The following is a 42,063-nucleotide window of genomic DNA, read 5'->3' as shown; positions in this document are numbered from 1 at the left end:
CTTCCTTATTGATTTCTTCACTCGCGCTTTTAACGCCGTTATTAAGCTCTTCAATGATTTTAAGCGTGTTGTTGCTAAATTTAGCGTTTTGTGCGCTTAATTCTAAATTCTTGCTAAAATCGCTTATTGTGTGGCTTCTCTCTAACGCTCTTTTAATGTGATACTTTAAGGCTGCGCCTGCGGTGGCTTCGTTTAAAGCTTTAGGTAATTTCACTCCTAAAATGCGATCCGGTGCGTTTCTGTAAAGCGTTCCTAAAGTGAATTTAGTCCATTGGTATTTTAACGCTCCGCTTAGAGTGGTCGCTAACCCTTGGCTCAAGTTTTTCGTAATAGCGGGCTTTAGGCTTTCTGCGATCTTAGCATCGTTTTTAAAAAGCTTATGAAAACCGCTCGCTATGTCTATGTATTCTTTAGCTTTGGGCGTGGCAAAAACATCATCTTTAAACTCGTTCAATTTGTTTAAAAACTGCGCGGGGTGTGGTGTTTTGTTCTAGTGTATTAAATATTGAATAATAAAATTAAATAAGGCTTTTTGAGTATTGATATTTGATTGGAGCAGAGCCTTTCAATATTTTAAAAAGGCTAATCAAAAATATCCATTAAGAATAAATACTAGTAAATCCTAAAACCATAAGTGATGTTAAACATGATATGGCTTCGGTCAGAATACACATTGTGTGTTAAAGGTTGGGTGCCAGGCCCATTAGGATCGACTGGAACATACATGCCACAATACCCAATACAATAGCCTTTTTTGGTGATATTGCCATAATATTCTAGTTTTAAATCCATTCTAATATTATACTTATTAGAAAAATAACTCAAAAAGAGCGCGAGACTCCTTTCATCAGCCCTTGGGCTATCCGTCCAACGGCCTAAAATTTTCCAACTAAACCCTCTATATTGTGAACCTACATACAAAAACCCGTTAATCACATCAGCACCAACAATATTGTTAATTTCTGCGTCATAAATACTATTCGTCCAAATGTTATACCCTAGAGGGTCGCCATAAATACCTATATCGCCATTAGCGTTGCCGATATTTTTATAGACACTGCCCCCAAATTGCCACTTGTTATAGTAAAAACGGGTGCGGAAGAAATAAGTTTGCCCGCTCTTTCCTAACGGCACTTGTTGGAATAGGATAATATCGTTTTGATTAGCCGGAGTGGCAAAAATGGGGAAAAACCCCACGAAAGTGCCTACAAAACGAAAGCCCTTATTATTAAAATTAGGGTTGGTGTCGTAAGTGATATTAATGCCTGGCGCATACATTCTTTGAAAGATCGCATAAAAATAAGGGTTGATTTTTAGGTTGTCTTTTTCGTATTTCAAATCCGCTACCATTAGAGCCTTACCGCTTGTATAGTAACGCCCAAAATACCAAAACCAGTCGCTTGACGCTGAAGCCCTAGCGTCTGAATACATCACCCTTAACCTGGTGTCTTTGTATTTGACAAAGCCTTCAACCCCTTGAGTGTAAGAAGTGAACCAATCATACTCTTCAGCATCATAGCGCCCCCCTTTCACGCCAAAACTGAATTTGTCTTTTTTGTAGTTGTAGCTCAAAAAAGCGTTATGCACCATAGCCAAACGAGGTTTTTGCACGTTTAAACCGCTATGCCCTGCATACCAGCCAATGTATTGCCAAAAGATACCCGCCCCAAAAGGATCGGTCCTAGAGCCAGGCTGGCCATTAGGGATATTATTGCCTTGATAGGCGGTAGAGTCATAGGGGAGTGCTGCCATCATCGCCCCCACTTCTGCCCTCAAGCCCTTGTATAAACCCATGCTCAAATTCAATTCACCGAGTAAAGAAGTGTAACTACCCGTAGGGTAAATGTCTTTGGAGGGCTGGTATCTTTGATTGTTAAAACCATATTTGGTATAGCTGCTCACCTTTCCAACAATACTCATGTTGAATTTATAAGCTTGAAGTTTGGATAAAAAAAGACCAGAAAAAAGCAAAAAAAATAGAGAGTAAAAAAAATATTCCTTAATTCCCAAAACCCTAACTCCCAAAGATACTGAATTAAAAATACAAGAAAGGCATATCTAAGAGATAGGGAAACTCTCTTAGAAACTATAACTAATGTGTGTCATCAAATGGCTTCTGTCTTGGGTAATACTCTTTTTAATGCCACCCATGTCTTGAGGACCTTGTGCGAATGCAGAAGATTCAAACAAACCATTATTCAAGTTAAGCGGCTGACCGTTTGGCCCAAGGAAACCGGTTCCAGGGTTGTAACCCGCACGAATTTGGAACTCTAACCACACGAGTTTGAGACCCGCTTTAACATGTTTGCTGAACTGATAGTCTAGATACATACCAATACCATATTCCAATGCCCTTGGAGCGGTAGTGAAGCGTTGATAGAGACTCCAACTAAACTTACCATGCTTACCTCCACCTTTAACATATTCAGTGAACGCATCAGCATCGGTAATGTTGTCAATCCCTGCAAACCCTAAGCTGTAGATACTGCCAACCCATTGTTCGATACCATCCACAGCGATGATGTTACCCCAAGTACCTAAGTTCATGTTAGGGTTACCGATGTTGAGATAAGCACCACCAACCACAAAGTAGTTGTTAATGTCTATATGGTGGCGTAAAAAGAGTGTCGCACCACCAGGACCTTGCAAGCCACGCCACTTACCATTATCCAAGAACGGATCCCAAGTGTTATAACGAGCGGGTGCGTAACGGCCGTATTCAGCGTTATTCCAACGATAGTCATACAACACATAAAAAGTCGTTCTGTTCCTCATGCCCATACCGTTAAACTCAGGATTGGTATCGTATTCTATTTTAGCACCGGGCAATGTACCTACCATTGGGATAAGATACACATAAGGGTGGATCATTAAATTCTTTGTAGGGCGATAAATAATACCCGCCTTATGAATACCCCAAGGCTTTTCACGATAGATAGGGAACAACCATTGACCATCAGCGATACCACGACCCCAAGAGCTAAAGAGCAAGAATTTCATGTTCTTAGTAAGCTTGAAAGTCCCATAAAAACCTTGGAACAATTGGTAAATCCAATCCATTTGCTCCTGCTCGGTAACATCAAAGCGCCCCATGACCATATGGACTCTGTCGCTATCATAAGTGAGATTCGCTTTATAAACTTCATAGCGTCTTGAATGCCCGGGCAAGTAGGCGTTAGCCGGATAGTAATTAGGGAACAAGCCGTTCCACTCACCCATATACATATAGCCAATACCTCTAGGGTCAATAATACCACCTGGCCCTTGCTGTTGCCACATTTTAGTCGCATTCATACAAAGGCTCAAAGAATCCGTGCCACAAGAAGTTTTATCCCAATAGCTTGGGGGGGTAAAATCCTTTGCCCACCTATCATACCTAGTGCTATCATAAACTTGTCCGCCCAAAACACCGCCTAAATTCACGGTCCATCCCCTACCTAAATGCACAGACCCCTCTAGCTTACCCGTAAGGTTAACAAAAGTCTCTGTAGGATAGATACCTTTAACAGGGTTAATAGGCGAGTGGTTAAAACCCACCTTGGAGAAGTTAATAAAGTCCCCATGCACTTCATAAGTAACCGCCCCTAATGACCCCGTAGTGAACAATAGTGGCAAGGTAAAACGCTTTAGCAATGTAGCCGCAACTTTTCGTTTCTTTAATTTCATTCCTCTTCCTTACTTTACCTGAGAATAGATAAATTACTCTGTAGAAGTAATTATAGCATAAAAGAATATAGATTTAGTTTAAAATCAAGCTAATTTTTCTTAAAAATCACAAAATTTAAAACACAAGTTTATCCTTAAAAGCTTGCTCATGAGCATTTAAATGGATAGGATAATTTTTTAAGACCTAATAATATATTGAAAAAAAGGCTTTTTTAAGGCTCAACAGGGAATTTACTGATACAATTAAAGGCATTGTTTTATATAAAAAATAATAATAAGGAAAAAAATGAAAAAAACTGGTTTGAGCTTGTGTTTGGTTTTGAGTTTGGGTTTTTTAAAAGCCCATGAAGTGAGCGCTGAAGAGATTGCGGATATTTTCTACAAGCTCAACGCCAAAGAGCCTAAAATGAAAATCAACCACGCTAAGGGGTTTTGCGCTAAAGGCGTGTTCCTCCCTAACTTGCAAGCGAGAGAGGATTTAGATGTGCCATTACTCAATGAAAAAGAAATCCCTGCGTCTGTAAGGTATTCTTTAGGAGGCGCGATGATGGATGATAAAAGCAAAGTTAGGGGAATGGCGTTAAAATTGGAAAATCAAAACGCTAGTTGGACAATGGTGATGCTCAATACAGAAATCAATTTTGCCAAAAACCCTAAAGAATTCGCTCAATTTTTTGAGATGAGGATTCCTAAAAATGGCAAGGTAGATGAAGCAAGAATCAAAAAGCTTTACGAAGAAGTCCCCTCTTATAGGAATTTTGCCGCCTATATGAAAACGATAGGGATTAGCTCAAGCGTGGCTAACACGCCTTATTACAGCGTGCATGCGTTCAGGTTTAAAGATAAGAAAGAGGAATTATTGCCTGCGAGATGGAAATTTGTGCCTAAAGAGGGCGTTAAGTATCTTAACCCCCAAGAATTAAAGCAAAAAGATTCAAATTATCTGCTTTCTTCATTCCAACAACACCTTAAAACTAAACCCATAGAATACCAAATGTATCTGGTATTTGCGAATCAAAATGATGCCACCAACGACACGACCGCGCTTTGGAAAGGCAAACACAAGGAATTATTGGTTGGGACCTTGAAAGTTGAAAAATACGAAGGAATGGGTTGCAATAAAGATGTGTATTTGCCTGCCGATCTCCCTAAAGGCGTAGAAGCCCCTACTGATCCCTTGTTTCAAATCAGGAATGAAGTTTATGGGATCACTTTTGGCAGAAGGCAATAAAAAGGCTAAGGCGAATCAAAATATAAGTTGATAAATATAAGTTGGTTGAAAAAATATGTTTTTATGGGTTTAGGGAAGTGGAATTTTTGTTTAAAACTTTTAAGCACACCCACCCAAAATCACTCGCTCTCTTATTTGAGGCACACACACTCACGCTGGATGTTGGGCAAAAAATAACTAACATTCAATCCACCTACCACCTTTTTAATGCTATTATCCTAATATTTTATTCCGTATTATGCTATTGGTTTTTATGTAGGAATTTTATCCGTTATCAAACGCCTTTTAGCCTCTAAAACTTTATGTTCTTTAATATCATTAATCCCTTGAAACCCGCTTTGAACTTCTAGCAATAAATGATTGTCTAATAAAAAATCGGCTTTAGGACTTCTTTTAAAGCTTTCTATGTTCTCAAAATTATCACCACCAAAAAATTTGATGGTTTCTTTTTGCGTATTAAAAAGACAAGCGATAAAATCCTTAAAAAACTCCGCTACTAAAAACCCACGCATCCAAGAAAAACAAACTTCTTCAGGTCTTCTGCCTTGATTATTTAGCTTATAAATAATATGAGTGTCCACTATCTTTGAAAACACTCGCTCTATGGAATTTTTAAAAAAGCATTCCAGTTCATACTCATTATATTTAAAACAATAAATACTATTGATAGCGCTAAAAATTTCAATCAGTCTTTTTTTGAGCGCGTTTAAATAATTGAAATCAACGCAAGGTTGTATGTCTTTAGCGCCTAAAAATTCCTTAAACGCATTTTGAGAATTAAAACCCAATAAATTTCTATAACCTTTAAAATCGTTATTATCAAACATTGTTACCCCTTAAAAAATCAAAAATAGCATGAGCGAGTGCTACACTCAATAAAGGCGGCACGGCATTGCCAATTTGTAATCTTTTAGCGCTAGTGCTCCCATAAAATTTATAATTATCAGGAAAGCTTTGTAATCTTGCCCCCTCTCTAATGCTTAACGCTCTAGAGTCTCTTGGATGGATACACCTGGAACTGCTTGGGGTAGAAAAATTTCTCGTAATGGTGGGGGCTGGTTTTTCCCACCACATTTTGGCATAGGTATTAATATAACCGCTTTTGGGGCGTAAACTTTCTAGCAAATCATCTTTATTCTGCCCGTCTTTTAGCGTTTGCATGATCTTTATCAGTTTTTCATTGTTTTTAGGGCTGCTATGCTCGCTTAATTCTTTAGAATTCCGCACAAATTCCAAAAAAACATTATCTGCATTTTTAAGATAACCTAAAGCATCACCATTTTCACCGCTTTGAATGGGCGGTAAATCCCCTAAAGCGTCTTTTAGAGAAAAATGCGTTTTTATGGGTTTAGGGAAATGAAATTTTTGTTTAAAACTTTTAAGCGTGCCCACTAAAATCACTCGCTCTCTTACTTGAGGCACACCATAATCTAGGGCGTTTAAAATGGCATGCTCTAAAATATAACCTCTCTCTTTAAAAGCGTTACAAATTTGTTGGAACAATTGCCCTTTTTGCATAGACATTAAACCCACCACATTTTCAAAAACAAATATTTTTGGTTTCACTAAGTCTAAGAGCCGCAAATATTCTTTAAACAGATTCGCTTTTTCATCCATTTTTCTTTTGCCAAGCGTAGAATAGCTCTGGCATGGTGGTCCGCCTAGCAGAATGTCAATTGGAACGCATGGCAAGTTGTGGCAATGAAGTTGCATAATATCGCATAAAATGGTTTGTGCCTCTTTATGATTGGCTTGATAGCTTAAAATGGCATCTTTGTCTATATCGTTAGCCCATATCAATTCAAAATAAGGGTGCACAGAAAAGCCATAGCTCAACCCTCCAGCACCACAAAAAATATCTGCTACTTTATACAAGTTTTATTTTTTCCTTCATCTAAGCCCACATAAACCCACACTTTTTAAATGGAGCAAAAACTTAAAGCCCTTTTTTTGAGATTGGGTTAAGACTATTTCTTCAATCTTTTAAAGTTCCGCTAGGTTTGTCAATCGCCTTTCTATGAATGGCCTTTTCTCTGTTTTGAGCTTTTTGAGTGGTATTGGCATGCTCATCTTTAATATCGTTTGGCCAATCTTTGCCTTGCTCTTGCACATTCCATTCGGGTAATGCGTCATTGTTATTGTTTCTATAATCCGTCAGGCAAGCTTGCTCTAAAAGTTTATAGCTTATGCTTGCGTCTTTGATTGCACAAAAACCAAACAAGCCTTTCACTTGAGTTTCAAAATTAGGCTGATAAATCATGTAAAATTCTATTTTAGCCCCTGTGAGTATTGTGTGATAAAGAAAATACCACACACCAAAACTTCTAATACTAGGCCTCCCTTTGACCCCCCATCTTTATAAATATTGAGCGTGCTTTTAATCCCACCATCTGCTTGAGAACCACCGATTTTTTTAATCTCACCATCCACTACAATTAAATACACTCTAGCCACATTTTGAGTTAAAATATTTTGAGATAAAGATTGATTGTTTTCATCTTTTAAATCCTTAAGATAGTTGAAATTTAACTTTGTGCTGTCTTTCACGTATTCTACATCAGCGATTTTAAAGGCAGTTTTAACTCCGCTAATATGCATTTTACTCCTTGATAATCAATAACTCATGAGATTGTTTGACATGGTTATTATCGCCTCTTTCTAAGCGATTTTTACCCATTCTGATTTCGCCTTGTCCCATAGTGTATTGCCAAGATGGTTCTAAAATTTTAAAATCCTTATAAGCATTCCTTACAAATTCGCAGTCATTATAGCTTAAAATAAATGGCCCTTTATGCCTTTTTAGCATGCGAGCCAATACTTCATGTTTAAAACCATTGTGGCGGATAGGGAAATTACGCATAGGATAAATCCCCTTAAACATTTTAGAATTTTCTAACACATAAAGGGGGGCAAGATAGAAAAAATCATTAGGATAAGCGAGCAACACTTCTTCAAAACTAGAGCATTCCACCTTTAAACTGGGGGCGTTAAAATCTTTAATTTTTAAAAAAGTGTTTAGATAGTGTTGTTTGTCAGTGTAAATTTTACTCATCCACCCTAAAAATCCCGGCCCATAGCTTAAATTAAAGTTAAAGTAATAATCTCTAGCCAAAATTAAAGGGTCTAAAACGCATTCTTTAGAGAATGTAATTTTTTTCTAATCTCTAAGAAATCAATACCTAGGGATTATGACTATGCGAGAAAGAGTTTTTAAAAGAAAAGTTTTAGATGCGAATATCTTAAAAGAAATGCATGCGAACAATGTCTGTTATTCCAAGCATTCAAAAGATAGGTTTATTCCTTTCAGATTTGACAAATTTGGTTATGTTGAATGTAAACTCTTTAAAAAGATATTGAACTTTCCTAGCAATACAACTTTCTTTGGTGGCACAGGCTGTAAGAAACTCATGGAACTTTTAAGTGAAATCGTTATAGATTCTAGAAGTTCCAAAATCGCATTAAACCGCCATTATGCTTTAACTCGCTTGCAATGGTGCGATAGAACCTTAAGGCATAATCTCCAAATTTTAGAGAAAATAGGGTTTCTAACTGCTTTTAAGAACAAAAAGGGTTATGTTTTCTTATCTATGCATGATTTCACTAAAATAGAAAACTACGAACATTTAGGTTTGAATGGGGAGAGCAATTTACCTAATAGCTTCTTTTTAGGAATTTGTGGGTATTTGAAAAAAAACTTCAAGAAATTAAAAGATAGAGCATTCAAGCTCAAAAACAAGCACGGTGTATTCTTTTTGAATATCCCTAAGCATTTTCAAATGCAAAACTTTAACAATATTTTTTTGGAGTTTGTGTCGGTTAATAATCCTTGTCTTTCTTATAGATTGACTTATGATCAACTTGTTGGCAAAAAAATTCCGAACATCAAGTGCTCTTACCAACAAGCAATTGTAAAAAAGAATATCTATATAGAGCATTAGAAGAACTATCTATAGATAAGGAAATTTTAGCATCATAAAGAAAACAAAGGACAAAAAATGCAATTCCCACTCAAAAAAGATTTAAAAATTTCACAAAAATATGTGATCCCTAAAGGGTTTGATCCTACAAACAAAGAATACAAAAATCTTTTGGTGAAAGATCTACCTAAATCAGTGCATAGGGAAGTTGAAATCGCTATGAAATTATTATTTGAAATCAACGAAGTAGAGACCGCGATTGAAGTCATGAAATTTCTCACTCAAGCAATGGATCGTGTTTTGTATGATGCGAGAGCCAAACATTATGAAATGAGATTAGCCAAAGAGATTAAGAAAAGTAGATTTGGGTGAAAGACTATGGCTTATATCACTAATTTACAATTCTTACCATTAGATGAGATTTTGCTCTCTAATGGTTATAAACACAAAGTAGAGAAATCAAGCAAAAATAACCCGGCTCTTTACAATGAGCATGATACCATTAAAGGCACACTTATTGTTTCAAGAAAGCCTGATGGGAGTTATCATTATTTCAACACTCATAATGATGAAGATAAAGGCACGATTATCGCCTTTTGTAAAAATCGTGGGCTAGATTTTAATGATTTAATCAAAAACAGAGATGATTTAGAAATTAGCGATAAGCCAAACTACAAATATAACAATTCCAAGCTTTATGCAATCATTACCAAAGAACAAGAAGCAGAGCGTCAAAAAGTGGTGAAACAATTTGAAAAACTCCCTACCTACGATATAGAAAGCTCAGATTTGTTTCACACTTTATTGGATAGCCGCTCTTTAGATAACTCTTTATTAAAACCTTATAACCATTTACTTAAAGAAGATGAACATGCAAATTTATGCGTGCCTTGCTATCTAGTCAATGATGATGAAAATTTGATACAGGGTGGGTATAACAAGCGATTGTCCAAACCTTTCACTATGCAAGGAGCTACTAATCCCACTAAACACTTAATGCAAGCAGGTTCTATCAAGGGTTTTGAAGTTTTATCACCACAAAATACTAAAAATATTCAAAATATTATTGTGGCTGAAAGCGTTTTTGATGGCTTAAGCGTGTTAGAAATGCAAGGGTTTGATCCCAATCAAACAGCTATTATTTCTACTATTGGTAATTTCACAGAAGAAAGAATGCAAAAATTTGTAGATAAATTTCTTAATACCATCAACACTTATAAGTGTAAGGAATACAATGAATACCACAAAGAAATTGATCGCTACAACAAGCAATTAGAGCACTTTGAAAATTACACAAATTTTCAAAAAAGATATGAGAAATGGCGTGCTAAAGAGTTAGCTAAACACCAAAATAACCCTGAAAAAGTCCCTAATGCCCCTATTTTCTCGCCCATAAGAGATAAAAATAATCTTATCCCTAAACCCATTTTTAAACCTAGTGCTCTAGCCTTACGCCTAAAAGAACCAAAAATTCCTAATTTAAGTCTTAATATTATTTTAGCAATGGATAATGATAAACAGGGGCGAAAATTCAACACTATTTTGGAAAAAATTTTTTACGCTCACACTAAAGAAATTCCAAACATCTATACACCTATCAGTAAAGATGCGAACGATGATTTGAAAATTGCTAAAATATTAGGATTGAAGCAAATTAGCAATAGGATTTTACAAGATTTTTTATTTGATGCCAAAGAAAAAATGCAAAACCCTACTACCACACCATCACAAACATCTTGGCTAACCAATTACAAAAACTACAAGATCTAATGCCAAAACCTAAACTACCACAAGGAGTGTTTCATGGTTACCAACAAGATCATGGATTTGGATCTAAATATGTAGCTAATTCTATCTATTACACCAACAATCAATCTCAAAACAAAGGACATGAAAGATGGAAATAAAACATAAAGGAATAAGAATGTTTAAGCAAATTCGTAGAATGATGAGTTTGGCAATATTAATGCCTAGTTTTTTACTGGCAGCACCAGATTACAGACAAAAATTCACTCAAATATTGGATTTCATAAGTAATGACTTTATCAAAGCTATCGGTGGTCTAATCATTGTTGGGACTTGCATTTACGCCTATAAAAATTGGGATAGGCTTGGAGAAATTGGTTGGAAATGCGTTGGGATTATCATTATAACCGCTGCTATCTCTAATGCTAAAACTTTAAGTCAGTGGTTATTTTAGATGGCATTGCATATTGTTTGTGTTGAAAGTATCAACATTAGAGAAATCAGCAAAAGAGAAACTTTTTTGGGATTAAACTTGGATAGCTGGATTGTTAGCTCCTTAATGTCGGCATGGTTACTTTCATTCCAACCACTTTATGCTATAGGTTTAATGGCTAGTTGTGTGTTTGTATTCTACATTTTAGAATTTTTTGATGAAGATATAACAGCCATTTTGCATGCGCTTTTCACCTTAAGAACAGGAGCTAGAAATTATTATGCTTGAGAAAATTTTCACTTCTTTATGCTCGCTAGTTCCTAAGCATTATAGCATGAAAGAATAAACTAACATTGTGGGCATTTACAATGAGCATTATCTTTTAAGTGAAAAATCAAACCTTGTAGGCGCTCTTAAATTAGAGGGAATTTCTTATTTGTCTTTAGATGACAAAGAAATAGCGCAAAAATTTAATGAACGCATTTTAGCTCTTAATGAGATTGTAGATGGAGTGCATTTTAAAATCGTAGCTAAAAGGCGTAATATTTTCATACACCACGAATATACTCAAGAAGAGATAAGCAATCCTTTTGCATTAGAAGTTATCAATTTGTGGGAACAAGAGATTGAGAATGTTTATCAAAATTTCTATTACTTAATTTTTGAAACTAAGAATAATAGCATTAAAGGTTATTTGGAACGATTTAAGAAAAAAATCACTACCAATGAATTAGAAAATATTCAAGAAAATGATAAACAAGATGAAGTGAAATATCAAGAAAACTATTTCATAGGCTTTGATAATTTTAATTTAGCAGATAAATCTAAAATATTAGACAGCATTATCAATAATGTTAAAAATATGCTTTCTGGTTTGTTTGTAGAAAAATTAGACGCCAATAGTTTGCTTAATTTTTATGCGGAATACATTAATGGCGTTCCTAGTGAATACACTTTTTCTAGAGGTCGTTTGCATGATGGCATGATCAATTCTGATGTGCTTTTTAAAAAAGATTTTTTCACTCACATTCATAATAGTAAAGAGATTTTCAAGCGTTTCATCAGCATTAAGACTTATGATATAGACAAAATTGTCAGCACCGCTCTTTCTTCAGTGTTACATTTATCTTTAGAATTTGATGTGATTTTAAACATTGACAATATTCCTAAAGCAAAGGCTGAAAAAAGGATTGAAACTAAAAGAAAAAGAGCGAATAAGAGTATTAGAGTTGAAATTGATGAATTGAATGACATGGTTAAAACAGACAGGGTTTTAATGCAAGAGATTTCTTTAAACATTTTAGTTCATGCCAAAACTAAAACCGATTTAGATAGTGCTTGTATGGAAATTACCAACTTGCTTAAACAAAAAGGTATTGTAAGCACACAAGAGAGTATTGGCATGTTGCCTATGTTTTTTAGCTTTTTCCCTAATCGTAATCGCTTGAATTTTAGAAAGCGTTTGTTGTCTAGTCAAAATATTGCTTCTTTAATCATATTGGAAAAACAAAATTGTGGTTTTTCTAGAAATTCATGGGGCGATCGCCATTTAACTATTTTTAGAAACCAAGACAAATCGCCTTATTTATTCAATTTCCATGCTTATGAGGCAAAAAGAAAAAATGATATGGTATCAGGGCATACCATCATCTTTGGTGGCACAGGGGCTGGTAAAACCACTTTAATTGAATTTTTAATCACCAATTGTTTTAAGTATGAAGATTTAAGTATTTTGGCTTTAGACAGAAATAATGGCATGCGTGTGATGACTGAGTTTTTAGATGGTCAATACAACGATAGCAATGATTTTTACATTAATCCGTTTTCTTTAAAAGATACAAGCGCTAATTGCACCTTTTTAGTGAGTTGGTTGGCATTCATGCTTAATATTGATGAAGATACTAAAGATGAAAAAGAAAAAAAGACTTTAAGCGCTTTATCCAAAACAATCAGAGTTTGCTATAACAATATCACAAAACAAGGGGGTGCTATTTTTAAGCTAAGAGACTTTAAAGACACGCTAGAAAGAGACTATTTAGATAGCAAAGACATTTTAGAAAAAGAGAGCTCAAAAGACTTATACAAGCATTCTACTGATTGTTTAGACTTTGCTAAAAAGCTTTCTGTTATTGATATGGATGCTCTTTCTAGCAGTAAAAAAGATTTCAACTTGGCAGTGCTATACCTATTCTACAAAGTCATAAATAGAGCTAAATTAGAAAACAAGCCTTTTTATATCTTCATTGATGAAGCAAAATCTGTTATTGAAAATCCCATCATGTTAGCTAAAATCAAAGACACACTCGCTCAAGCTAGAAAACTCAATGGGGTTTTAACTTTAGCCTTTCAAGACATTAACCAACTTGATGGCGTAGAGGGAGCAAAGTCCATTATAGAAAACGCCGCTCAAGTCATACTCTATCCTACAAACAATTTTGAGAAATTAGAGAGCTATGGCATTTTATTAAGTCCTATTGAAAAATCCTTTTTAAACAAAACGCCGTTAAACGCTAGGCAAGTATTAGTGAAAAACCTTCTCACTCAATCTAGCGTGTTTTTAGAAATCAATTTAGAAAAGCTAAACAGCACCAGTAAAAAATTTTTAAGGGCGTATAACTCTAGCGCGTCTAGCGTTTTTGAACTGGAAACGCTTAAAAAGGATAATCCAAAGAATTATAAAGAAATTTACTTGACAAAGGAGTAGGAATGAAAGATAGCGTGATTATCATTGAAAGCCCTAATAAGGTTGAAAAGATTAAACAACTAACAGGTGCGGAAGTTTATGCAACCATAGGGCATTTTACTAACCTTATAGGCGTAGATATTGAAAATAATTTTGCTTGTAAGTTTGAAATCAAAGAAGACAAGGCTAAGAAAATAAATTTTTTAATCAATGCTTGTAGGGACAAAAAAGTCTATATCGCTACTGACCCTGATAGAGAGGGCTATGGTATTGGCTATCAATTTTATGAAAAAATTAAAAATGTAGCTAGTGAAATTTATCGTGCAGAATTTCATGAGATCACACCAAGCGGTATTGAAAACGGCTTAAAAAATGCGGTGTTATTTTCTCGTTCTAACACTAATTTATACCAATCATTCTTAGGCAGGATTGCAAGCGATCAGGTTGTTGGATTTGCTCTAACAAGCTATTTAAGAAAAAGTTTAAATCTTAGTGAATTGAGTGCTGGTAGAGTGCAAACTCCAGCTCTAGCTTTAATCTGCCAAAGAGATCAAGAAATAAGGGATTTTGATAAGTTGGATGCTGAAGAAAAAGTAGAATATCAAATCCAAGCTAATATTGTGTGCAATGAAAAAGAAGTGATTATTAAGCATGTGAGGGCGAATGAAAAAAACGAACCAGTGGATTTTAAATTTAAAGACAAAAACGAAGCATCTCAATTTTTAAAAGATCTAAAGGACGGATTAGGGTCTATGAGTGTTCTAGTTTCATTAAAAGAAAGTCTATCCAATAAAGAACCCAAAAAACCTTTTACAACCTCTAAACTTTTATCCCAAGCGAGCAAATCCTTAAAAATACCCACTAAAGAAATCGCACAACTTGCTCAAAAACTCTTTGAAGCTGGTCTCATCACTTATCACAGAACTGATAGTGAATTTTTAAGTCCTGAGTATCTCAAAGAGCATGAAGTGTTTTTTGAACCTATTTATCCGAGTGTTTATCAATACAGGGAGTATAAGGCTGGCAAAAACTCACAAGCTGAAGTGCATGAAGCCATAAGAATTACACATCCGCATGCTTTAAAAGACTTAGAAAAAGTGTGCAGTGACGCTAAAATAAGCGAAGAATTAGTGCTGAAGTTGTATCAACTTATTTATGCCAATACAATTTGTTCTCAAAGTAGAAACGCCTTATACAATCAATATGATTGTATCTTTAAAATCAAAAGCGAGAGCTTTAAGCTCTCTTTCAAACTTTTAAAAGAAAAGGGTTTTTTAGAGATTGAAGAGCTCATTCAAGGCAAAGAAGAACTTAACAAGGAAGAACAAGAAAGTGAAATAGAAAACTTTTCATTAAAAGAAAATGATAGTGTCCCGTTAAAAGAAGTTTTTATTAAAAAAATAGAAAAACCCAGTCCTAAACCTTATAAAGAAAGCGCCTTTATTCCCTTATTAGAAAGCGAGGGGATTGGTCGTCCTAGCACTTATGCGAGCTTCTTAGATCTTCTTTTGAAGCGTAAATATATTAGCATTGATACAAAAACTAACGCTATCACCCCTACTAGTCAAGGATTAGAAGTGATTTTATTTTTCAAAAAAGATAAAGAAGTGGATTTCATCGCTCTTACAAGCAAGGATAAGAGCAAATTAGGAAACACTACCAAACAATTTGAAGAATGTTTGGATTTAATCATGAGAGGTGAAGCTAGTTATGAAAAGTTCATGTCTGAAGTCATAAGCAAATTAAAAAGTACCGCCAAGTTTTATCAAACACAATCTACTGACAACAACATGCCTACTGATAAGCAACTTGAACTCATAGACAAAATTTGTAAAGATAAAAAATTACAAAAACCCAGTCAAGAAATCCTGCAGAACAAGGAAAAATGTTCTGATTGGATTGCAGAGCATGTTAAAGAAAAACCTAGTCAAAAACAACTAAATCTGGTTAAAAAAATTTGTGAAGAGTGTAAATTGGCAATGCCCACCAATAAAATATTGAATGACAAATTCGCTATCTCTAAATGGATTGATAAACACAAAAAGACAAAGAAATGAGAATATTTTTAATAGGAATAATTTTATTAGCACTAAGTGGATGTTCTAACAAACAATATGAAATGTATAAAAGCCCTTGTGCCTTTTTTCACTTAAATCAATCCATAGGCTAGTTGATGTCAAAAAGAAGCGAAGTTTTAGGACAATTTCATGGCGGTTTAAAAAATTTAGAATTACAAACTAAAAGACGCATGGATTTGTGGGGCGATCTAAAAGAGAATGAAGAACAAACTTTGCTTTTAGGAGAAATTGAAAATGAATTAAAGCAATTAGAAAACAAAGAAAATCTTAAAGCAGACAACAACACAGAATTTAAAGAAGAAAATCAAGACACTAAAGAAAACCAGCCTAACGATTTGTTTTCTTTGCTATTGCCTACTCAAACCACCATCAATGGAATTAAAGAATTTGTAGAAGAGCCTGTGATAGAAGCAGAGGAAAAAGAAACACCCCAAAACGAGCCAATTCAAGAAAAAAAAGAAAGAATTTTTAAAAACTTTTTCTCCAGAATAGGCTTTGATAAAAGCATTGCTCCCACAATGCTCTTTGAAGAAGTGAGAGATGCAAGCGTTATCTATCATTTAGAGAAAAAATTAGGCGATTATATCTTTTATGTAGCGTGTTTCTTCTTTGGCACAACAGCGTTGCTTATTATCTTACTGACTGTTCTGTTGCCCTTAAAAGAAAAAGAGCCGTATTTAGTGCAATTTTCTAACAATAAAGAAAATTTTGCTTTAGTTCAAAAGGCAGATAGCACCATTACAGCCAATAAAGCTCTTATTCGTTCATTAGTGGGAGCGTATGTGCTAAACAGGGAAAGCATTGCTCATATTGAGCAACATGAAAAAATGCGTCAAAACACCATTAAAGAGCAAAGTTCCAATGAGGTATGGTATGAATTTGAAAGACTCATCGCTTATTATGACAGCATTTACACTAATCCTTTACTCACAAGAAAAGTAAAGATTGCAAATATTTACTTAGATAAAGATTTAGCCTATATTGACATTGAAGTGAGCTTGTATCATAGTGGAGAATTAGAGAGCTTGAAGCACTATAAAGTGGTGATGAGTTTTGAATTTAAAAAACAAGAAATCAATTTTGACTCCATGTCTTTAAACCCTACAGGCTTTATTGTTACAGGTTATGATGTAACTGAAATTGCGATTTTAAAAGACTTGGACGAGAGAAATAAAGTCAAAGATGATGGTGTGAAATCTAGGATTATCCATACCGAGAAAAAAGACCCTCATATGAGCCAGTATAAAGATGTTAAGGAGCAATAATGAAAAAATTTACTCTATCGCTATTTTTGTATTGCGCTTTACTTAGTGCTGAAGAGGATATTTTTAGGAACAACACAAATGAAACTGATCCTGCAAGTTCTTTTGAACATGGCAAAGAAAACAACAATCTTATCCCAGCAAAATCTGATAGTTTAGAAAGTTTCAAAGAACAAGAAAACAAAGAAAAAGCCAAACAGCTTATGGATTTAAAAGCCTTACAGAGCGTGTATTTTTCTAAAAATAGAAAATTGCAAGATAATAATTTCAATGTCTTGTATGTGGCAGGCAACACCAACAAAATCCGCTTACGCTATGCGATGACCACTACTTTTATTTTTGATAATGATCCTATTATCTATGTGAGTTTAGGAGATCCTAGCGGTTTTGAACTCACTTACCCTACTAATGATCATTACGATTTATCCAACATGCTAGTGATCAAACCCTTGCTTATAGGGGTGGATACAAACCTAACCGTAGTTGGAGCGAGCGGCACAATTTATACTTTTTACTTGTTTAGCACCACTTACACCAGCAAGTTTCAAAGCTATTTTTCAGTGTTTGTCTCTAATAAAAGATCTATCGGTAAGCTCAATATTTTGTCTAAAAACGAGCTAGAAAAAAGAGAACAAGAACAAATTGGCTAAAACAGAAACAAATACAAATAGCTGTAATAAACAAGACAAACACAAGCTTGACTATAGAAAAATCAATTATGAGAGCAAGGAAATTGATGATGGCAAGTTTATAAGAATTGGAGATGAAGTCAATCACATTTTCATTGAAAAAGCTAAAATCAATCGTGGTTATTTGCAAAACCCCAAGCACAAACGCACCTGGTGGAGTTTGTGGCTCTATAAAAAACCCAGCGATGACGCGCTTGATATAAAAGCGCTAGATGTCTTTGATGATGGCAAATACACTTATTTTAGATATGACAGAGATCAAGCCTTTTCAAAATTTCCTTACACCTATAAGGTTGTAGATGGGTATGATAATCCTATCAATAGCCGTGTGGTAGGGAATTACATTATTGCTGAAGATGTTTCTAAAAAATGGACTTTAAGGAGCGGTAAGGAATATGTGTGCGTAAGAAGAGATAAGCACAAATACCAAAAATCTAAGGACTTCATGCGTTTAAAAAGGCTTTTAGAGCAAGATGAAGCCATGAAAGCCAAACGAAATAACATGCATTTGATTGAAGACACTACGCCTCAACCTAAAAATGCCATTAGCGTAACGGAGTTGTTAGCTCAAATCAAAAACCAAACTCCAAGTAAAGAATGCCGAGCCTTAAATGAAGAAGAAGTTAAGACTTTAGAAGAGGTTAAAAACATCATAAAAGCTCCCAAGCCTTTGCAAAAAGATTTGAAAAACAAGCTCAAAAAACACACCATCAAAACCCATTATTGCGTGCCTATCCCCTATATAGAAAGACTAAAAACCACTGATGGTTTAGAGAATAATAAAAAGGGGCTGAATAACACTCAAAAACAAAATCAAGCAAACCCTATTAAAGAGATTAAAAAATAATGGGTTTTTTTAGAGTAATTAGAAACGCACCGATTGTAAGTATCTTTATTGTTTTGATGCTTATTTTTTGTGCATGGTTTTTCCTTTATGATGATAGCTCGCCTAAAGCAGTGAAAAAATATGTTAAAGGTAAGTTTCCAATCTCTGACTATCTCTACAAAAAAGCGGATGAAAAGAAAATCCTACCACAGAACAATGTCATTAAACAAGAGATTAAAGAAGAAGAAATTAAAAAATCTTGTAAGGGTCAGATAACAGATAGTAATGGTAATTTAATAGATGATGATTGCAATATTATAGCCACTCAAAAACAAGTTAATAATTTACCAAACTTACCAAAAGATATACTTAAAACCAAACCTACTGTTACCTCCAATCCTTCCAACTACAATACCGCTAACGAAGAAGAAAAATCCCGCCTGGTGATTCTAGCGTCTCGTATTAGCAGTCAAAAAGAAACGCAACCTCCCACCTCCATAAGAAATAGCGTTTCTCACACAAAATCCAAAGAAAAACGAGAGCTTGAAAAAGAATACGGATCTAGCGGGTTTAAAAATTTTAAAAGAAAAAATATAGCGAGCAGTGAAAACAAACTTTTAAGAACGATTACAGCTGACAGAATGATCCCAGCCATTCTGATCACTCCTATTAGTAGTGAAATAGGGGAGAGTAAAATAGTCGCTCAAGTGGAGAGTGATATATACGCAACGATGGGTAGAGCGGTTTTAATCCCCAAAGGGAGTAGAGCCATAGGCTATTACAACTCTAATAACAAAATAGGAGAATACCGCTTAGAAATTGCTTGGAACAGGATCATCACGCCGCAAGGGGTCAATATCATACTAAGCGATGCTAAGGGAGCTGATGTCAAGGGCTATAACGGCATGATAGGCACACTCCATAACAAATATTGGGAACGCTATGGCATTCCTTTATCCTTAAACACCTTGTCAAACGGGCTACTCATAGGTCTTACTAGCGGTCTTACCGAAGCGATGAAAAACAAAAGGGGTGGTTTTAACCAAAACTATTTTGGAGATTACATGATGATGCAAATGACGAGACAAACGGGTATCAGCCTAAATAACATTATCGCTCAAATCATGCGAGAGCAAATCAGGATTAAGCCCATTATCACTATTAGAGAAGGAAGCCATATTTTTATTAGTCCTAATACGGATATTTGGTTTCCTATCCCTAAAAACAATGAAGTCTTAGCGAAATTTTTTAATGAAGAAAAGGAGCAAAACAATGATACAAAATAGCATTATTAATAATAATTTTATTCTAAATAGTGTAAAATTAAAATACAATATTAAACATAAGGATTGCCAATGGAACTCAACCCTGAAGAAGAATTATTGAACACTCTAGAAGAAAGCAAAGATGCAGAATATGTGGAGCTTTGCAAAAAAGCAGTAGAGGCGCAAATGGAATTAAGGAAAGTTATGGATAAACGCCTAGAACATGAAACCAAAGAGACAAGAACCAGAATGCAAGCAAGGATTACTGAAAGGCTGGTTTCAGAAATTTTGAATACCGAAGAGCATTTTTCAAAAAAGATTATCCAAAACGAGAAAACTCTTGAAATTATTTTTGATATAGAAAGGACTTATAACAATGATTGGTGAAAATTTTAATTGCGATGAAAAGCTTGCTCATTTAAATGAAGAGCAAGCCATTTTAGAAGCGCCTAAAAAAGATAAAAAACCTAAAAAGCCTAGAAATTCTAAAATTAAGGATTTAGATTTTTATGCCTCCTATGTGAGCAAAAATGTTGAAATCCAAAAAAAATTTGATGAGACTTATAGGTTGTGCGAACAAAAACAGCAAGAACTCAATAGTTTATTAAAAGAATTGGAGAACTTAAGGAAACAATTATGAAAGACAAACTAGACAAATTATTAAAATTAGAGCTTAATGAGTTAGATAAACTAGATTTAGAAAAAGAGCTATCTCATCTAAAACTCACAAGTCATAAAATTTACCAAGAATACTTACTGGAAAAACACGAAAATTGTGAAAAAAACCTGGAGATTAAAGCTAATAATAAAAGGCTTTCCAAAATACACCATCTCTATTCTTTGGCTAAAAGAATAGAAGATAAAAGAGAAAAAGAGCGCATTGAACTTCAAAGAAAAATGTTAAGGGATTTTGATAACCATCAAGGAGAGCCATAATGATTTCTAATCTTTTAAAAAGTTACCTTGATGACTTTATGCCTATTTTAAGCCAACCTAATTTAAATGAAGTGGTTTTTAATAAAGAAAAAGAGTATTTCTTGCACCGCCCAAAGGAAAAAGTGAGGTGTTTTAATGAAAAATTTACTAATGATTATTTGTTAGTTTTTTGTGAGCAATTAGCCATTTTTAGAAATCAAAAATTCACTCTAAAAACGCCTAAGTTAAACACTTCTTTGCCTTACACGCAAATTAGAATTAACGCATTACACCCTAGCATTATTGCTAGTTCTAATATTTCTATCAATATTAGAGTGCCTAGCAATTTCAAGTTTGAAATTAACGCCTTTAAATTAAGTGAGAAATGTCTGGCTAAAAACATTACCTATGATTTTTTACTTGGCTTAGTAAGTGCAGGTAAAAATATTTTAATCAGTGGTGGCACAGCTAGTGGTAAGACTAGCTTTGTTAATTCTTTGATTGAAAATATTCCCAAAAACGAAAGGGTGGTTACTATTGAAGATAGTCCTGAGTTAAAAATCAGTAACGAAGACCAAGTTAATATTTTAGTGGATAAAAGTGGGAGCGGATTTTTCACTTATGAAGATGGCTTAAATGCAGCCATGAGAATGTCTCCTGATAGATTATTATTAGGCGAAATTGACACGCATAACACTGCGTTATTTTTGCGTTTAGCAAATACCGGGCATAGCGGAATGATAAGCACCTTACATGCTAATAGTGTGGTAGATGCTTTTATAGCTATTTGTCAGAATATCAACTTGAATAAAGGCGGTAAACCTACGCCTAAAGAAACGCTTTTAGATTATTTTTGCACTGGTATGGACTATGTTATCCAAATCAAAAAAAAAGGTAGCGATAGGATAATTGATGATGTTTTAAATGTTAAAAGCGAATTTAAAAAGGAGTTGATGTTATGAAAAATCCAAGACTTTATAGAAAATCTAAACAAAAAGAGGGTGCTAAAAGGATGGAATTTTTATTGGATGTTAGATGTGTCCAAATTTTAAATGATTTAAAAACTAGGCACAACAAGTCTTACACCAAAATTGTAGAAAATCTTATTTAAATAGCCAAATTAGTTTCTACAAACAGCAAAAAATCACAAGCGCTTTAGGCAGTTTAGCGATGCTATATAGCTCATTGAATGCGACTTATTCTAATCTTAACCAGATTGCTTACCATTTAAATAATGCGGCACTTTTAGGAGAAAATGTTATCCATTTGGGCTTATTGCAAGATATTGAAACACAACTGAAAGCTTGGAGTGAAAAAACAAAAATTTTAAACCTAGCTATCAAAAAAAGTGCTTTCATCGTAGCGCATTGTTTAAAAGGGGATAAGAAAATTTTTAAAGGGATGAATTTATGACAAAAGAAACTGATATTGATTTAATTAGAAATTATTTAGAAAAAATGGCATCTATTATTAAAAATTCTCAAAGCATTATCAATGCTCCCCATTTTCTAAAAGATGAAAATCAAGCAAAAATATTGCAAGAAAATCTAAAAGAAAATTTCACTCTTTTAATGGAATATATTAGTGAAGTTTGGGTTAAAAGCGAAGAGGAGTTTGAAGAGTTTATGAAAGATGAGAGTTTTGAGAATGATTTTATGCATTTTATGAGTTTATTAGATAGTAAAATCAAAGTAGAATAAATGCAAATTTATAAGCCTTATTGCTATATCATTTCTATTTTAGCCATTCCTTTTATCTTTTTAGGTGTATCGCATTATTTCTTAGATTTTCCTAGTTTCTTAGCGAGTTATAACTATCTGAAAAAGATTATTTTTAATCTACATAATTTTCCCCATTTTAAATTTGAAATTTATTTTTCATTCTTTTGTGCGTTATTACCGCTATTTTTGACAGCCTACTTATTTTTTAATGGGCACAATATGGATAGTCATGGCAAGGCAGTTTGGGCTGAAATGAAAGATATTATTAAATACGAATATAGGATTTTTAATATTTTTAAAGGCTTGTTTTTAATTTTGTTTTTACCTCTAATGCTTGTTGTCTCTAGCTTTACGCTATTGCCTGTTTTTATAGGGTGTATGTTTTATAAAGTTTATCAATTTGCCAAGAAAAGACCTAAGGTTTTCTTTACGATCTTATCCTTTTTAGTAGTGATTTGTGTCTTAATCTTTGTATTTAGGGGATTTTTAAGTGTAAAACTAACGCTATTTATGAAATATCTAAAAGGATTATTTTAAATGAGAGAAAAATTCAAAACATTAAAAGATAAATTTAAGGATAAAGCCAGCAATTTATTCCATAAGCTTAATAGCATTCAAAAAGATTATTACACTAAGACTCTCCCTAAGGCTTGCAAAGATGTCTTTACGCTAGGTTCTTCTAAAAGTTATCCTATGACCTTAAATTTTAACAAAGGTTTTTGTGTGGGGCTATATAAAGGTTTAAATTCGCTTAAGCCTACTTATTATGATGCTCCGCTTTCTACTTTAATCATCGCTCCTCCTGGAAGTGGTAAAACCGCAGCTGTGGCTGTGCCTAATCTTTTAAATGTGCCTAGCTCTTGTGTGGTGTTAGATATTAAAGGGGAGTTATTTGATTTAACGGCTGGTTACAGACAACAAGTTCTAAAAAATAAAATTTTTGTATTTGATGGAAATGACAACACGCTTAAATTCAATCCGTTTGACAAACGCATTGTAGAAAAATTAGATTTTAACAGAAAGCGAAGGCTTGTAGATGAAGTGGGTAATACTATTTTTGCTGAAGATGGGGCAAATAAAGACCCTCATTGGACACAGCAAGCTAAAAATTTATTTGTCTTTTATGCTCTTTATGATTTGTGCGTGCATAACACTAGCACCTTTTTTGAAATTGCAAGCGCTCCTATAAAAAATTATGTCCCCTTAATCAATCCACAAAGCCGATTTTATACTGAATTATATGAATGTCAAAGTAGCGATAATGGTTTTGTTAAAGAGAATGGGCGTTATATGGCTAAAGTAGAAAATGGCGTTAAAAAAATGAAACCTAATGTCAATGTGGAATTGCTATGGTATAAACAAGTAGCCGAACAAGTCTATACTGACCCAGAAAATCCTAAAAATTATGATGGCTCTGTGAATCATTTAGAAAAAGACGATCAAGGCAATATTATAATGAAAGAGGGCATGTTAGATCCTATTATTAGAAACGAAGCGAACAAATGGGCTAAGGCGAATGATAAAGAGTTTGCGAGCATTAAATCAGTTTATAGCCGTTTTATGCAAGTCTTTACAAGCTATCAAGTTAAAAGCGCTACAGACAGCATGAGTTTTGAATACGAGGATTTAAGGGCTGATAATATTTCACTCTATATTAAAATCGCTCAAACAGATATTGACACGCTCGCACCGCTTATCCGTATCCTTTTGGAAAGTATTGCTAAAAATCTTTTATTGAAAGAGAGTAAGAAATTTGAAGAAAGGGTTTATCTCTTTTTAGATTAATTTGTGCGTTTTGGTAAATTGCCTTTTTTGTTAGAAATGCCCGCATTAAGCAGGAGCTATGGTGTGGTTTTAATTTTTATCACGCAATCTAACGCTCTTATTGAAAAATATTACGGCAAAGAAGATGCAAGAATTGTTAATAGTACCGTGGCTTACAAAGTAATTTTCAAAATGGATGATTTAGAATACGCTAAGCAAGTGAGCGAAGAAATCGGTAAGATGACTAGAAAAACACGAAGCCACTCTACAGAAAAAGGACAGCTCATTATGGGTGGGACTTCTAGTATAAGTAAAGAAGCGTGGGACTTATTGAGCGCGCAAGACATCATGAATATTGATAAAGATGAAGTGATCATTTTGGTGAGCGGTCATAAGGCTAAACCCCTAAAATTAAAAGCGAATTATTATTTCAAGAACAAAGAATTACTCTCTCGTATTAACTGGGAAGTCAAGCCCAATGAAGAAGTGTTTGATTGATCAAAAAAGGTTGTATGAATATTTTTTAATTGCTTTTTAAAAAACGCTTTCTACAACTTTTTATCCTTGTTGCTAAAAAGAAAGCGAGAAATTGTAACACAGATTTGCGTTAGATGATGAGTAAGATTTAAAATAAAGATTAACATTTTTGCAGTGTGGCTTAGCACAACTTATTTTTAGAAATTAGCATGTTTATTTAAAGTTAGCGCAACTTGAATTAAAAATTAGCACGGATTGTTGTTGTAGATAAATTTTTTTAGTGTTTGATCACTTTTTAAATAGCTCGCTATGAGTGTCTAGACGCAATAAAACAAGTTCGTTTTCTTGTTTTTTGATTTCATAAATCAATAACAAGTTTGGCTTGACATGGCATTCTCTCAACCCTTTAAGATTGCCATTCAAAGCATGGTCGCAATATTTTTGTTGGAGTGGTTTTTGCTCTTTGAGACAATCAACAATGCTTGCAACATCGCTCTCTGTAATACGCCCAGATAAAATATGCTTATTAAAGTCTTTAAGAAAATCTTTCTTAGTTCTGACTTTAAGCATCATGCCTTTCTCTTTCTTGTTTTGCTATTTGCAAAAAATCGTTGAAGTCTCCAAACGAAACATCGCATTCTGGGTCATCTTTTGAGGCGATCGTATTTAACAAACTTGGTGTGGGTTCTTTTTCTTGAGAATGTTTTTGGGCTAAAACTTGTCTGATCATTTGTTCTTGCAATTCACACTCTTGGATTTTTTTTATCGCCTTATTTTTATCCCCTTCTGCCTTAAGCAATTGTTTTTCAATGGAGTTTAAGAAATTGTGCAGTTGCTTTTCATTGTATTGCGAGTAATCTGTAACAATATTTGACATATTGAACTCCCTTTTAATAAAAGATAGTTAGCGTAACTTGTTTTCATTTTAGCACAACTTGCAATATATTGAAAGTTTTAAAATAAGTTTTTTTGATTAAGTTTGATTTAAGAATATCTTAAAAGCTCGTGTTTTAGCCACCTGCAAGGTCAAATTGACTTCAATTTTTACGGAATTGAAGTGTTATCCTGCACTTTAAAAAGGGGGGATAATAATGTAGAATAAGAGCTAAAAATTAAAACAAGCAGCAAAGTTTTTGGGAGGATAAAATTACAATAAAATGGCGTTAGAAAAAAGTTATAGTAAAGATTTTGAAAGCGATGAGCTTTTTGATTATGAGATCATCAAGCCCAAAAAGACGCTTAAGATACAATACACTTATGTTAAACGCTATTATAAAGAAGCAGAAAAGTTTGCTAAAAATTTAACCCAACTCACACAAGAAGAATTTATGCGTTTAAGAGAGCCGCAAAAACAAGTGATCATCAAAAACATAGGCAACATGACACGCTTGCATTCAAAAAGGGCGATGGATTATATCGCTAAACATGGTGAGCTGGTGAGAGATGAATTTTTTAGTAGAGTTAATTATAATGATATAGCAGAGCAATGGAATGAGCAATTTGAAAAATTATTAGAAAATAAGAGCCGTGTTAAAAATTGCGCTTTACATCTAGTGTTTAGCATTGATGAAAATTGTAATGAAAAAAATTTAAAAGCTTTGGAATTAAGCGTGTATCAAACACTCACTAAAACGCTAGGTTATGATTACCCTTTTATAATGAAACTCCATACACACCAAAACAATCCGCATGCGCATGTGATTATCAACAAAACTAACAAAATTACCAATAAACAACTACGCTTTCATTCTAAAGACAGCTGTAAAGAGTTTTACCACACACTAAGAGAAACATTTAAAGATTATTTATTTGCTAACTCAAAAGGCGAATTGCAATATTCTAACACGCCCAATATTCATAAGGCGATTAAAGACATAGAAACAGAGTTAGATACGCTAGAAACACAGGCTAGAAACAATAAGAGTTTTAGGCATGAAAACTATTTTTATAAAGTTTTGGGTAGCGCGACTTCTCAAATAGAAAGCTTGAAAAAAAGAGAAAATGCCCTATCTGATCATTTAGATGGTCTAAAAAGTTTATTAGAAAAAACACATTGGGAAAAAGAAAAATTCACGCCCCCAACAAATGAAAAAGAATTTAACCAACAACTTAAAGAAATAAAATGGTTAAATAAAGAATCTTTAACCCCTAAAAATACTTATAAAAAAATTCAAAAATTAGCTGTTTATAAAAGCCCTTTAATAAAAGATTATCTTTATACCACCAAAAAACTTTTTGCCACGCAAAAAAAGATTATAGATTTAGAAAAAGATTATAAAGATTTAAGAGCCTTAAAGGAAGAATTTAGCAAAGATTTAGAAGCTAATTTATCCCATTCAAAAAAACGCTTTGAACTTTACACTAAACTAAAAAGCATGAGCAAAGTTTTCACAAGTAAAAACATTGTTAAAAATTTAGAAAAAATTGCTTTAGATTTTAAAAGCGATAGGCATAGCATTTCGCAAAGAGCTTTTGAATTTTTTAGGTATATGAATTATCAAAATTTAAGCTTGACTGATAAAAGTAATATGTTTTTAGTGGCTAAGTTTTTTAAAAATAGCGCTTTACTTGTTAATATTGCTAGGTTTGAAATGAAAAAGATAGATGATAATATTAGAAATTCTAGCCCACAAGACAATTTATTAGACAGACAAGTTTGGCTCAATCTTTTAGAACATTTAAAGAGACTTGAAGAGGAAAATTATTGTTTTGCTAAGAAGCGAAAAGAATTCTTAGAAACTAGAGCTATGGAGCTATCAAAAGATTTGAAATTTTTAACGCAAGCTAATGAAAATGATTTGCCCATTTATGAAAGAGGGCAAAAGGATAAAATCATTAAACGCTGTGAAAAATCGCTTAACTTTTTACATAAAGAATTACAATGCTTTAAAACCCTATCAAAAAGCGCAAGCATAGCTTTAGAAAACTTGCAAAATAACCATCAAATCACAGCCGTTACACAAGACACGCAAGAAAACACAAACGCACTCAAAAATACCACTCAAAATTTTAACAAAACTACCAATACTACCAATGAACCCACAAGTCCTAACAATAACTATGAAATGGATTTTTAAAACAATTCATAAAATTCAATAACTTTACTTAGCGTATTTTTGAACCAATTCTTCTAAAGTGAAGCCTTTGTTATCGTCTCTCAATTGCTCTTTTTGGCATTGTGAAACATTTTGCTCCACTTCTTCTTTAGTGTTAGAAGTGTCTAAAAGGCAAGTTTTTAAATCTTTTTGATAATCTTGTATGAATTTGTCAAAGCGCTCTTTGTTGTTATAGATTTTGGCTTGCGATTGGGCGCAACTCTCTTTAAGGCTGATAAACTCTTCTTTTTTGTGTTCGTTACGCTCCATGCAAATATCTGCAGCAAAAGCGATCAAGACATCTTTATTCTTTCTCAATAACCCCGCAGATTGCATAGCCAACTTGTTCGCATCAATAAAAGGGCTTTGCTTTTCTAATTTAGGGTTCATATCCAAAGCGATTTCTTTCAAGCTCTTATTGTCTAAATGCGTTCTTTGGCAATGGGTGGATTTTTTATAAGGGCTTATAAAAACGCCATTCATCAGAGCGGCTTTTTCTAATTTTGGATCAACTTTTTTAATGCAAAAAGAAATAGCCGATTGAACGCTCAATTCTTTAGAGCTAGAATAAGGGTCGTGAAATTTTTCATGCACTTCTTTTTGGCATAGTCTTTCCCTATTAGCTAAATGGGGCGAATTTTTAACGCATTCTTTGGTGAAGTAAGGGATAATGTATGACTTATATTGCGCGTATTCTTTTTCAAACGCTTCTAATTGCGCGAAATTGATTAGCCTTTTTTGTTGGTCTTTTTGTTTTTCATAAGCGTTAGTTTTATCCTTGCATTGTTCTTGTAACTCTGGGTTATGGAAGTCAGAGCAGCTAAAACGACGCTCTTGTTTTTGAATGATGGGCGTTAAGAGAGTGTTTAAATAGGCATCGTTTCTTTTAAAGCACTTATCTTTTAAACCTTCATTAGTGAAATCACCGCATTGATACTGATCAATCTTTTTAGTGATGATTGGTTCAATAAGCTCTTCTTGAGCCTTTAAGCATTGCTCTATTCCATTATATTTTTTAGGGAAAGACCACATTTCTTTTTGGCAATCGTATTTTGGGTTATTTTTAGCCTTAGTCAAGTGGTCGTTTAAGATTTGCTTGTCTAAAAACGCGCACCCGCTCACGCCTAATCCCATTAAACATGCTAAAGCCCTCAACTTTAAAAGTCTTGTTTTTTCCATTTAAGTTCCTTTGGTATGAAAATTGATATGAAAACACAATAAAATCACAACTTGCTCGCCTTATCTAAAAGCATTTGCTTCATTTCTTTTTTCTTGTGTTCTAAATAAAAAACAATAGCGTCTTGAACAAACACGCTTTTATTTTCTCTGAACGCTCCAAATTCATTCAAATACTCTTCTACGCTATTCATCACTTTCTCTGAAATATAGAGCGTGTGGGCTTTTTTCCTGTCTTCTTTTTCATGTTGGTTTGTTTCATGCTTGTTGGCGTTCTCAAAGCGGTTTTCTAAATCGCTTAGCCTGTCTTTTTTAGTGTTTTTAAATTCCATATTTATCCTTTAAAGTAGATTGTTTTTAATATCATAACACAATTAAGCGTTATTTAGAATTAAACTAATTCTACCCTTTCATTTTTTGCCCCCTAAATATCCGATCAATTCATCATAGAATTGAGACCATTCGTTTTTAGCCTTATTGTCATTGTATTCCATCACACCCATACCTTCACTCACTGAACGCTTATAAGCTATCCTTTCGCTTAATATATTATCCATTAAAAACACGCTTTCATTAGCGTTATTTTGGTTGATAAAATCAATGAGAGCTTTTTTCTCTTTAAGAGTGGGGATAGTAGGGATGCGGTTCATCACAATACAAGCTTTTAAGTTTTCATTCAACGCCTGGATGTCTTTAATCCTTTCTAGCATGTCTAATAACACTGCTGTGTCTAGTTGGCTTGGCGTGGTGGGTATTAGCACCCAATCGCTCAATAGCATAGCCCTTTGGCTTTCTTTGGAATGCTCGCCCTTAGTATCAATAAGGATGTATTCGTATTTATCCATCATCTGTTTTAAGGTGTCTGTGATATTGCCTGTGCGATTAAAGAGCGTGAAATTGGGCAAACTTGTTTCGCTTCTAATATTGTTAAACACTTCCAAACTCTTTTGGTGTTAGGCAAGAGGGTGTTTAAAGTAGAAGCTCATGGGTTTTATTTTAGAAACAATGCAACTAAAAGCATAGATATAGAAATCACCAGTCTTTTAAGAGACAATCAATCGTTTCCTTTGACTAGCAGTGCTAAAACCAGTTTAAAAATACCTCCTAACGCCAAAATTAAAAAATCCACCATCCTTGTTTTAAAAGGTGAGAATGCTGAAGAAGTGGCTAAGATTTTAGGCATTAGCAAAGAAGAATACCAAAAGCTAGAAAACACCGCTCAAACTAACGCTACCAATGACCCTATGTACGCTAACACACCTTTTAGTAATGGCTCTGATAGTTCCGCTTACGATAACAACCCTAATAGCCCTAACAATAACGCTATCAATGGTAAAGATGGCGCAAATGGGAGTAATGGCTATGGGGTAAATGGCAACGATGGGATAAATGGGAGCAGTGGGAGTAATGGCGCAAATGGAAATAATTTAAATAATAATGCAATAGGCAGTGGTATTGATACAGATGGCGTGTTAGGGGTGGATGGGGTGAATGGATCTAACTCTTCAAGCGGTGGCTCTGTAGGGGGTTATGAGAACAATTTCACTAATCATGGCTCTACTAACAATAACACAGGAGGGTATGACAATTTTAATAATAATAGCTCAAGTGGTGGGAGTTTAGGGAATGGGGGGCTTTTCCCTATTCCTTTTGGTAATGGAGACACAAACAATTCTAATAATTCCACTAACACCACTAGCCCAACTAATGGCAGTAGTTCTAATAGCGCCACTAATCCTAACTCGCAAGAAAACAATTACTCCAGCCAGTATTGTAAAGTACCCAAATTAAGCCCTAACAACACGATGAAACTAGATGTTATCGCTAAAGATGGCTCTTGTATTTCTATGAACGCTTTAAGAGATGACACTAAATGCGCTTATAGATACGATTTTGAAGCCGGCAAGGCTATCAAGCAAACGCAATACTACTATGTAGATAGGGAGAATAAAACGCAAAATATCGGTGGTTGTGTGGATTTACAAGGCGCTCAATACGCCATGCAACTTTACAAAGATGACAGCAAATGCGCCTTACAAACCACGAGCGATAAAGGTTATGGTATGGGGAAAACTCAAACCTTCCAAACTGAAATCGTGTTTCGTGGGATGGATAATCTAATCCATGTCGCTGTGCCTTGCAGCGATTATGCAAGGGTGCAAGACAGGATTGTTAGGTATGAAAAAAATGATAAAACCCAAACCTTAACGCCTATAGTAGATCAGTATTACAATGATCCTAGTAACCCTAACAAACAACAGATCTTAAATCGTGGGATTGCCACCCAATTAAGTTCACAATATCAAGAATTTGCATGCGGTCAATGGGAATACAATGACGCTAAATTAGAAGCCAAAAGACCTACAATGCTAAAAAGCTATAACAAGCTTAATGGCGAATGGGTAGAAGTTACGCCTTGTAATTTTGAAGCAGGGATTAAAAGCGGTGCGGTTGTTAGCCCTTATGTGATGGGCGTGTCTAGCTCTAAAGTCTTAAGCGATATTACTACAAGCCATTATTTTAAGATAGAAAGGAAAAATTATGGTGAGAGAGAACAATGCCAAAAACCTTATGGAGTTAATCGTTGCCAACCGCAATATTTCCATACTGATCCTAGTATCACCGATTGGAGCACCACTTACAAAACCACTACCACCCAAACCACTCAACCTTATTTGCGCCCAGCCCAAGATAATGAAAGCCCCACAACCTATAATCTTATCACCACTCAAACCACCATCAACAGGACTCAAAGCGTTTTGAAAAACGAATTGCATTTGAGCAATGATTATTTGAAGTATGTAGAAATCCATCAAGGCTATTACAAGGATAATGATCTTAAACAATCGCAAGGCTATATTGATTGGTCTAATTACTACCTCAATCAAAGTGAAGGCTTTTGCTCTCAATATAACATTTGGAGTGAAAACACAAAGATTGGTAAGAATTGGTATCGTTGGCATGATAATAAAATTTCTTGCACTCAAAGACTGATTTATAGACCTTTTCAAGGATAAGGCATGAAAGCGTTAAAGACTTTTTTAAAAAAATCCTTTATTTTGTTACTAGTAATTGCTTTAAACCACTTAAACGCTGTAGCTATGATTGTGGATAATCCTACGCAGAACGCTTGGAATGGTGCTAAAAGAGCATGGGATGAAAGCAAGTGAGCTAAACATTTAGCCACTATCACTGAAAGGATCAAACTCGCTCAAGACACATTGGATAGGGCTAATCAGACGCTTAATTCCATCAACAAAGTGAATGATGTTTTGAACAAAACCAATCAATTTCTAACAGGCAGTATTTTAAGTATCCTCAATCCCATGCAGTATGTAGAAAAAATCCAAAGTTTTGCCAAACAAGTTCAAGCTAATGCTGAAAGGATCAAAGAAAATGCACAAAACTATGATATACGCAATCAAATTGCAGCCAAACGCATCTCTGAAAAATGTCCTGAACTCAATTGGGATGTCAGTCAAGACGCAAGCCCTACAGAGAAAAACTTACACCAATTTTTCACGAGCAAGGGGAAAGAAAGCGCTAGCACAAAGGCTCTAAAGGATTTTGCTAACGCCATAGGCAACACTCAAATCAGCACAGCGAACGATTTAGGAGATGGATTTAGAGGTAGAGCCTTATTAGAATACATTTGCATTCAAAAAGGCAATTTAGAAGTGGCTAAAAAAATCCAATTATTAGACAGCCAAATGACTTTAGCTCTACTCAATAACGGACTATACGGCTTATGAAAAACTTAGAGCTGAAAAAGAAGAATTAAAAAGACAAATCGCTTTAAGCGTGTATTCAAAAGTCAAACAGCTTGTTGTAGCTTCCCAAGATAGAGCGTTTAGTCAAATGGATAATGAGTTGGGTGTTAAAACTTTTGGGTTTAACGATGAGAATGTTAAAAAAGGTTATTGCAAAAAAGAAAACAGAAATGGCAAAAGCGAGTGCATCCCTAACATGCTCAATATTAATCGCTTAAAAGCGCAATTTGATGAGCTTAATTTAGATTATAGTAGAGATATTGCTGGTAAAAAAGGTGAAGCAGCCTCTAAAGTGTTCAATGACTACAAACACCGATTTCAGCAATTAAGCGTAGAAACTGCTTTAGAAATCGCTCAAAATTTGAGCTTCATGAATAAGACGCTGGATTTAATGGCACAAATGCAAAGCTATGTATTCAAGCAACAAATGGGCTATTTTGAAGATATTATTCCTACTGACGCCCTAAAAGATGACAAAGAGCATCAAGAAAATCTTGAACAAAAACAACAAGAAATAGAAAAAGTCTATAGGGCTAAATTGGACGCTTATGGTTTCCCTAATGGTAGTGCAGGAAAGGCAAGTGGCGTGAATTCAAATAGTAATAATGAAGCCCCAAGCTCTGATAATATTCAGTCGTTTAATCCGTATTGAAATAAGTCATTATGTTAAAATTAGTCAAATTTTAAAAAAGGATTTTTTATGTTTAAAAGCAGATTAAATTCGTGGATTTTATTAGGGATTTTAGGGGTTTTGTTGGTGGTTTTTTGGGATGTCATAAAATACAAAATAGAAGATTTGCAACATGATCATTATCTATCACAAGTGAAAGAAAGGGAAGAATATTATAAAAACCATGTAGAAGAAGCTTTGAAAAAGGAGGCGATAAAGTGGATTGCTCGGTTGCTATGAGAATAGCTGCTGGTGAAAGAAATAGAAGAATGTTAGAGATTAAATAACATGACCGCTCCACTACCTGCTCTGCCCTTTCTTTCTAATCCTTTAGTGCTTGGTGCTTTAGCTGTCATAGGAGTGGGTGCTTACTTGTATTCCAATAAGCAAGATTCTTTAATTGTGCAAGCAGATAGGCTTTATAGTGAAATTCTTGGGTTTTTTATTTCGTTTTCTAGCAAGATCTTGAAAGGAATTGGTGATCCTTTAGCCAATGTTATCCAACTTTGGTGTGGTCTTAGGAGTGCTTTTAATCCTTTTGTATTCCTTTAAACGCTATCAAAACAATGATTTATTTGAAATCAAAACCTTTTTAATGCTTTTTGTGTTTGTAGGATACCTTTCTTCGTACCATTATGCTTTTAAATCTGATGGTTCTAGTAGCGGTAATGCCCGCTCTAGTTTTGCCTTTCAAAATCATGTAACAGAAATTTTTGACACACCTGCTAATTTGCTAAATGCTGGGATTTCTAATGTGGTTAAGGAATATCAAACAAATAGTGCAAGAGAACACAAGAATATAGACACGCACCACAGCATCACTAACGCTAATATTTCATTCCATGTCAGACAAATTTTAACGAGTTTGAATAAACTATATGAAGACTTCAAAAATTAATAATGGACTATCGCCAAAAACCCTTATTACAGCTGTTTTGTTATTAGTTATTTTAGGATTAGAATTGTTTTTATTATTCAAAGTTTTCTGTTATGTTTTTATGACTTATTTAGAAAAAATTATTTACTTGTCTTTGGTTATTTTCATGCTAGTGCTAGGGTTTTTTCAGCAGACTAGAGGTTTTTTAGTGTCTTATGTGAAAAAAATTATTTCATTGACTTTTTACATGCCTTTGTTGTTGCTATTAGTGTTATTCAACTCTTTTGCATTACAATACGCAATCAAAGTGGGAGGGAGCAATGAAATAGTGGCTAAATTTGGCATTATTGTAGTAATAGGAATTTCACTGACATTCATTCAAAAAATCCCCGAAATGATTAACGCTATCTTTGGCACACAAGGTGGTCTAACGGATGCTAAAAGCTTCATATATCAAGGTGTACAAATGGCTAGTGCTGGAGCTGGATCCATAGCTGGAAGTCTTAAGAGTGTGGGTCGTTCAGCATTTGATAGAACGCTAGAAGCTTATAAAGACGCAAAATCTACGATAAACAGCACCACGGCTAACATGAGAGACATGCCAGGACATCCTGGTGTTAGAGTGGGTGTGGAGACGATTGAACTTCCCAAGTCTCATAGAGCTAGCAAATGACAAAAGCTTTTTAGGGCAATTTTTGAAAATTATTTTTAGTGATAATTTTTCAAAAAACCTTAAGAGAAATCATGCAAGATTTACAAGATTTTAAAAATGATATTACGCTCATTCTATCTGAAGAAAGATTAGCCGCTTATGACAGCCTAGAGCAATACAAAGAAAATTTAAAACTCATTGCTTTCATCACGCCTAAAATTTCTAATTTAGAGATTTATTTACGCAACGCTTTAGACTATTGCTTAACCCAAATCAAAGGGAGCGAATGGGTGTTTAGTGAAAGTGCTTTAACCCCTTTAATCAAAGAATTAAAAGAAAAGAAAAAAGAAATCACGCATTCTTTAATCTTATCTAAAATGTCTTTAGGGGCAGTGATCAGACTTATTTTTTGTTATAAGTTAGAGGGAGTAATATTAGATTTGAGAGCGTATCGTTTTAGAGCTTATTATCACGAAAATAAAGATACCTTGCTTATTAAAGGCAAAAAACGCCTTCTTTACAATTATATTAAAGTCCATATTGCTTTAAACTTGTTATGGACGATTAGAAATCGCGCGTATCATTGGGAAAATTTACTCAAAATCCAACCGAACAACCGCCCACGAATAGCCACACCATTCAGTGGGAAAACAAAAAACATTCCAATGGACAAAATTTTAGTAATTGGTATTGAACCTAACAAAATCACTCTATTTTTAGATGATTTGATTAAAAGCATTGGGAATAAAGATTTTGAAGATTTAAGTAGTTTGTAAAAAAGTGGGCTACTGAAGCCCTTATAATGTAGAAGCATTATAACTCAAAAATCAAAATAAATCAAATTTCTTAAAAGCTTACTCGCTTTTTTCATCTTTTAACCATCCTTTTAACACAAGAGCCGTTTGTTTATTGTGTTCTTGAGTGGTATGGATATAGATTTTAGCAGAAAGCAAAGAACTATGACCCAACGCTCTTGAAGTTAAAACCAAATCCTGTGTTTCATCATAAATAAAAGTAGCAAAACTATGCCTAAAAAGATGCAAACCTAATCCATAAGATTTTACATCAATATTAGAGAGCTTAAAAATTTTAGCGATAAAGCCCTTTAAAAGCAAGTTTTTTGCGTGGTGTTGTTTTTTGCTTTTTTAAACACAAAACGCCCCTTAAAACTCTTTAATCGTTTAATATCGCTTAGCCAGGCATTCAAAAGAACTTGCAAAAATTCTTTTTCAATATAAGCGTATCTCTCTTGGTTGTTTTTGCCTTTGATTAAAAGGCGGTAGTGGTTATTTTCTAAAGCAATGTTTTTTAGCTCCAAATCTAAGGCTTCAAACTTCCTTAACCCCCATAATGCAATAAGCAGTAAAATACACTGATTGCGTTTTTCAAAACTGGTTTTGGGATGGTATTTTAGAAGAGCTTGGATAAAAGCCTTAAAATTATTTTTATTCAAATGTTTAGGCAAATGCGTTTCTTTTTGGCAAACGATAGATTTTTAAGTTCAAAATCAAAGCTATAGTTTCTTTTTTTGTCTAAATAATCAAAGAATTGTCTTAAAACCATCACATATTTAGCCATAGAGCTTGGCTTCCTGTTTTTGGCTAATCCAAACAAGAAGTCTATAACCTGTTCTTCTGCTAGATTGCACAAGGATTTGAGCTTAATCCTATTATCAAAATATTCAAAGAACAAAAACAAGCCTTGCATCATAATCGTATGCCTAACGCCTTGATTATAAAGTTTGTGATTGAGTTCTTTCAATGCGATAAGACTTTGGCACTCTAAAACTCTATCTTGCCATTTTAAGACCAATTGTAAATCATTCACGCTTTGGATGCGTATCATTGTTTTAAGCTTATAGTGTAAAAATGACTTAATATTATTAAACAATTCCCTAATAACCCTACTCATTTTACAACCACTCATCTTTCTCCCTTAATTATTTTTAATCAATAAAAATCATCTTATAGGGTTAAGAATGAGACTTTTTTCACAACAATAACGAAGTAAAATGCCGTTAAATAGCCTAAAAATTTAAGATTATTTTAAGCTTTTGAGCTCCCATGAATACGATAATTAAACAGAAAGCGGAAAAAATTTTCCGCATAATTATATTGTAATAAAGGGAAAGAAGTTTTTGTTTCTGATATGTTTCTGATAAGTAATATTAGATCATGTATTAGTGCTTTCAAAAAAAGAAAAAGAAAAAAAGAATGTGAGCTTTAATAAAAAATAAAACATTCTTTAAGGTTAGTTCTGTAGATTTTTGGTATAATAACACTATCAATTATCTTGTAGATTAGATTTGATTTAAAGACTCCATTCTTTTTTATAATGGGCTTTTAACTCTTGCTTGATAATGCTGTAAGTTTCTTGATTAGGTTCTAAAGAGAGCAAATTATCATAAAGAGCTTGTTTGTCTTTGAGCAGCGCTTGATAAAAATTCACTAAAATGTCAAAAATATCAAAGCCTAGTACTTCTAAACCTAACTCTGTTGCGCATGCAATTTCTACGCTCCCCACCTATAAAAGGGCTAATAACCCTACGCACACCATTAGGTATATACTCCACTATTAACCCTACAGCTAAAGACTTGCCCCCACCATATCTTAAAAGGGCTTTTACATAGCGTTTGTAACGCCCATTATTGGAGCGTAAATTGTGCAAAAAAATATCTTTTTTACTAGCGTTTTGGTTGAATAAATTGGCATGCATCCCAAAAAATTCTATTTATTTTTTCGCCCTTTTCCTCATGTTAGGGTCTAAAATCTTTTTTCTGATCCTTAAATTCAAGGGGGTAACTTCTAAAATCTCATCTTCTTCAATCCACTCTAGCGCTCTTTCTAGCACCATAGTCCTAGGCGGGGTGAGTTTGATCGCATCATCGCTCCCGCTCGCTCTCATGTTGGTTAAGTGCTTGGATTTGATGGGATTGACATCTAAATCATTATCCCTACTGTGCTCGCCAATGACCATGCCCACATAAACCTTCGTTTGGGGGTTGATAAAAAGCACGCCTCTTTCTTGGATATTGAAAAGGGAAAAAGCGGTCGCTTCGCCATTTTCCATGCTAATGAGCGCCCCATTTTTACGCGATTCCACGCTCCCGCTAAAAGGGCGGAATTCCAAAAAGCTATGATTCATCACGCCTTCGCCCTTAGTGTCGGTTAAAAACTCGCTCCTATAACCGATAAGCCCTCTTGCAGGAATTTCAAATTCTAATCTTGTATAGCCATCACTCATGGGATTCATCGCTTTCATCTCGGCTTTTCTTTTGCCTAATCTCTCAATGATAGCCCCGCTAAAATCTTGGGGCGTGTCAATCACTAAATGCTCAAAAGGCTCGCATTTAACGCCATTTTCTTCTTTAATGATGACTTCAGGGCGTGAAATGCTAAACTCAAACCCTTCACGGCGTAAATTTTCGGCTAAGATAGTGATTTGCAATTCCCCACGCCCGCTCACTTTAAACTTGCCCTCGCCCATTTCTTCGCATTTCATAGCGATATTGGTTTGCATTTCTTTTAAGAGCCTGTCTTTCAACTTATTAGCAGTAACATGCTTTCCTTCTAACCCGGCTAAGGGTGAATCATTGACGGCAAAATACACGCTCATCGTAGGCTCTTCTAAATGCATGGGATCTAAAGGCATGGGGTTATTAGGGTCAACGACGCTATCGCCCACATCCATTGCATTAAACCCAGCAATCGCTACAATATCGCCCGCATAAGCGTTTTCAATCTCCGTCCTAGCCAGCCCTAAAAAGCCTATAAGCTTAGTGATACGACCATTTTCTTTACTCCCATCGCTTTTCATCAACAGCACGCTTTCATTCTTTTTAACCGAGCCATTAAACACTCTAGCGATACCGATTTTGCCTACATAATTGTCATAATCAAGCGTAAAAATTTGCATTTGCAAAGGCTCATCCACGCTCCCGCTAGGGCTTGGCACATGCTCTAAAATCGTTTCAAACAAAGGCTCTAAATTTTTCTTTTCATCGTCTAAACTTTTCATCGCATAGCCGTCTCTAGCAGCAGCATACACGACAGGAAAATCTAATTGTTTATCGCTAGCCCCCATCGCTACGAACAAGTCAAAAACTTCATCCACCACTCTGTCCGGTTCAGCGGCAGGCTTATCAATTTTATTCACCACCACAATAGGGCAAATCCCAAAACTCAAAGCTTTTTTAACCACGAATTTAGTTTGAGGCATAACCCCTTCTTGAGCGTCCACTAAAAGCAACACCCCATCCACCATTTTTAAAACGCGCTCCACTTCGCCCCCAAAATCAGCATGCCCAGGAGTGTCAATGATATTGATTTTAGTGTCTTTGTAATAAATAGCGGTGTTTTTAGACAGGATAGTGATCCCTCTTTCTCTTTCTAAATCGTTGCTATCCATCACCCTTTCATCCACTTTTTCCCTCTCACTAAATGTGCCAGATTGAGAAAGTAAGCCATCCACTAAAGTGGTTTTCCCATGATCAACATGCGCGATTACAGCGATATTTCTAATATTTTTCATGAATGTCCTAACAAGCAAAATTGAAATTAGAAGTATAACACAATATTATAATAGCCCCAAATGGCGGAATTTTTTGGCTAAATCTTGTTCTATAGAATGGCTTTTATGGGCTTTTAGAAAATTTTCATTCTTAGGCGGCATGAAATCGTCATTATCCCTATAAAAAAAGATAAAATAATTTTTCTTTAAATAGTAAGCCAAATGGATCAAAAACGAATCCCCCCCTATATACAAATCGCTTTCTAAAATCAGGTTTTTAACTTCTTCCAAACTGGTTTTAGCACGATAGTGAGCGACTTCATCTTTTAAAAAAGCGTATCGTTCTTCAAAATCTAAAAGCGTAACACAAAAGGGTTTTAAGAGTTTTAAAACGATTTTTAAATGCTCTAAAGAAATATTTCTATCATTTTCTCTTGTGAAAGGGTTGATTAAAATCTTTTTGGGGTTTTTTACACTCATGGAATATTGACTATTATCAAAAACATGCCCATAAATTTGAGAAAACAACTCCTGGCGGTTTTGATAAACGTTTCTAATTTCTTTATTTGGAGTGGTTATGGAAACAAATGGGGTTAAAAGAAAACTTCTAAAATCTTGTTTTTCTAAAATCAAATGTTTGATTTTGTGCTTTTTAATTGCTTTCAACAACCATAAAAAATCCTTTATCGCCCAAAAAACCCCTTGTTTTTTAAGGTCATAGAAAGCAGGGATATTTTCAAAAACAGGAATGATTTCAAAATGTTTTTCGCATTCTAAAAGTTTGGCGATTTTTAAAGTCAAACGAGTGCCTAGGATTTTAAGGGGCTGTTGCTGTTTGAAAGCGATTTCTTTTAAAAGGCTAAGCGTGATAAGGTTATCCCCTAAAGCTAAAAGACAAGCAACATGCATGGTTTTTCCTGATGGTGAAATGTTTAGGGTCTTTTTTTTCTATCCCTAAATTTTTTAAATAAAATTTTTCATCAAAATTATCGTTAATAAATTGCGTAAATAGGGGCAAACATTCCAAATCTTTTCTTAAAATTTTATGCGTTTTAAAAAGCGATTCAAAAATGAATTGCATTAAATCGCTGTTTAATAATTCTTTTAACGCATGAGCGTTAATGGGGAAATTTTCTTTTAAAACAAACATGTTCGCGCTGTTTAAAAAAAGGCGTTGCTCATTGTCATAAAAAAAGACAAGCTTTGAAGAAATGAATTTATACACGATTTTTTCTCTAGCCTGATAAAGGCTTAAGGGAGCGACTTGCTGGCAGTCTTTTAAATCAGCGTTAATGAATTGGCTAGGGGCTTTTAATCTGTTTTTTAAAATATCTGAACCCCTAAAAATAGGAATGGTATTTTTTTCTTGTTTGGAGTGTAATCTTTCTTTATTGTTGCCTGTAACAATCCCTAAAGCAAAATGAGCGTTATTTTTTAAAGTGATATGAGGAATGGAAAAAAGGTGGTCTAAAATTTTATTTTCTTGATGAGAGCAATGGATATTAAAAATCTTTTTAGGGTTGTTGAAAAAAGAAGAGGGCGAGCGTTTGAATAGTTTATTTTGATAAAAGCATGAGATTTTTTGATCCTTGCTAGGGGTTTTTTTAAGCGTTAAACCCACAGCCCTAGTCATTAGATTTTTAAAGGGTTTGTTAAAATCAATCAGGCTTCTAATTTGAAACTTTAAAGCCACTTCTCGCATTTTGCTAAACGCATCAATATTCAAACAACTTTCGGGCAATAATAGCCCCAAATGAGCGTTTTCTTTTAAGCAATTCAAACTCGCTATAAAAAAGAGCGACGCGCTATCCAGGCTTTGAGAGAGGTTGAATTTCTGTTTGAAAGTTTCTTTTTGGTTTTGGTTGTATTTCTTACCCCATGGCGGGTTGGTGAAAATGCAATCAAATTGTGGGGTGTGTTTTAAATTTAAAAAATCTTTTTGCATAATATTAGGGCAATCTAAATGATAACGCTCTTTAATACGCTTTTTAGTCAAAGCGACAGCAAAAGCGTCTGTATCATAGCCATAGATATTTTCAACCTTAAAACCCAGTTTTAAAGCATGCATGACAAAATTCCCGCTCCCCACAGCCGGATCGCAAAAAATCGCTTGGGAGGTATCAAAATCTTTAGGGAGAGTGAAAAGTTGCTCTACTATTTTATTAGGAGTGTAGTAAATACCTTCTAAATTTCTGGTGGTGTTAGAAAGTTCTTCTTCATAATAAGAACCCAACTTTTCTAAATCAGAGCTATTTTCTAATATTTCTAGGTATTTTAAAATCAATTCTTGATGGTTATGCGCGCCTTTTAAGGATTTGTTAGCGTATTTGTTAAGCTTGTTTTTCCCTAAATGGTTGCGGCAAAAATCTAAAAAAGAGCTTGTTTTCACATAAATTTTATGATCAATCTCTAGTTTCTCTAAAAGATTGGTTTTGATCCAATTATGCACGCTGCTATGAGAAACATTGATTAAGCGAGCGATTTCTTCAATCAAAAGAGCGTTTGAAGGCATTTACCCCCCTAAAAACTATAAACATAACTCACATTAAACACCACAAGGCGTTTGAAAAAGAGGGAAGTGTTTAACCCTTTGCCATGCGTTTCATAAAAGGAATTGACCGCTAAAGGGATCTTTAAGCC

28 protein-coding genes and 17 pseudogenes are annotated in these 42,063 nt (G+C 34.4%); 27 read left to right on the top strand and 18 right to left on the bottom strand.

Annotated elements, in window-relative coordinates:
* Positions 1-214: pseudogene (locus EAL44_RS08150) on the bottom strand (DUF3519 domain-containing protein); the annotation flags it as partial.
* On the opposite strand from EAL44_RS08150, the pseudogene EAL44_RS08145 reads away from it, so the two are divergent.
* A pseudogene (locus EAL44_RS08145) lies at positions 183-383 on the top strand (hypothetical protein). The pseudogenes EAL44_RS08150 and EAL44_RS08145 overlap by 32 nt on opposite strands.
* 229 nt (positions 384-612) lie before the next feature.
* Here EAL44_RS08145 and hofD read toward each other — a convergent pair.
* Together hofD and hofC are read right to left on the bottom strand one after the other, a co-directional pair.
* Positions 613-2,010: an outer membrane beta-barrel protein HofD gene (hofD, locus tag EAL44_RS07340; RefSeq protein WP_162970412.1), complete on the bottom strand. Its 1,398-nt coding sequence runs from the start codon at positions 2,008-2,010 to the stop codon at positions 613-615.
* A 69-nt stretch (positions 2,011-2,079) separates the two neighbouring features.
* Positions 2,080-3,666 carry an outer membrane beta-barrel protein HofC gene (hofC, locus tag EAL44_RS07335; protein ID WP_121076368.1) on the bottom strand — a complete coding sequence of 529 codons (1,587 nt, stop codon included), beginning with the start codon at positions 3,664-3,666 and terminating at the stop codon, positions 2,080-2,082.
* A 286-nt stretch (positions 3,667-3,952) separates the two neighbouring features.
* Between hofC and EAL44_RS07330 the strand changes: the two genes are divergently transcribed.
* Positions 3,953-4,897 (top strand): catalase family peroxidase, encoded by a 945-nt coding sequence (locus EAL44_RS07330; protein WP_121076365.1) that lies wholly within the window; start codon positions 3,953-3,955, stop codon positions 4,895-4,897.
* A 254-nt stretch (positions 4,898-5,151) separates the two neighbouring features.
* Here EAL44_RS07330 and EAL44_RS07325 read toward each other — a convergent pair.
* From EAL44_RS07325 to EAL44_RS07310, 4 genes and pseudogenes are all read right to left on the bottom strand, one after another.
* A pseudogene (locus EAL44_RS07325) lies at positions 5,152-5,724 on the bottom strand (restriction endonuclease); the annotation flags it as partial.
* Positions 5,717-6,772: a DNA cytosine methyltransferase gene (locus tag EAL44_RS07320; protein ID WP_121076361.1), complete on the bottom strand. Its 1,056-nt coding sequence runs from the start codon at positions 6,770-6,772 to the stop codon at positions 5,717-5,719. The pseudogene EAL44_RS07325 and the gene EAL44_RS07320, both read right to left, overlap by 8 nt.
* A gap of 100 nt (positions 6,773-6,872) precedes the next feature.
* Positions 6,873-7,495 (bottom strand): annotated as a pseudogene (locus EAL44_RS07315) (GIY-YIG nuclease family protein).
* Position 7,496: 1 nt separating this feature from the next.
* Positions 7,497-8,051, bottom strand: a pseudogene (locus EAL44_RS07310) (DNA adenine methylase); the annotation flags it as partial.
* A gap of 40 nt (positions 8,052-8,091) precedes the next feature.
* Between EAL44_RS07310 and EAL44_RS07305 the strand changes: the two are divergent.
* From EAL44_RS07305 to EAL44_RS07220, 18 genes and pseudogenes are all read left to right on the top strand, one after another.
* Positions 8,092-8,873: pseudogene (locus EAL44_RS07305) on the top strand (hypothetical protein).
* Between the two features lie 19 nt (positions 8,874-8,892).
* Positions 8,893-9,186: a hypothetical protein gene (locus tag EAL44_RS07300; RefSeq protein WP_121076358.1), complete on the top strand. Its 294-nt coding sequence runs from the start codon at positions 8,893-8,895 to the stop codon at positions 9,184-9,186.
* A 6-nt stretch (positions 9,187-9,192) separates the two neighbouring features.
* Positions 9,193-10,721, top strand: a pseudogene (locus EAL44_RS07295) (hypothetical protein).
* Entirely contained in the window at positions 10,712-11,014 is a 303-nt protein-coding gene (locus EAL44_RS07290) for a virB2 type IV secretion protein (RefSeq protein ID WP_121076355.1), read from the top strand. The pseudogene EAL44_RS07295 and the gene EAL44_RS07290 overlap by 10 nt, the downstream one beginning before the upstream one ends.
* The gene (locus EAL44_RS07285) at positions 11,015-11,281 is read left to right on the top strand and encodes a virB3 type IV secretion protein (protein ID WP_121076352.1); all 267 of its coding nucleotides are present in this window, start codon (positions 11,015-11,017) and stop codon (positions 11,279-11,281) included.
* A gap of 67 nt (positions 11,282-11,348) precedes the next feature.
* The gene (locus tag EAL44_RS07280; RefSeq protein WP_240448917.1) at positions 11,349-13,697 is read left to right on the top strand and encodes a VirB4 family type IV secretion/conjugal transfer ATPase; all 2,349 of its coding nucleotides are present in this window, start codon (positions 11,349-11,351) and stop codon (positions 13,695-13,697) included.
* A 2-nt stretch (positions 13,698-13,699) separates the two neighbouring features.
* A complete protein-coding gene (locus tag EAL44_RS07275) occupies positions 13,700-15,733 on the top strand; it encodes a type IA DNA topoisomerase (protein WP_121076349.1) in 2,034 nt (677 codons plus the stop codon).
* A gap of 116 nt (positions 15,734-15,849) precedes the next feature.
* Positions 15,850-17,019, top strand: coding sequence for a VirB8 family type IV secretion system protein (locus tag EAL44_RS07270; protein WP_121076346.1), 1,170 nt, complete (start codon positions 15,850-15,852; stop codon positions 17,017-17,019).
* A pseudogene (locus EAL44_RS07265) lies at positions 17,019-18,552 on the top strand (TrbG/VirB9 family P-type conjugative transfer protein). Before EAL44_RS07270 ends, EAL44_RS07265 begins: the two are co-directional and overlap by 1 nt.
* Positions 18,552-19,817 (top strand): DNA type IV secretion system protein ComB10, encoded by a 1,266-nt coding sequence (locus tag EAL44_RS07260; RefSeq protein WP_121076343.1) that lies wholly within the window; start codon positions 18,552-18,554, stop codon positions 19,815-19,817. The pseudogene EAL44_RS07265 and the gene EAL44_RS07260 overlap by 1 nt, the downstream one beginning before the upstream one ends.
* A 69-nt stretch (positions 19,818-19,886) precedes the next feature.
* Complete coding sequence (locus EAL44_RS07255) at positions 19,887-20,183, top strand: hypothetical protein (protein WP_121076340.1); 297 nt, start codon at positions 19,887-19,889, stop codon at positions 20,181-20,183.
* Positions 20,173-20,436, top strand: a complete 264-nt coding sequence (locus EAL44_RS07250; protein ID WP_121076337.1) for a hypothetical protein — start codon at positions 20,173-20,175, stop codon at positions 20,434-20,436. Before EAL44_RS07255 ends, EAL44_RS07250 begins: the two co-directional genes overlap by 11 nt.
* Entirely contained in the window at positions 20,433-20,732 is a 300-nt protein-coding gene (locus EAL44_RS07245) for a hypothetical protein (protein WP_121076334.1), read from the top strand. Before EAL44_RS07250 ends, EAL44_RS07245 begins: the two co-directional genes overlap by 4 nt.
* Positions 20,732-21,673, top strand: coding sequence for a CpaF/VirB11 family protein (locus tag EAL44_RS07240; protein WP_033756312.1), 942 nt, complete (start codon positions 20,732-20,734; stop codon positions 21,671-21,673). The genes EAL44_RS07245 and EAL44_RS07240 overlap by 1 nt, the downstream gene beginning before the upstream one ends.
* A pseudogene (locus tag EAL44_RS07235) lies at positions 21,670-22,124 on the top strand (mobilization protein). Before EAL44_RS07240 ends, EAL44_RS07235 begins: the two are co-directional and overlap by 4 nt.
* Complete coding sequence (locus tag EAL44_RS07230) at positions 22,121-22,411, top strand: hypothetical protein (RefSeq protein ID WP_000159810.1); 291 nt, start codon at positions 22,121-22,123, stop codon at positions 22,409-22,411. The pseudogene EAL44_RS07235 and the gene EAL44_RS07230 overlap by 4 nt, the downstream one beginning before the upstream one ends.
* The gene (locus EAL44_RS07225) at positions 22,412-22,969 is read left to right on the top strand and encodes a hypothetical protein (RefSeq protein ID WP_121076331.1); all 558 of its coding nucleotides are present in this window, start codon (positions 22,412-22,414) and stop codon (positions 22,967-22,969) included.
* Positions 22,970-24,694 (top strand): annotated as a pseudogene (locus tag EAL44_RS07220) (type IV secretory system conjugative DNA transfer family protein). It begins immediately after the preceding gene.
* A 267-nt stretch (positions 24,695-24,961) separates the two neighbouring features.
* Here EAL44_RS07220 and EAL44_RS07215 read toward each other — a convergent pair.
* Positions 24,962-25,243: a type II toxin-antitoxin system RelE/ParE family toxin gene (locus EAL44_RS07215; RefSeq protein WP_121076374.1), complete on the bottom strand. Its 282-nt coding sequence runs from the start codon at positions 25,241-25,243 to the stop codon at positions 24,962-24,964.
* Positions 25,236-25,550: a hypothetical protein gene (locus EAL44_RS07210; RefSeq protein ID WP_121076328.1), complete on the bottom strand. Its 315-nt coding sequence runs from the start codon at positions 25,548-25,550 to the stop codon at positions 25,236-25,238. Before EAL44_RS07210 ends, EAL44_RS07215 begins: the two co-directional genes overlap by 8 nt.
* A gap of 280 nt (positions 25,551-25,830) precedes the next feature.
* On the opposite strand from EAL44_RS07210, the gene EAL44_RS07205 reads away from it, so the two are divergent.
* Positions 25,831-27,750 (top strand): relaxase/mobilization nuclease domain-containing protein, encoded by a 1,920-nt coding sequence (locus tag EAL44_RS07205; RefSeq protein WP_121076325.1) that lies wholly within the window; start codon positions 25,831-25,833, stop codon positions 27,748-27,750.
* A gap of 24 nt (positions 27,751-27,774) precedes the next feature.
* Here EAL44_RS07205 and EAL44_RS07200 read toward each other — a convergent pair whose 3' ends face one another.
* The 3 genes and pseudogenes from EAL44_RS07200 to EAL44_RS07190 all read right to left on the bottom strand — a co-directional run.
* Positions 27,775-28,947, bottom strand: a complete 1,173-nt coding sequence (locus EAL44_RS07200; RefSeq protein WP_121076322.1) for a hypothetical protein — start codon at positions 28,945-28,947, stop codon at positions 27,775-27,777.
* Between the two features lie 44 nt (positions 28,948-28,991).
* Positions 28,992-29,276, bottom strand: coding sequence for a hypothetical protein (locus EAL44_RS07195; protein ID WP_000394655.1), 285 nt, complete (start codon positions 29,274-29,276; stop codon positions 28,992-28,994).
* Between the two features lie 78 nt (positions 29,277-29,354).
* Positions 29,355-29,894: pseudogene (locus tag EAL44_RS07190) on the bottom strand (AAA family ATPase); the annotation flags it as partial.
* Between EAL44_RS07190 and EAL44_RS07185 the strand changes: the two are divergent.
* From EAL44_RS07185 to EAL44_RS07160, 6 genes and pseudogenes are all read left to right on the top strand, one after another.
* Positions 29,883-31,961 (top strand): annotated as a pseudogene (locus EAL44_RS07185) (competence protein); the annotation flags it as partial. The pseudogenes EAL44_RS07190 and EAL44_RS07185 sit on opposite strands and share 12 nt — an antisense overlap.
* 3 nt (positions 31,962-31,964) lie before the next feature.
* Positions 31,965-32,114, top strand: a complete 150-nt coding sequence (locus EAL44_RS07875) for a hypothetical protein (RefSeq protein ID WP_162970411.1) — start codon at positions 31,965-31,967, stop codon at positions 32,112-32,114.
* 18 nt (positions 32,115-32,132) lie between these two features.
* Positions 32,133-33,366 (top strand): annotated as a pseudogene (locus tag EAL44_RS08030) (hypothetical protein).
* Positions 33,367-33,414: 48 nt separating this feature from the next.
* Positions 33,415-33,671 (top strand): annotated as a pseudogene (locus EAL44_RS07175) (hypothetical protein).
* 1 nt (position 33,672) lies between these two features.
* Positions 33,673-34,934, top strand: a pseudogene (locus EAL44_RS08025) (type IV secretion system protein).
* A gap of 71 nt (positions 34,935-35,005) precedes the next feature.
* Positions 35,006-35,689, top strand: coding sequence for a CAAX protease (locus EAL44_RS07160; protein WP_121076319.1), 684 nt, complete (start codon positions 35,006-35,008; stop codon positions 35,687-35,689).
* Between the two features lie 78 nt (positions 35,690-35,767).
* Here the strand turns inward: EAL44_RS07160 and EAL44_RS08020 are convergent.
* From EAL44_RS08020 to EAL44_RS07125, 6 genes and pseudogenes are all read right to left on the bottom strand, one after another.
* A pseudogene (locus EAL44_RS08020) lies at positions 35,768-36,839 on the bottom strand (tyrosine-type recombinase/integrase).
* Positions 36,840-37,235: 396 nt separating this feature from the next.
* Positions 37,236-37,629 (bottom strand): annotated as a pseudogene (locus EAL44_RS07145) (DNA adenine methylase); the annotation flags it as partial.
* Positions 37,630-37,644: 15 nt separating this feature from the next.
* A complete protein-coding gene (gene typA, locus EAL44_RS07140; protein WP_020972133.1) occupies positions 37,645-39,444 on the bottom strand; it encodes a translational GTPase TypA in 1,800 nt (599 codons plus the stop codon).
* 45 nt (positions 39,445-39,489) lie between these two features.
* Complete coding sequence (locus EAL44_RS07135; protein ID WP_121076314.1) at positions 39,490-40,332, bottom strand: glycosyltransferase family 9 protein; 843 nt, start codon at positions 40,330-40,332, stop codon at positions 39,490-39,492.
* Positions 40,298-41,935, bottom strand: coding sequence for a class I SAM-dependent methyltransferase (locus tag EAL44_RS07130; RefSeq protein WP_121076310.1), 1,638 nt, complete (start codon positions 41,933-41,935; stop codon positions 40,298-40,300). The genes EAL44_RS07135 and EAL44_RS07130 overlap by 35 nt, the downstream gene beginning before the upstream one ends.
* 8 nt (positions 41,936-41,943) lie before the next feature.
* Positions 41,944-42,063: outer membrane beta-barrel protein (locus EAL44_RS07125; protein WP_073423031.1), on the bottom strand; the 120-nt coding region annotated here is incomplete at its 5' end.

The sequence above is a fragment of the Helicobacter pylori genome (genome assembly GCF_003637685.1).
In the GTDB taxonomy this organism is placed as follows: Bacteria; Campylobacterota; Campylobacteria; order Campylobacterales; family Helicobacteraceae; genus Helicobacter; species Helicobacter pylori_CJ.
The sequence above is the reverse complement of the archived record's forward strand: the minus strand, read 5'-3'. Positions and strand labels throughout refer to the sequence as shown.

Excerpts from the sequence above, each read along its gene's own strand:
- hofC (WP_121076368.1), bottom strand. The coding sequence starts at position 3,666 with ATGAAATTAAAGAAACGAAAAGTTGCGGCTACATTGCTAAAGCGTTTT.
- EAL44_RS07330 (WP_121076365.1), top strand. The coding sequence starts at position 3,953 with ATGAAAAAAACTGGTTTGAGCTTGTGTTTGGTTTTGAGTTTGGGTTTT.
- EAL44_RS07300 (WP_121076358.1), top strand. The coding sequence starts at position 8,893 with ATGCAATTCCCACTCAAAAAAGATTTAAAAATTTCACAAAAATATGTG.
- EAL44_RS07290 (WP_121076355.1), top strand. The coding sequence starts at position 10,712 with ATGGAAATAAAACATAAAGGAATAAGAATGTTTAAGCAAATTCGTAGA.
- EAL44_RS07285 (WP_121076352.1), top strand. The coding sequence starts at position 11,015 with ATGGCATTGCATATTGTTTGTGTTGAAAGTATCAACATTAGAGAAATC.
- EAL44_RS07275 (WP_121076349.1), top strand. The coding sequence starts at position 13,700 with ATGAAAGATAGCGTGATTATCATTGAAAGCCCTAATAAGGTTGAAAAG.
- EAL44_RS07270 (WP_121076346.1), top strand. The coding sequence starts at position 15,850 with ATGTCAAAAAGAAGCGAAGTTTTAGGACAATTTCATGGCGGTTTAAAA.
- EAL44_RS07260 (WP_121076343.1), top strand. The coding sequence starts at position 18,552 with ATGGGTTTTTTTAGAGTAATTAGAAACGCACCGATTGTAAGTATCTTT.
- EAL44_RS07255 (WP_121076340.1), top strand. The coding sequence starts at position 19,887 with ATGGAACTCAACCCTGAAGAAGAATTATTGAACACTCTAGAAGAAAGC.
- EAL44_RS07250 (WP_121076337.1), top strand. The coding sequence starts at position 20,173 with ATGATTGGTGAAAATTTTAATTGCGATGAAAAGCTTGCTCATTTAAAT.
- EAL44_RS07245 (WP_121076334.1), top strand. The coding sequence starts at position 20,433 with ATGAAAGACAAACTAGACAAATTATTAAAATTAGAGCTTAATGAGTTA.
- EAL44_RS07240 (WP_033756312.1), top strand. The coding sequence starts at position 20,732 with ATGATTTCTAATCTTTTAAAAAGTTACCTTGATGACTTTATGCCTATT.
- EAL44_RS07230 (WP_000159810.1), top strand. The coding sequence starts at position 22,121 with ATGACAAAAGAAACTGATATTGATTTAATTAGAAATTATTTAGAAAAA.
- EAL44_RS07225 (WP_121076331.1), top strand. The coding sequence starts at position 22,412 with ATGCAAATTTATAAGCCTTATTGCTATATCATTTCTATTTTAGCCATT.
- EAL44_RS07215 (WP_121076374.1), bottom strand. The coding sequence starts at position 25,243 with ATGCTTAAAGTCAGAACTAAGAAAGATTTTCTTAAAGACTTTAATAAG.
- EAL44_RS07210 (WP_121076328.1), bottom strand. The coding sequence starts at position 25,550 with ATGTCAAATATTGTTACAGATTACTCGCAATACAATGAAAAGCAACTG.
- EAL44_RS07205 (WP_121076325.1), top strand. The coding sequence starts at position 25,831 with ATGGCGTTAGAAAAAAGTTATAGTAAAGATTTTGAAAGCGATGAGCTT.
- EAL44_RS07200 (WP_121076322.1), bottom strand. The coding sequence starts at position 28,947 with ATGGAAAAAACAAGACTTTTAAAGTTGAGGGCTTTAGCATGTTTAATG.
- EAL44_RS07195 (WP_000394655.1), bottom strand. The coding sequence starts at position 29,276 with ATGGAATTTAAAAACACTAAAAAAGACAGGCTAAGCGATTTAGAAAAC.
- EAL44_RS07875 (WP_162970411.1), top strand. The coding sequence starts at position 31,965 with ATGAAAGCGTTAAAGACTTTTTTAAAAAAATCCTTTATTTTGTTACTA.
- EAL44_RS07160 (WP_121076319.1), top strand. The coding sequence starts at position 35,006 with ATGCAAGATTTACAAGATTTTAAAAATGATATTACGCTCATTCTATCT.
- typA (WP_020972133.1), bottom strand. The coding sequence starts at position 39,444 with ATGAAAAATATTAGAAATATCGCTGTAATCGCGCATGTTGATCATGGG.
- EAL44_RS07135 (WP_121076314.1), bottom strand. The coding sequence starts at position 40,332 with ATGCATGTTGCTTGTCTTTTAGCTTTAGGGGATAACCTTATCACGCTT.
- EAL44_RS07130 (WP_121076310.1), bottom strand. The coding sequence starts at position 41,935 with ATGCCTTCAAACGCTCTTTTGATTGAAGAAATCGCTCGCTTAATCAAT.